This is a genomic window from Pseudomonas sp. RGM2987 (assembly GCF_022952855.1).
Taxonomy (GTDB): domain Bacteria; phylum Pseudomonadota; class Gammaproteobacteria; order Pseudomonadales; family Pseudomonadaceae; genus Aquipseudomonas.
The window spans coordinates 1-46,262 of sequence record NZ_JALJDX010000185.1 but is presented as its reverse complement, the minus strand read 5'-3'; the positions used below and the strand labels follow the sequence as shown (position 1 = coordinate 46,262).

Genomic DNA, 46,262 nt, shown 5'->3' with positions numbered 1-46,262 from the left:
GCTTTGGCTTGAAAGCCCGCTCCCACAGTAGATCGCAGGTGTATTCAGTCTGGTGGTCGGCACAAGAACCTGTGGGAGCGAGCCTGCTCGCGATGACGGCGGCACATCCAACATCATTGCGCCTGACAGGCCGCTATCGCGAGCAAGCCCGGCTCCCACAGGGTTTTGTGGCGGGGCCTGCTGCGATGATTAAAAAAGCCCGCAGTGTGAGCAGGCAAAGGTGTCGCAGGTTCGTCAGGCGGGTTAACGATCAGAGCGCTGCGGCAATCGCCGCGCCGACCTCCTGGGTCGAACCCTGGCCGCCCAGGTCAGGGGTGATCGGACCTTGGGCGATGACCTGCTCGATGGCCTGGAGAATCCCGTCATGGGCCGCCCGGTAGCGCTCGTCGCCGTTGCCGAGGAAATCGAGCATCAGCGCGCCGGACCAGATCATCGCGATCGGGTTGGCGATGTTCTTTCCATAAATATCCGGTGCCGAACCGTGCACAGGCTCGAACAGCGACGGAAAGCGCCGTTGTGGATCGAGGTTGGCCGACGGTGCGATGCCGATGGTGCCGGCGCAGGCCGGGCCGAGGTCGGAGAGGATGTCGCCGAACAGGTTCGAAGCCACCACCACATCGAAACGGTCCGGCTGCAACACGAAACGGGCGCAGAGGATATCGATGTGTTGCTTGTCCCATGTCACCTGCGGGTACTGCTCGGCCATCAACGCCGTGCGCTCGTCCCAGTACGGCATGCTGATGGAGATGCCGTTGGACTTGGTCGCTGCCGTCAGGCGCTTGCGCGGCCGGGTCTGGGCCAGGTCGAAGGCGAACTTGAGGATGCGGTCCACGCCACGCCGGGTGAACACCGACTCCTGGAGCACGAACTCGTGCTCGGTGCCTTCGAACATCTTGCCGCCGACGGATGAATATTCGCCCTCGGTGTTCTCGCGGATCACCACGAAGTCGATGTCCCCCGGCTCGCGTCCGGCCAGCGGGCACGGCACGCCGGGAAACAGCCGCACCGGGCGGATATTCACGTACTGGTCGAAGTCGCGACGGAATCTGAGCAGCGAGCCCCACAGGGAAATGTGGTCCGGCACCTTGTCCGGCCAGCCGACGGCGCCGAAGTAGATCGCGTCGAAATCCTTGAGTTGTTCGAACCAGTCGTCGGGCATCATCTGCCCGTGCTCCAGGTAGTAATCGCAGTGGGCCCAATCGAGCACTTCGATGCTCAGGTCCAGCTGCCATTTCTGTGCGGCCTGCTCCAATACCCGCAGCCCCTCTGGCAGGACTTCCTTGCCGATACCATCGCCGGCGATGGCGGCGATTCTGAATGGTTTGCTCATTGATCGTGGCTCCCTGGTGTCTGTTCAAACGATAGCCGCATCACAACCCGCCGATGTGGAAGGCTTTGACTTCGAGGTATTCATCCAGGCCGTACTTGCTGCCTTCGCGACCCAGGCCCGATTGCTTGATGCCACCGAACGGCGCGACTTCCATGGAAATGATCCCGGTATTGAGGCCGACCATGCCGAACTCCAGCGCCTCGCCGAAACGCCATGAACGGCGCAGGTCCTGGGTGAAGAAATACGCACCCAGGCCATACGGCGTGGCGTTCGCCAGGGCCAGCGCCTCTTCCTCGGTACTAAAACGCATCAACGGCGCAACGGGGCCGAAGGTTTCCTCATTCGCCAGCAACATCCCGGCATGGGCCTCGCCCAAGACCGTCGGCTCGACGAACTGACTGGCGCCATCCGGGACCCCGCCACAGAGCAGGCGTGCACCCTGGCTCAAGGCGTCATCGATATGCCGGGCGACCTTGCCGACGGCCGCCAGGTTGATCAGCGGGCCGATCGTCACGCCGGCCTCCAGGCCGTTGCCCACCTTGAGCTTGCCCACCTCTTGCACCAAGCGCTCGGCGAAGCGTTCGTAGATGCCATCCTGCACCAGGATGCGGTTGGCGCACACGCAGGTCTGGCCGGCGTTGCGAAACTTGCTCAGCATGATCCCGGTCACGGCCTGTTCCAGGTCGGCGTCGTCGAACACGATAAAGGGCGCATTGCCACCCAGTTCCAGGCTCAAGCACTTGATGTGTTCGGCGCTCTGGCGCATCAGCAGGCGGCCGACTGCGGTGGAGCCGGTGAAGGAAATCTTGCGCACCGTCGGGTTGCCGGTCAGTTCTTCGCCGATGCCGGCCGGCAGCCCGGTCACCACGTTGAACACCCCGGCCGGGATCCCGACCCGCTCGGCCAGCACCGCCAGGGCCAAGGCCGACAAGGGCGTCAGGTCCGACGGCTTGACGACGACAGGGCAACCCGCCGCCAGGGCCGGCGCGCATTTGCGGGTGATCATCGCATTGGGGAAATTCCACGGGGTGATCGCGGCACACACGCCCACCGGTTGCTTGAGCGTCAGCAGGCGACGGTCGCCGCTGGGGGTCGGAATGGTTTCGCCATACACCCGGCGCGCTTCCTCGGCAAACCATTTGGCGAAACCGGCGCCGTAGCGGATCTCGCCCTGGGCTTCGGCCAGCGGCTTGCCCTGCTCGCAGGTCATGATCAACGCCAGGTCGTCGAGGTTGTCCATCATGGCTTGATACCAACGCTCAAGCAGCGCCGCACGCTCCGCCGCCGGACGCGCCCGCCACGCCGGCCACACGCGCTCGGCGGCCTCGATGGCGCGGCGGGTTTCGACGCCCTGCATGGCCGGCACCCGGGCGAGCAACTCGCCGCTGGCCGGGTCGATGACGTCCAGGGTGGCGGCATCGTCCGCGCCGAGCCACTGCCCGTCGATATAAGCCAGATCTGCCAATAGGCTGGGGTCTTTCAAGCGATTCTTGAGCATGGTCGTGTCCTGTTCCGAGGGTGATTCCAGTCTAGGGAGATGCCACGGGGCAGGATGCTGAAAGCGCGGTTTGGGCAGTGTTGGATGCTGTAATTTATTCTGAAGCAGCAGGCTCTACCGAGGCATCAGCAACACCGCCAACCCCGTGTGGGAGCGAGCTTGCTCGCGATGCGGTGGGTCAGTCGGCGGCGATGTTGAATGTCAGATCGCAATCGCGAGCAAGCTCGCTCCCACAAGGGTTCTGAGTGGATAAAAATTTCGTGCACGTCACAGATCCCTTGTGGGAGCGGGCTTGCTCGCGAAGGCGGTGCATCAGTTGGCACATCGCTGGATGACACACCGTTTTCGCGAGCAAGCCCGCTCCCACAGGGAACTGGGTTGGCTTGGAAGTTGGTTATAGCTTCAACGACCCCAGCAATCCTTCGAGAAAGCGTTCGCCGGCGTCCATCTGGCTGACCTCGATAAACTCGTCGGGCTTGTGCGCCTGTTCGATGGAGCCCGGGCCGCAGACCACCACCGGTACATCCAGCCGCTGCTTGAACAAGCCACCTTCAGTGCCGAAGGAGACTTTGGCGGTACCGATATCCGGAGCGGCGAAGTTTTTCAAAAAGCGCACCGCTTCCACGCTCGGATGGGTGTCCAGGCCTGGATAGACATTCAAGGTCTGGATCTCGATATCGGCCACGCTGGAGAGCTTTTTCGCCTCGCGCACGATGGCTTCGGCACGCTCACGCAACTGTTCCAGGAACAGCTCCAGGTCATCGGCCGGCAGGTTGCGCACTTCGAAATCCAGGGTGCACAGGTTGGGCACGATGTTCAGCGCCTTGCCACCGGTAATCTGCCCGACATGCACGGTGCTGTAGGGCACATCGTAATCGGTATCCTGGGCGCCTTGCTCCTGCAACTGCTGCTGGCTCTGGCGCAACGCGGCGATGAAATCGCAGGCCACGTGGATCGCGTTGACCGAACGAGGCGCCAGCGACGAATGCGCCTCCAGGCCCCGGCAGTAAGTGCGATAGGAGCCCTTGCCCTTGTGCCCGAGCACGAACTGCATGTTGGTCGGCTCGCCGATCACGCACAGGAACGGCCGCACCGGCGCCAGGTGCAGCACGTCAAGCAGGCGACGCACCCCCACACAACCGATTTCCTCATCGTGGGAAAGCGCCAGTTGCAACGGCCGGTTCAACGCGTGGTCGGCGGCTTCGAGCATGGCGTCGACAGCCAGGGCGATGAAGCCTTTCATGTCGCAGCTGCCGCGCCCGTAGACCCGTCCGTCGCGCAGCGTCGCCTGGAACGCCGGGACCGTCCAGGCCTGCCCCGTCGCCGGCACCACGTCGGTGTGCCCGGAGAGCAAGACGCCGGGCAATTCCCGTGGCCCGGTGCTGGCAAACAGGTTGGCCTTCTTGCCGCTTTCATCCTTGACGATCAGCGACTCGATGCCCTTGCCCAGCAACAGCTCGCGCACGTACTCGATCAGGGCCAGGTTCGATTCTGAAGAGACCGTTTCGAACGCCAGCAGGCGTTCGAAAATGGCCAGTACCCGGGGTTTCATGAGGCCTTGCTCCGTTCAGCGGAAGGGGCGAACCGACTGACGGAAAACGGTTCGATCGAGGTGCTGGTGCTGCCGGTGCTGATCAGTTCGGCCATCACGTCACCGACCCCAGGGCCGAGCTGGAAACCATGGCCGCTGAAACCGAACGCGTAGTACAAGCCATCGACGTTGCCGCTGCGGCCCATGACCGGCAGCGAGTCCGACAGATAGCCTTCGATGCCGCTCCATACGCGAATGATGTTCAGATTGCCAATACCCGGCAGCAAGCGCCGCATCTGGTCCAGCTGATTGAGGGTACTGCGCGGCTCGACATAGGCCCGGCGGTTGAGCATGTCCGGTTTGCTGCGATAGCCGCCACCGATGATGATGTTGCCCCGAGGGATCTGACGGAAATAGATCACCTCTTCAGGGATTTTAGTGTAGACCCCGATCACCGTTGGCAAGGCGTAAGGCACCGGTTCGGTCACTGCCATCTGCGGGCCGTTGGTCTCCAGCGGCACCGGCTCACCGAACTGCGCCGAGAGTTTCTCGCCCCAGGCACCGGCGGTGATCAACAACTGGGCGGCGCTGAACTGGCGGCCATCGGTGGTGCTGATGCGGAATTCGCCAGCGACTTTCTGCACCTCGGCCACTTCAGTGCGTTCCTCGATGTGTGCACCCAAGCGGCGTGCTGCCCGGGCAAAGGCCGGGGCGGCGAGGCGCGGGTTGGCGTGACCGTCGTGGGGCGCATAAGAGCCGCCCTTCACCTCCTTGCCGAGGAACGGAAAACGCTCATGCAGCTCCTTGCCGCGATAAATCTGCAAATCCAGCTGCGCCGCCTCGGGTGCAGCCGCGTAGGCCTCAAGTTCAGGGATTTCATCTTCGCGATAGCACACGCGCATGTGCCCGCTGGCGATGAATTCCAGGTCGTCATCGATCAACTCCGGCAGACGCTTCCACAGCGCGAAGGAGCGGTTCGCCAGCGCCAGTTGCCCGAGGTAGCGTCCCTGGCGCCGCACGTTGCCGAAGTTCACGCCGCTGGCGTACTGACCGATCTGGTCGCGCTCCAGCAGGATCACCGACTGCCCGCGCTGGCGCAGGAAAAACGCGGTCGCCGAGCCCATCAGCCCACCGCCGACAATCACCACATCGGCTTTATCCGGGGTCATGACGACACCTCCTGGGTGAGCATCGAAAGCGGTTTCACCGGGGCTTGTCCACGCTGGCGTCCGACCTGCTGCACATCGACACCGGCCGCCGCGGCAATCACCTCGGCGCCGGCCTGGGAGCAATACCGGCCCTGGCAACGGCCCATGCCGACCCGGCTGAAAGCCTTGGCGCGGTTGACCTCGCAGGCGCCTTTCTCACTGACGGTGCGGCGCAACTCGCCCGCGCTGATCATCTCGCACCGGCAGACAATGGCTTCGTCCGGCAAGGCCTTGGCTTGCTCCGAAGGCCAGGGGAATGCCTGAGCCAGGCCGAGGCGAAACGCATCCATGACTTTCAGCGCCTGGCGATGCTCACCAAGCTGTGCGGCGTCCACCGACTGTTGCAGGTCGCTCAGCAGCGCCAGGGCGACCAGCCGCCCGGCGTGCTCGGCGGCATCGGCACCGCGGATCTTCGAACCGTCGCCGGCAGCATAGACACCACTGACCGAAGTCCGGCCCTCTTCGTCCGTGTCCAGCCACCATTGGCTGGAGGCCTCGTCAAAGCGCAGGCGACAGCCTGCAAGGTCAGCCAGTTGAGTTTCCGGCCGCAAGTGGTAACCCAGTGCCAGCGCGTCGCAGTCCACGGTCAGGGTCTCGCCGTTAGCGGTGCGCACCTGCACGCCACTGACGCCGCTAACCGCCTCGCCGAGTACCTTGAGGGGTGAAATTCCCAGGTGCACCGGGATCTTCGCCCGATACAGCTGCGCCAGCAGCTTCATGCCGGTGAACAGCAGTCCCGGGCGCGCCATGAGTTTGGGCAAGGCCTTGAGACGATTGCCCAGGGGCGAAGTGTCCAGCACGGCGGCGACCGTGGCCCCGGCTTTCACGTACTGATTGGCAACCAGGTACAGCAACGGCCCGCTACCCATGAACACCACGCGCCGGCCAATGGAAACCGCCTGGGCTTTCAAGGCGATCTGCGCCCCGCCGAGGCTGTAGGTGCCGCCCAGTTGCCAGCCTTCGACCGGCATCAACCGATCGGTGGCGCCGGTACAAAGGATCAGCGCGTCGTAATCCACCGTGGTGTGCCGGCCCTGGCTGACGCAGCACAGTTGGCCCGGTGTCAGGTTCCAGACCAGGGTGTCCGGCCGGTAGTCGACCTGTGGCCGCAGGTGGTCGAAGCTTTCGTGCAGGCTCTGGGCCTTGGCCGCTTCGGTGCCGTACAGCGTCGCGTAGCTGCGGGTGAATCCTTCGGGCTGGCGGCGATAGATCTGCCCGCCATCACGCCGGTTCTCGTCAATCAGGATCGGCTTGAAGCCCGCCGCGACCAGGGTCTCGGCGCAACGCACCCCGGCCGGCCCGGCGCCGACAATGACGATTCGCTGAGTGTTCAGCCGCGCAGTGGCCATATTGCCTCCGGTTGCTTGGTGATGATGTCCAGCCCTTCGCGCACCTCGTTGGAACAGGCACGCAGGCGCTCGCCGCCGCGGGTCCAGACCCAGCAATCCTGGCAGGCGCCCATCAGGCAGAAACCGGCGCGGCTGCCGGGGTCGAACTCCGACTGGCGCAACGCCGGCCCCTGGGTCAGCAGCGCCACCATCAGGGTGTCGCCCTGCAATGCTTCGACGGGCACGCCATCGACGGTCAACTTGACGACGGGCCGGCCCTGTTCGGCCAGCCTCACGAAACGGGCACTCATGCGTAGGCTCCCACGATCATGCTGTTTGAATCCTGCTGGCTCTTGAGCAACTCAGCGCTGTCGTGATGACAGAGCACTTCACTGCCGCCGTCGATGATCCGTCGTGGCGGCGTGCTGTGGTTGCACACCCCGTCGACCCGCACCGGGCAGCGGTCGAGGAACGTGCAAAGGTCCGCCGCAGCGGTCCTTGGGCCCAAGGCCGGCAGCGTGCCGCAGGTGGTGGCGCCACAACTTTCCAGCCAACCCTGGCGCATCTCCGGCACCGAGTGGATCAGCAGGTCGGTGTACGGATGGAACGGCGCCTGGGCGAAGGATTGCCGGGTGCCGGCCTGGACCTTGTGGCCGCTGTACATCACCACGATGTCATCGCACAGCGCGCGCACCGTGGAGATGTCGTGGCTGATGAACAGGTACGAAACCCCCAGTTGCTGGCGCAGGTCGCGTAGCAGTTCGAGGATCGCCGCGCCGACCACGGTGTCGAGCGCCGAGGTCACTTCATCGCACAAAATAAGGTCCGGCTTGGCGGCCAGGGCCCGGGCCAGGTTGACCCGCTGTTTTTGCCCGCCGGAGAGTTCGCTGGGGCGACGCTCGGCGATGTCCCGGGGCAGGCGCACCAGATCCAGCAATTCAGCGATACGCTCGCGCAGCGCGGTGCCCTTGAGGCCGAAATACATTTTCAACGGCCGGCTAAGGATGGTGCTGATGCTGTGCATCGGGTTGAGCGCGGTGTCGGCGTTCTGGAAGACCATCTGGATCCGCCGGAACTGCTCGTCGGTGCGCGCCGACAGGCTGCCGCCCAGGGGCTGGCCGTCAAACGTCAGCCCACCGAGGGCCGGAGTCAGGAGCCCCGCCACCACCCGGGCCAGGGTCGATTTGCCGGAACCAGACTCGCCGATCACCCCAATGGCCTGGCCCCTGCGCACGGTCAGGTCGATGTCTTCCAGCACCCGGATCGTCGGCATGCCGTGCTGGTTCTTGTTGCCGTAGCCGGCGGTCAAGCCCTTGATGGTCAACAGCGGTGTATCTTCAGCCACGCCGCAGGGCGGGCGAATGGTCGTGTCCGGTCGCGCTGCGGCCAACAAGCTGCGGGTGTACGCGTGGGCCGGGCCTTTGAGCAATGGGGCGGTGGCGCTGTGTTCGAAGATCTGCCCGCCATTGAGCACCACGATCTGGTCGGCCATTTGCGCTACTACGGCCAAGTCGTGGGACACGTAGACCGCCGTCGCGCCACGTTCGCGCACCACGCGCTTGAAAGCGCGCAGCACGTCGATCTGAGTGGTCACATCCAGGGCGGTGGTCGGCTCATCGAGCACCACCAGCAACGGGTCGCTGATCAGCGCCATGGCCGCCATCACCCGTTGCAATTGCCCGCCGGAGACTTGATGGGGATAGCGCCGGCCGATGCGCTCAGGGTTGGGCAAGGCCAGGTCACGGAACAGCTCCATGGCCTTGGCTTCAAGGGTGGCACGGCTGCCCAGGTCATGGATCAATGCGCCCTCCACCACCTGGTCGATCAGCCTTTTGGCCGGGTTGAAAGCAGCGGCGGCGCTTTGGGCGATGTACGACACCCGATTGCCGCGCAAGCCTTGCAGCTGGCTCTCGCTCAAGGCCAGCATGTCATGCTCACCGATCTGCACCACCCCGCCGGCCAGGCGACAACCGCGTCGGGCATAACCGAGCAGCGCCAGGGCGATGGTGGTCTTGCCGGATCCGGACTCGCCGATCAATGCCAGCACTTCACCCTTTTCCAGGGAGAAGCTCACGCCCTTGACGATGTCCACTTCGCCGCGCTCGCCGCAAGCGGTCACGCGCAAGTTCTCGACTCGGATCAATTCGCTCATATCAATGGCCTCCCGTGCGCCGGTTACGCCGCGATGACAGGCGGTCGATAAACAGATTGACGCCAATGGTCAGGGTGCCGATGGCCAAAGCCGGAAGCACGATGGCCGGCGCGCCCTGGGTCAGGCCACCGATGTTCTCACGCACCAGCGAACCCAGGTCGGCATCCGGTGGTTGCACTCCGAGGCCGAGGAAACTCATGCCGCTGAGCAAAAGCACGATGAAACCAAAGCGCAGGCCCAGGTCAGCCAGCACCGGGTTGAGCATGTTGGGCAGGATTTCCACACAAGCGATGTACAGCCGACGCTCGCCGCGGGTCCGCGCCACTTGCACGTACTCCAGGGCCTCGATGTTCACCGCCATGCTGCGGGCGATACGGAACGCGCCCGGCGTATAGCTCAGCACCGCCGTGCACACCAGCAAGGTTACCGATGAGCCAAATGCCGAGACCATGATCAGCGCCAGCATCTTGCTCGGGATCGAAATGAAGGCGTCCATCAGGCGGCTGATCAGCTCATCCAGCCACTTGGGCGACACCACCGACAGCAGCGCGCACGTGGTCCCAAGACCACTGGACAACACCGCCGCCACCAACGCCAGGCCCACCGTAAAGCGCGCGCCCACCAGGATGCGGCTGAGCATGTCGCGCCCCAGGTAATCGGTGCCCAGCGGGTAAGCGGCGCTGAGGCTGTCGAAGACATTGTCAGAGACCACTTCGCCCACCGGATGCGGTGCCAGCCAGGGACCGAAGATCGCCACCAGCAACCAGATTGCACACATCGCCGCGCCGATCAGTCCGAGCCAGGACGAGCCGTGAGGGTCTTTGCCCAACGCCAGCGCGACGGCCGCCGTCTGGGGTTTTCCAATGAGATTGTTCATTGATTTCTCAGCCTCGGATTGGAAAGGATCGCGCACAGGTCGGCAATCAGTACCAACGCCAGGTACGCCGTGCAAAACAGCATGGTGCAGGCCTGGACCAACGCCATGTCACGGTTGGTCACGGCATCGACCATCAGGCTGGCGATGCCGGGATAGTTGAAGATCGTCTCGACGATCACCACCCCGCCCAGCAGGTAGGACAGGCTCAAGGCAATCGCATTGGCGATTGGCCCGATGGCGTTGGGCAAGGCATGGCGCAAGACCACCCGCACCCGGCTCACGCCTTTGAGGCGAGCCATTTCCACATACGGGCTGTCGAGCTGATCGATCACCGCAGCCCGGGTCATGCGGGCCATTTGCGCGACGATCACACAGCACAGGGTCATCACCGGCAAGGCATAGGTGCGCATGAATTGCCACGGCGAGGTGATCTCGCTGGAATAGGACAGCGCGGACAGCCAGCCCAGGTTCACCGCGAATATCAGCACGGCCAGGGTGGCGACCAGGAATTCCGGCACGGCCACCATCATCAGGGTAAAGAAGCTCATGAAGCCGTCGAGACGACCACCCCGCCCCATGGCCGAACCGATGCCCAGGACCAGTGCCACGGGCACCGACACCAGCGCGGTGGCGGCTGCCAGCATCAGCGTATTGGGCACCCGGCCGGCCATCAGTTCGGTGACCGGCACGGCATTGGACACCGAGGTGCCCATGTCGCCGCTGAGCAGGCTCATCAACCAGTGCAGATACCGCAACACACCCGGCTGATCCAGGCCCATTTTCACCCGCAGGGCCGCGACCTGTTCCGGCGTGGCGAACTGTCCGAGGGACTGCTGTGCCGCGTCCCCCGGCAATACCGCCGTGATGGCGAACACCACCATCGATACAATCAACAGGGTCACCACGGCGGCGCCCAGGCGCCGGCCGATCAACCACAGTGTGTTGCTATTCATCTGCCCACCCTCCTGCGCTGCCTCGCCAGAACGAGAACCCGATGATCATCAGGCGTCCAGCCAGATTTGCTCGGCGAACATGTAACCCATGAAGCCACCCAGCGGGTTGGTGCCGTAGCCCTTCACGCGCTGGTCGACGCCATCGATGTTGCTGATGAACACCGGGATGCCAATGCCACTGTGGTCATGCACCAGGGTCTGCATGTCCGCATACATCTTGCCGCGCTTGGCCTCGTCGGTCTCGCCCCGGGCCTGGACCAGCAACTGGTCGAACTGTTCGTTTTTCCAGCCGGACTCGTTCCACGGCGCGGTGGACTGGAAGAACTGCGAGAACAGCATGTCGGCGTTGGGGCGCGGGTTGATGTTGCCGAAACTCAGCGGGTGCTTGGCCCAGTGATTGGACCAGTAGCCGTCGCTCGGCAGACGGTTGACGTTGAGCTTGAGCCCGGCTTCCTTGGCCGACTGTTGCAACAGCACCGCCACGTCCACCGAACCGGTGGCGGCCGGCGAGCACATGACCGGCATGCTGATACTTTCCATCCCGGCCTTCTTCAACAGGAAGCGCGCCTTCTCGGGATCGTAGGTGCGTTGCGGCAGCTCGGCGTTGTAGAAACGTGAGCCGGGGGCAATCGGGTGATCGTTGCCGACCCGGGCAAAGCCACGGAAGATCGCCGACTTGACCTGCTCGCGGTCGAGCAACAGCTTCATGGCCTCGGTGAATTCCGGGCTCTGGCCGGGCATCTGGTCCTGGCGGATGATCAGGTCGGTGTAGTTGCCCGATGGCGAGTCCACGACACGGTGTTTGGCGCTGTCCTTGATGCGCGTGGTCGAGCGCGGGTTGACCTCGTTGATGATCTGCACGTCGCCGGACAACAACGCATTGACCCGCGACGGCTCGTCGGCGATGCCAATAAACTCGATCTCGTCCAGGTACGGCAGGCCGGGCTTCCAATAGTTGGTATTGCGCGCACCGACAGAACGAACGCCGGGCTTGAATTCCTTGACCTTGAACGGGCCGGTACCGATGCCCTGGTTGAAGTCGCTGGTGCCCTCGGGAACGATCAACATGTGCGACACCGCGAGGATCGATGGCAGCTCGGCATTCGGCCCGCTCAGGCGGATCTGCACTTCGTGGATGCCGGTGGCCTTGACCTCGGCGAACTGCTCCGCCAGCGGCAGGACCTTGGAGCCGGTCAGCGGATCCTTGTGGCGCATCAGCGAGAACACCACGTCGGCGGCGGTCAGGCCCTTGCCGTTGTGGAAAGTCACCTCTTTGCGCAGGGTGATCACCCAGAGCGTGGCATCGGTGGTGTCGATGCGTTCGGCCAGTTCCAGTTGCGGCACCATGTGGCTGTCGAAGCGGGTCAGGCCGTTGTAGAACATGTAGTGACGCACGTAGTCGGTGGACGACGAGCCTTTGGCCGGATCCAGGGTGTCGGCGGTCGAGCTGGAAATACCGGCGACGCGGATCCTCCCGCCGGGCTTGCCTTTGCCGGCGCTCGCCTCGTCATCGGCCAGCAGCTTGCCGGCAGCGCCGAACAGACTGCCGGCGCCCGCTGCGGCCACCCCGGCCAAGCCGAGCATCTGCAATGCATGGCGGCGGGACATGCCGCGATTGAGCCCTTCGAAAACCCGCAGACTTTCTGTACCGGTGATCAACTGGTCTTTGATGCCGTTTTTAGTGTCACTCATGTCAGTTCTACCTTTCGGAAAATGATAGGGCTCGATTACGTGCGATCAACGCAACGTGTTGTAACGCCAAACAACGCCATGCAACTCAGTGCAGGTAGTCCTGCAAGCGGTAATACGCACCGACCAGGGGCAAGAACCACGGCTTGCCGAAATGTCCGGGGATCGCCGGCCAGTCGAGCTCGCGCCAGGGGTTGGCCTCGACTTTGCCAGCCATGACCTCGGCCATGACCTGGCCCATGTGCACCGACATCTGCACGCCATGGCCGCTGTAGCCCATGGAGTGGAAAACCCCGCCATGCTGGCCGGCCCGGGGCAGGCGATCGGAGGTCATGTCCACCAGACCTCCCCAGCAATAGTCGATCCGGGTGTTCGCCAACTGCGGGAACATCTGCACCATCGCCGCTTGCAGCACCTTGCCGCTCTTGGCGTCGGAAACGCTGTCGGACATGGCAAACCGCGCCCGTCCGCCAAACAGCAGGCGGTTGTCCGGGGTCAGGCGAAAGTAGTTACCGATCATCCGACTGGTGACATAGGAGCGGCGCGCCGGCAACAGGCTGTCGATTAGCGCGTCGGAGAGCACCTCGGTGGCGATCACGAAACTGCCCACCGGAACGATCCGCCGCCGATACCAGCCCAAGCCGCCTTGCTGGCTGGCGCCGGTGGCCAACAGAACCTGCGAGGCCTGCAACGAGCCCTTGCTGGTGTTGACCTGATAGCCGCCAGAGCGGGCCGTCCAGTCTTTCACCGTGACGCCCTGGAAGATCAACGCGCCGTGACGCGCAGCAGCCTCGGCCAGGCCGACACCGAAGCGCCCGACATGCATTTGCACGCCGTTGCGCTGCAGCAGGCCGCCGTGAAATTGCGCCGAATTGGCTTCCTCCCGGGTCTCCTGGACGGACAGCAACTCAACGTCGGCGTCGACTTCCTTGCGGATCAGTTCACAGGTGCGCGCCAAGCCTTCGTAGTGCATCGGTTTGGCGGCCAACTTGAGCTTGCCGTTGCGCGTCAGGTTGCAGGCAATCGCTTCCTGCTCCACCAGCGAAACGACGCTTTGTACGGCGCTTTCATAAGCCTGGTAATAGGCACGGGCCTTATCGGCACCGAGGCTGGCGGTGAGCGCGGTGTAATCCTGGGCAACGCCGGTGCTGCAATGTCCGCCGTTGCGCCCCGATGCCTCACCAATCACCCTGCCCGCTTCCAGTAACGCCACGCTGGCGCCCTTCAAGGCCAGGGCCCGCGCGGCCGCCAAACCGGTCAAGCCGCCGCCGACGATGGCGACATCGACCTGCCCGGGCAAGCCACCGAGCTGTGCACCCGTGAACGCCGGTGCGGTATCGAGCCAATAGGACTCATTGCCCATATCCAACCCCTTTCCCGTTCAAGAGCGCCTGGACTCAGAGCCCGACCAGCGCGGCCAGACCGCTGATGTCCGGGATCTGCTGGTAGCCGTACACCGCGTTGGCCGGTTGTTCATGACCACGGGCGACGAAGGCTTTGTTCTTGATCTTCATGTCGTGGGCAGACATCAGGTCGTAGCGGAAGCTGGACGACACGTGCAAGACGTCTTCCGGCCCGCAGCCGAGGTTGTCGAGCATGAACTCGAAGGCCGCCAGGCGCGGCTTGTAGGCCTGGGCCTGCTGGGCGGTGAAGACTTTATGGAAAGGCGCGCCGAGCTTCTCGACGTTGGACATGATCTGCTCGTCCATCGCGTTGGAAAAAATCACCAGGGGGATCTTGTCGGCGATTTTCGACAGGCCCGCCGGCACATCGGCGTGGGGGCCCCAGGTTGGAACGGCGTCGTAGAAAAGCTGGCCTTCGCCGCGGTATTCGACGTTCCAACGCTTGCAGACCCGCATCAGGGAGGTCTTGATGATTTCATCATACGGCCGCCAGTCGCCCATCACCTGATCCAGGCGATAAGCGGAGAAGTCCTTGACGAACTGGTCCATCTGCCCGGCGTCGACCCGGTCGGCGAACAGCTCGCGGGTCATGGTGCCCATCTGGAAATTGGTCAACGTGCCGTAGCAGTCGAAGGTGATGTACTTGGGTCGAAGAAAGCTCATGAGTGCGGTCCTGGATTGTTGTAGAAGGCATGACGAAGCAAACATTGACGCTGTTCGTGAAGCACCGGTGCAACGCTGCATCACGTTTTCATTACAACACCATGAGACCGTGGATAAATCGTTAAAAATACCGGCCGCTTGGTACAAACCACCGTTTTGCGGGGCCCGCTCAGCAGACTTTGCGGGATGCGCCAGGGCTGGGCGTTTCACCCGGTTTATGTGGCTTTACGGGCCGTTCTGGTGCGCAAATCAAGGCCCTGGAAGGCATTTGGCGGCAGAATCTGCGCCTTACGGAGGTGGGTCAGCTTGTAGAGATGTTGGATGTGCCAATGTCTTCGCGGGCTTGCTCGCGAAAGCGGTGGGTCAGCTTGTAGAGATGTTGAATGTGCCAATGTCTTCGCGGGCAAGCCCGCTCCCACAGGGTTATGGGTGTACACGGATTCGGCGTCCACGCAAATCCACTGTGGGAGCGGGCTTGCTCGCGAAAGCGGTGGGTCAGCTTGTAGAGATGTTGGATGTGCCGCCGTCTTCGCGGGCAAGCCCGCTCCCACAGGGTTATGGGTGTACACGGATTCGGCGTCCACGCAGGTCCACTGTGGGAGCGAGCTTGCTCGCGATGCGGTGGGTCAGCTTGTGGAGATGTCGGATGTGCCGACGTCTTCGCCAAGTCAGCCTGGCAGATACAGCAGATTTGTCCTGTGCCGGGCCCGAGAACGGCACATTCGGTCCGGCCCGCTTTGTTAATTTATCCAGCAGAAAACGGCATTGCGCGCTGCTGCATGCAACGCCTTGGAACGCTCTAGAGGAGCCTGCTGGATGACAAACCTTTCTTTGAACCACCACAGCGTCGACCCACAAATATCCGGGCAGCTTTATATCAATGGCCGATGGTCGCTGCCGGTAGACCCGGCGACGCTGCCGGTGGTCAACCCGGCGACCGAGGAAGTCATCGCTGAGGTCGCCCGAGGCTCCAGCGAGGATGTTGACCGCGCGGTGGCAGCCGCACGTGCAGCGTTTCCCGGTTGGTCCGCAACCCCGGTGGACTCCCGCGCGCTGATCCTCGGCAAGATTCATGAGTTGATCCTCGAACGCCAGGAAGCCCTGGCCCAGGCGCTATCGCTGGAAATGGGCGCAGCCATCAGTTTCGCCCGGGTCATGCAGGTGCCGCTGGCGGCCGAACACGTGCGGGTGGCGTGCGACCTGCTGTCCACCTACCGTTTCCGCCGGGTGGAGAACGGCACCGCTGTGGATCGCGAACCCATCGGCGTGTGCGGCCTGATCACGCCGTGGAACTGGCCGCTGTATCAGATCACCGCCAAGGTCGCCCCGGCGATTGCCGCTGGCTGCACGGTAGTGCTCAAACCCAGCGAACTGTCACCGCTGAGCGCCCTGCTGTTCGCCCAACTGGTGCATGACGCCGGCCTGCCGCCCGGGGTCTTCAACCTGGTGAACGGCAGCGGTGCCGAAGTCGGCGCGGCCATGGCTGCGCATCCCGACATCGACATGATTTCCATCACCGGCTCGAACCGCGCCGGTGCATTGGTGGCCCAGGCCGCCGCGCCGACGGTCAAACGCGTGACCCAGGAATTGGGCGGCAAGTCGCCTAACGTCCTGCTGCCGGACGCCGACTTCGCCAAGGCCGTGCCGCCCGGCGTGATGTCGGCGTTTCGTAATGTCGGCCAGTCATGCAGCGCGCCGACCCGGATGATCGTGCCGAGAAACCGACTGGCGGAAGTCGAGGCACTCGCCGCCGCTACTGCCAACGCCATCATCGTCGGTGACCCGTTGTTAGAGGGCACCGTGCTCGGCCCCATCGCCAACGAGGCTCAATTCCATCGTGTGCAAACCATGATCGAGGTCGGCCTGGACGAAGGTGCGAAACTGCTGTGTGGCGGACCTGGGCGAGTGCAAGGCTTCGAAAAAGGCTTCTACACCCGCCCGACGATTTTCTCCAATGTCGACAGCAGCATGCGCATCGCCCAGGAAGAAATCTTCGGTCCAGTGCTGTGCATCATCGCCTATGACACCGTGGACGAAGCCGTCGCCATCGCCAACGACACCGTTTATGGGCTGGGGGCGCACGTGCAATCCCAGGACCTTGAACTGGCCCGCAGCGTTGCGTCGCGAATCCGCTCCGGCCAGGTGTTGCTCAATTACCCGGCGTGGAATCCCATGGCACCGTTCGGCGGCTACAAGCGCTCAGGCAATGGCCGGGAGTATGGCGTGCATGGGTTCGAGGAATACCTGGAGATCAAGGCGATTGTCGGGTTCGGTTGACCGCCCTACTCCTCGAACCGCCCGCTGCCCTCACGGTCATGTGCGTAATGCCTGAGCGGGAACGGCGGCAGCCAGGACTCACGGCGCACGGTCCAGCTTTCATAAGTGGGCACCAGTTGATCGGGGGCATCGAGGATGCCCAGGTGGATCTCGATTTCATCGCTGCTACAGGCGAAAAGCGACGAGCCACAGCGAGGGCAGAAAAAACGCCCGGCATAGTCCCGGGTCTCACCCTCGATGGTTACCGCCTCCATCGGGAACACCGCCGCGGCGAAAAACAGCGCGCCGTGGTGCTTGCGACAGTCGAGGCAGTGACACAGGCCAACCCGGTAGGGGCGCCCTGAGGCCTGGATACGAACGTTACCGCACAGGCAACTGCCGGCGAATGGGTCCATGGTAGGTCTCCTCAACAATCACATGTTCGGATGCACCTTCGACTCCCCTGCCCGCGCTTGGTTTAATTCCTATGCCCCCACCATCGGCACCGCAATCAGCAATATCGCAGTCCCATGGGTCGCCGTCGACGCAACCACGCCATAGCGCATGCGAACGAGCCCGCACGCCACGCCCTCAACCAAGGTGAACAGCAAGATAGGCCAGCCGAGCTGGGTGACGCTCAGGGCGAGGAAGGCATGCAATGCCGAGAACGTCAGGGCGCTGAGCAACGCTGCTCGCAGCGCACTGGCGTGCTGCTCCAGATACCCTTGCAAGAAACCACGAACCAGCACCTCCTCCAGCGCGTTGGCCCCATAGGCGAGCATCGCCATGCCGGGCAACCAGGTCCAGTAGTCCGCAGTTGCCGCTGGATCAGCGCCTTGGGAAAGGCGCAGTGGGAAACCGATCAAACATCCGACGACTATGCCCACGACCGGGCCGGCCAGCCGGTTACCCTTGAATAGAACAACCAACCGCCACAAATCCGGCAACCCGCGAGGGATCAGCGCGACCAGCATCAGCGACGAACCGCCCAACATGGCCAGCACGAACGGGTTGGCGAGAAATCCGATCTGCAAATTGCCATTGAGCCGCCACATTTGCAGCGGGGTCATGACGTCACGCATCAGCACGAATGCCAACACCAGAATCAGGATACGCAGTCCTGTCTGGCTCCTGGGCGTCAGACCAAACCACAAGCCAAAGAGTACGAGGCCCGGTGCCAGGTAAATGGCGTATTCCAACAGCACAGCGATCCCTTCTGCGATCATTCGACACTTCCCTTGATAGTGACAGGCGCCTGCTGCGCCATCAGCTCGACAATCCAGTCGATGAACACCCGCAGCTTGGCACTGATATGCCGGTTCGGCGGGTAAGCAATGTACAGCGGCATCGGGTCGAGTCGCCAGTCTTGGAACAACGGCAGCAGTTCGCCCTGCGCTTCGTGGCGCCTGGACATGTAGGTGGGCAGCCACAGCACGCCCAGCCCCGCCAGACCGGCGGCAAGATAAGCGTTGCCATCGTCGACCGCCAGGGCGTAGCGGCCTTTGATGTGCAGGTGCTCGTGGTGATTGTGCATGGCGTACGGCACCGGTTTGCCGGTGCGCGCCCATAGGAAGCCGACGATGCGATGGGCCGAATCTTCCAGCTCCAACGGATGCGCCGGGATGCCCATGCGCGCCAGGTAGCTCGGTGCGGCGTAGACGCCCAAGGCAAGGTCGCCGATGCGTCGGGCGATCAGCGACTGGTCCGTCAGCTCGCCGCCGCGCACAACACAATCGACGTTTTCATCGATGATGTCGACGATGCGATCACTCACCCCCAGGTCGATCTGAATGTCCGGGTAGCGCTCGTAGAACGCAGGCAAGGCCGGTACCAGGATCATCGCGGCCAGCGGGCTCGGCACGTCCACTCGCAACCGGCCCCTGGGCAATGCTTGGGCGCCGGAGAGGCTGGTCTCGGCATCGTCCATGTCGGCCAGCAAGCGGATCACTCGCTCATAGAAGGCCGCGCCGTCGGCGGTGACGTTGACTTTACGCGTGGTGCGGTTGAGCAGCTTGACCCGAAGCCGTGCCTCCAGCTGCTGCACCAGTTGGGTGATGGTGGTCTTGCTCATGTGCAGCGTTTCGGCAGCCTTGGTGAAGCTGCCCGCCTCCACCACCCGCACGAATGCCTGCATCGCGTCGAAACGGTCCATTTTTGCCCCGGTCACAGCGTCGATTGTTTGGGTTTTACAAACAGTGATCGCCAAGGTTGCTCGTTTATCGTCCCGGCACAAGACCCTAAAGTGACTTTCATCGTTGATTCGGGCCCCAACAGGCCCTTGATGGAGGTGGTTATGGCACAGCGTGACGTAGTTTTCCCGGCCGGGCGCCAAGCGCTTTATGAGCGCAACCGGTATTCACCGGCGATCCGTTCCAATGGCTTTCTGTTTGTCTCGGGACAAGTGGGCAGCACCGAAGATGGCTCGCCGGAGGCGGACCTGGAAGAGCAGACCCGGCGGGCGTTCAATAATCTCAAGGCGATCCTCGCGGCCGCTGATTGCACGTTTGACCATGTGGTGGACGTCACCGTCTTCATGGTCGATCCGCAAGCGAAGTTCGAGACGATCTGGAAGGTCGTGCCTGAGTTCTGGGGCAATGCACCGCATCCGACGCTGACGGCGGTGGGGGTGACGTGGCTCTATGGGTTTGATTTCGAGATCAAGGTGATTGCCAGGTTGCCGGAGTGATGGGCTGAGTTGGGGGACGGCGGTGGCTGTACTGGCGGCATCGTCGGATCGCCGCCCGGAGCAAGCTCGCCCCCACAGGGATCCGGGTCGGACTTGAGTTCCAGATCAGCACAAACTCCCACAGGACTCTGTGGGTGGGCTTGGATTTTCAGGGCAGCGCAAACTCCCACAGGGCAATGGCGTGGATCAGATCCCGCCCAGCGCCAGGTCCATCGCAAAGTAGGTGAAGATCAGGTCGGCGCCTGCCCGCTTGATCGCACCGAGGCTCTCGCGTACCACGCGGGCTTCGTCGATGGCCCCGGCCTGGGCGGCGAACTTGATCATCGCGTACTCGCCGCTGACCTGGTAGGCCGACAGCGGCAGGTTCGAGGCCTGGCGGATGTCGCGGATGATATCCAGGTAGGCACCGGCCGGCTTGACCATCAGTGCATCGGCGCCCTCCTGTTCGTCGAGCAACGATTCGCGCAAGGCTTCGCGGCGGTTCATCGGGTTCATCTGGTAGCTCTTGCGATCGCCCTTCAGGGCACTGCCACCGGCCTCGCGGAACGGTCCGTAGAGTGCCGAGGCGAACTTGGTCGAGTACGCCATGATGGCCGTCTGGCTGAAGCCGGCTTCATCCAGGGCTTGGCGAATCGCCTGGACCTGGCCATCCATGGCCGCCGACGGGGCAATCACATCGGCCCCGGCACGGGCTGCCGCGACCGCTTGCTTGCTGAGGTTGACCAGGGTCCGGTCGTTGTCCACTTCGTGCCCATGGAGCACGCCGCAGTGACCGTGATCGGTGTACTCACAAAAGCAGGTGTCGGACATCACGATCATCTCCGGCACCGCGTCCTTGCAGATCGCGGCCATGCGCGCCACCAGGCCGCGCTCGTTCCAGGTATCGCTGCCGTCGCTGTCCAGGTGATGGGACACGCCAAACGTCATCACTGACTTGATGCCGGCACGGGCATAGCGTTCGATCTCGCTGGCCAGCCTAGCCTCAGGGATACGCACCACGCCGGGCATGCTCTTGATCGGCACGAAATCGTCGATTTCTTCCTCGACGAAAATCGGCAGCACCAGGTCGTTCAGGCTGAACTCGGTTTCCTGGAACAGGCTGCGCAAGCTTGCATTGCGACGCAGACGGCGTGGGCGTGCTTCGGGGAACTGGCTGGACATGGGACTCCTGAGCAAGAAGGCGCTGGATCGAAGGAGACAAAGCTTATGCCCTGGTCGCCCAAGGCACAAACGCAGGCTGGTAAGTAGAGTGTTACCTGCCCGGCAATAATCCCTTCACAGCGTCAGCGAGCCATTGATGCAGGTCACCACCGCGGCCACATAGGTCGAAGGCGGAGCAGCGGCGGCGCCAGGAATGCCAGGCCAGGCTCGCTACGGCAAACCAGGCCGACGCCGCATTCCTGCACGATCCATGTTCACTCACTCCGGAATCTTCAACCCGCGCGCCACGGCCGGCCGCGCCAGGAAGCGCTCCAGCACCCGCGTCACGTTGGGGAAGTTCTGGATGCCCACCAGATCGCCCGCTTCATAAAAGCCGATCAGGTTGCGCACCCAGGGAAAAGTGGCGATGTCGGCGATGGTGTAGCGCTCGCCCATGATCCAGTCCCGTCCTTGCAAGCGACCGTCGAGCACCTTGAGCAGGCGCTTGCTTTCCTCGACGTACCGGTCACGGGGCCGCTTGTCCTCGTAATCCTTGCCGGCGAATTTGTTGAAGAATCCCAACTGCCCGAACATCGGGCCGATCCCGCCCATCTGGAACATCAGCCACTGGATCGTCTCATAGCGCGCCGCCGATTCCTGGGCCAGCAACTGACCGCTCTTGTCCGCCAGGTAAATCAGGATCGCCCCCGACTCGAACAACGCCAACGGCTGGTCGCCCGGCCCATAGGGGTCGAGAATCGCCGGGATCTTGTTGTTGGGATTCAGGGACAGGAACTCGGAGGAAAGCTGATCGTTGCTGCCGAAGTCGACTTTGTGCGGCTCGTACGGCAGACCGATCTCTTCCAGCATGATCGAGACTTTCACGCCGTTGGGGGTCGGCAGGGAGTACAGCTGAATCCACTCAGGGTATTGGGCGGGCCATTTCTGGGTGATGGGGAATGGGGTCAAGTCAGCCATGATCGTGAACGCCTTAGAGAGATAGGCGACCGAGGATAATCTAAATCATCGGTCTCATGGATCGATGGATTCATCCCGCTGTTCTTAATTTCGCAACATCCTGTCGCTAAAGTTCCCCTTACTTCGGGAAGGAGCCCGTCGCAGGATCGAACCAAAGGGCCTCGACGGACTCTGAGCAATGCCCCGAGGAATCGAAGCGGCGTATCGACAGGGAAAACACCCGAGGCCACGAGCTTCGCGGTGCCAGGGTTTGTCAGCCTGATTCGAAAGAGCCGAAGAACTTATTCGATGATCAATCCACTGAATTTTGCCAAGCGTTTCAAACACCGTTCCTGGCTGGTGCTGCCCACCTTGCTGGTGGTCGGTGGCCTGGTGCTGGTGCTGGAATCCGGTGTCAGCCGCGCCCAGCCGGCCGACGGCGTGCAGACCCTGGTGTTCCTGCGCCACGCCGAGAAACCCGCCGGCGGCCTGGGCCAGCTCAACTGCCAGGGGCTCAACCGCGCCATCGACCTGGCGACTCTGCTGCCGGAAAAATTCGGTAAGGCCGACTATGTGTTCGCGGCCAACCCTACCCGCAATGTCGAAGAGGGCGAGCTGGACAACTCCTACAGTTACATCCGCCCACTGATGACCATCAGTCCCAGCGCCATCAAGCTCGGGCTGCCGGTGAATATCAACTACTCGGCCAACGACACCAGCGACCTGGCTGAGGAATTGCTGCACGACAAGTACCACAACTCCACCATCTATACCGCCTGGTCCCATGGCTACCTGCCGGAGCTGATCAATACGGTTGCCGGCGAGGCCGTGGGCAAGAAACAGACGATTACCGATGACTGGGCCTCGGGCGACTACGATTCGCTGTACGTACTGACCCTGACCTGGCACAACGGCAAGGCCAGCCTGAGCAGCCAAAGCTACAAGCAGGGCCTGGACAACGGCAAGGACACCTGTCCGACCTGATCTGTCGGCACTTCCCACAGGCAGGGCGGATCGCGCTTTGGCCGTGCTGGGTTATGATGCGGGCACTTGTCCAACTGCCTGGAACTTCTCCATGTCCGTATCCTCTGCGGCTCCCCACCGGGGCTGGTCGTTCTGGTGGAAACCCGCCCTGTTCCTGCTGGTCGCCTGCGTCGGCCTGTACTACGTCAAATGGTCGCCCTACTACCTCAAGGCGTTTGTCGCTGCCGACAACCACAGCATTGGCAATTCGATCCTCAACGACGCCCAGACGGCGCCACTGACCGCTGCACTGGCCTACGCCAGGGTGTACTTCCTGGCGATCTGGAAGGCCGCGGTGCTGGCGGTGATCCTCGGCTCGCTGCTGCAAGTGCTGATTCCCCGCGACTGGTTGCTGCGCCTGTTCGGCCGGGCCGGTTTTGCCTCGACCCTGCGCGGCGGGCTGTTCGCCCTGCCGGGCATGATGTGTTCATGTTGCGCCGCGCCGGTGGCGGCCGGCATGCGCCGGCAGAACGTGTCGGTGGGCGCGGCGCTGGCCTTCTGGATCGGCAATCCGGTGCTCAACCCCGCCACTCTGGTGTTCATGGGTTTCGTACTGGGTTGGGGCTTCACCGCCCTGCGGCTGGTGGCGGGTATCGTGCTGGTGTTCGGCGTGTCGATGGTGGCCCAGCGCATCGCACGGCCCGATGCCCTGCCCGAGGCGGCGGTTGAAGCGGTGGCCGAGGCCAGCACGGCGGATGAGCAACCGTTCCTGGCCCGCTGGGGCCGGACCCTCTGGCAGCTGTTCTGGAGCACCATCCCGGTCTACGTGCTGGCCGTGCTGGTGCTGGGCGCGGCGCGGGTCTGGCTGTTCCCTCACGTCGACGGCGCCATGGCCGACAGCCTGCTGTGGCTGGTGCCTTTGGCGGTCGTCGGCACACTGTTCGTGATTCCCACTGCCGCAGAAATCCCTATTGTGCAGACCATGATGACCCTGGGCATGGGCACCGGCCCGGCCGTGGCGCTGTTGATGACCCTGCCGAGCGTCAGCCTGCCCTCGCTGCTGATGCTGCGCCGGGACTTTGATGCGCGGGTGTTGGTGACTGTGGCCGTGCTGACCATGGTGGTGGGGATTGTGTTCGGGTTGGTTGGGGCGGTGGTGCTTTAGCAGATGCCGGATCGCCACAGATCCTGTGGGAGCGGGCTTGCTCGCGAAGGCGTCGGCACATTCAAAAGGGATGCAAGCTGACACACCGCTTTCGTCGGATCGCCGCCCGGAGCAAGCCTGCTCCCACAGGGGTTGTGGTGGGCGGCATTATTGGGGTTGACCCGCCTTCACCGCCCGCTCCCGCAAATACGCCAACACCGCCGCCTGCTCTCCCGAGAACTCGATCCGCAAGCCCTTTTTCTCCCGCTGATAGGCATACATCGGGTCGTAGTATTCACGCAGCAGGCTCTCGATCCAGACGCGATGCAAGTCCACGGCGCCACTGCGGGCCTGCTCGGCCAGGGCGGCTTCCAGGATCTCCATCAAGCGTCGATGGCGGTCCCCGCCCAAGCGTTTGTGGATGTTGTCCAGGCTCGCCAGCAACCGCTCGGAAAACAGTGAGAAACCTTCGTCGCCATGCACGGCGACGAACTCGGCACACAGGTCGATCACGTAGTCGCGCAGAATCCGTTCGACCCGTCGCTCAAGGCTGTCTTCCAGCCAGACCATCGGCACCTGCTGCATGCGCTGGTACAGCGGCAGCGGCAAGGCGCAACTGCCGATCATGCGACTCTCATCTTCGAGCACGAATTGCCCGATACCGGCAGCGCGCTTTTTCAGCACATCCACCGCCAGCCGGTTCTCGAAGTCGATATTGCAAGGTTGGCCCGTGGCGCGCCGGCCGAAGCTGGAGCCACGATGATTGGCATGGCGTTCCAGATCCAGGCTGTTATTCAACTGCGTCAGCACATCTGTCTTGCCGGTGCCGGTCATGCCGCCCAGCAGCACCAGGTCACACTGCGCGGCAGCCTGCTCGAGGGTGCCGAGCAGGAATGTGCGCATGGCCTTGTAGCCACCGCCGATCCTGGGATAGTCGATACCCGCCTCAGCCTTGAGCCACTGCTGGACGATCTGCGAACGCAAGCCACCGCGAAAGCAATACAACGCGCCATCAGGATGGGTCCGGGCGAATTCGGCCCAGGCCTCGATGCGTTGCGCCTTGGTCGCGCCCGACACCAATTGATGCCCCAGAACAATGGCCGCTTGCTGGCCCTGCTGTTTGTAGCAAGTGCCGACGCGTTGCCGTTCGATGTCGGTCATCAGCGGCAGATTGACCACGCCAGGGAAGGCGCCTTTGAGGAATTCGACCGGCGCGCGGGTGTCCATCATCGGTCGATCGTTGAGGAAGATATCGCGGTAATCGGTGACGTCATTGGGCATCATGACACCTCGACCGCGTGGCTCTGTCGCTCGACCAGTTCGCCAATCGGCTCCAGCGCCAGGCCCAGCTCAGCGGCGACTGCCAGGAACTCTGCTTCGCCATCGGCCGTGACGGCGATCAACAGGCCGCCGCTGGTCTGCGGGTCGCACAGCACTCGCTTGTGCAGCTCCTGGATCCTTCCGACCTTGCTGGCGTAGCTGTCGTAGTTGCGCAGCGTACCGCCCGGCATGCAGCCCAGGTCCAGGTAATATTCGACACCTGGCAAGCGTGGCACCGCGTCGTAGCGGATGCGCGCCGTCACCGGCTGCCATCGGCCATTTCCACAAGGTGCCCGAGCAGGCCAAAGCCGGTGACATCGGTCATCGCGGTCACGCCTGCAAGCTTGCCGAAGCGGCTGCCCGGCTTGTTGAGCGTGCACATCCAGTCCCGGGCCAGGCCGACATCAGAGGCGCGCAGCTTGCCTTTCTTTTCCGCCGTGGTCAGGACGCCGATCCCCAGGGGCTTGGTCAGGTACAAGCGACAACCCACGGTCGCCGTGTCGTTGCGTTTCATATGGCGTTTTTGCACCAGGCCGGTGACGGCCAGGCCGAACATCGGTTCAGGGGCGTCAATCGAATGCCCACCGGCCAGGGGAATCCCGGCCTCGTCACACACCGAGCGACCGCCGCGAATCACCTCGCGGGCAATTTCGGGCGCCAGGACGTTGACCGGCCAGCCGAGAATCGCAATGGCCATCAGCGGATCGCCGCCCATGGCGTAGATATCGCTGATGGCGTTGGTGGCGGAGATGCGTCCGAAATCGAACGGATCATCGACAATCGGCATGAAGAAATCGGTGGTCGAAACGACGCCGCGCTCCTCGTCGATGGCGTACACCGCGGCATCGTCCCGGGAGGCATTGCCCACCCACAGTCTCGGGTCAAGGTTCTGCGCACCGCTGCCGGCCAGGATCACTTCCAGCACCTGGGGCGAGATCTTGCAGCCGCAGCCGGCACCGTGGCTGTACTGGGTCAGGCGAATCGGCTCGCTCATGGGCATACCTCTCGTAAGTGGAGGTGATCGAGTCTACCAGCTACGCCGCCGGCTCAGTGCCGCAGGGCGATGGGTGCTCCTTGATCATTCGATGGAATTTTCCTTCCCCTGCGCAATCACTTGAACATCCCCGAGCGCAGCCATCCAGGAGACCGCCGATGCCCTTCGCCCCTGCCGCCGACAGCACTCACCTTGACTACGGTCTCGACACGCTGTTTGGTCGCGAAACTAAAAGTGTCGATTGCCAGTTCGATGTCAAACGCCTCGATGACGGTGAACCGCCATGGTTCGCGCTGCACGTTCGACCACCGCTGCCGGACGACCTGGAGAAAGCCCAGATCGTGGTCTTCAGTGCCGAGGGTCGGCGCATCAGTGGGATTGTCCGGCGCACCGAGCGCCTGGCCGACGACAGCCTGCAACTGGACGTCGAACCCGACTGAGGCCTCAGGCCTGTCGCGTACTGCTGCGGTACATGAAGACCAGCGCCAGCGCGAGACAGGCCATCGCCAGCACGCGGCTGCGGGACAATTCAATCGCCGGATTGCCCAGCCAGCCGAAGTTATCGATCAGCATGCCCATGGCCAACTGCCCGACGATCACCGCCACGGTCGCCACGGCGGTGCCCACCTTCGGTACCGCCCCCACCATCACGATCATGTACACCACGCCGAACAGCGCCCCGCTGAGCTGCCATTTCGGTACGTCCAGCAGGCTGACTGCGTGAGCCGGTTCGAAGAACACGATCAGTAGGCCTGTGACCACCGTACCTACCGTAAACGTAAGAAGGCTGCTGCGCAGCACCCCGACCGTCTGACCGAGGCGACCGTTGATGGCCGCTTGCACACTCAACACCGCGCCAGCGGCGACTACCACCAGCAATAAAAGAAACACACTCATGATCAACCTCGGGCAATCAGGACAAGGGCCACGACAATCAGCGCCAACGCCAGCCAGCGTTCGCCGTTGACCCGCTTGCGGGTCGCGCCGAACCAGCCGAAATGATCGATCAGCACGCTTTTGCCGACCTGCCCGGACAGAATCGCGATCATGGTCATGGCAATGCCGATGTGGGGCGTGGCGAGGGTCAGCACTACTACGTAGATCGGTCCCAGGAAACCGCCGATCAGTTGCCAGCGCGGCAGTTCATTCAACGCCGGCCCCTGCTGGCGACCCGCGAGCAGCAACAGCAGGAACAGAATCGCCGAGCCGACGCCGAAGATACTCAGTGTTGCCCACAAATGACCGACCTGGCCCCCGAGCGGCCCGAGCAGGCCAGCTTCTACCGATAAGCCCATACCGGCCAGGATCACCAAGGGCAGCAACAGCCAGCGCAAGGCCGGTCGAGGCCTGGAGGCCGCCGTTATCGGCGCGGCCTCGTTGAGTGAAGACGCCTGCATATTCAAAACCTCTTTGAGTCAAGGATGGCGGGCATTATCGGCTGGCGTCCCTGTGCGATAAATGGGAGCATCCCGACAACACTTTTGCGTATTGCGCACAGGACAAGCCCCAATGCATGGCCTCAATGAGCTGGGTTTCAAGGCGCTCCGGCTGTTTGTCGCGGTGCTCGATCACGGCAGTTTTTCCGAGGTAGCCCGGCGCGAGGGCCTGGCCCCGTCCTCGATCTCCCGGCAGATCCAGCTGATGGAGCAGGCCCTGAACCAGCAGTTGCTCTATCGCCACACCCGTGCCGTTTCCCCCACCGAAGCCGGGCGCCTGCTGGGGCATCACGCACGCCTGCTGCTGGTGCAACTGGAGGAAGCCGAACAGGCCTTGCAGGAGCAGCACAGCGAGCCGTCCGGCCTGGTGCGGATCAACGCACCGGTGGTGTTCGGCCAACGTCACCTGACGCCGTGGCTGGGGCCGTTGTGCAAGCGCTACCCCAGGTTGCAACTGGACATCCAGCAGACCGACAGTTACGTCGACCCGCTGCAGGAAGGCGCCGACCTGCTGTTTCGCATCGGCCCGCTGCACGACTCCGGCATGCAGGCACGAATTGTCGCGCCGCACCGCTTCCAGATCGCCGCCAGCCCCGGATACCTGGCCCGCCACGGCGCGCCGCTCAAGCCGCAGGACCTGGCGAATCATCAGTGCCTGGCCTACAAAGGGGTGAGCGGCCAGCAGCGCTGGTTCTTCCGCCGCCCCGGCCAGGCCTGGACGCCCTACAGCGTCAGGGGCCCGATCACCGGCAACCACGCCGACACCCTGACCCAGGCCGCCGAACAGGGCCTGGGCCTGGTGATGTTCCCGTCGTGGCTGATCGGCGAGGCCGTGCGCAAGGGCACGTTGGTGCCGGTGCTGCGCGAATACGAAGCCTCCAACAGCCTTGAGCCGCAACAGATCGCGATACTTTGGCCGGGCAGCCGACGACTGTCGGTAAAGGTCCGTACAGTGATTGATTTCTTCCTGGAATGTTTTGGTGAAGGGCCTTACTGGGACCGTTGAGGATGTCGCCATCGCCAGCGCTGGAGTCAGGTGCGCTGCCCATGGGATGATCGCCGCCCGAGCGCGACCTTCCGGAGAGTTTCCATGTCATTGCTGAGTAAACACACCGCCGCCCTGCTGCTGGCGGCCATCGCCGGCCTGGCCGTAGTCCCCGCCCAGGCGGCCCCGGCCAAACCTTCCAGCGAAGCGCCGGCGCAGAAGGTTTCGATGCTGGCCGGCAAGTTCACCTTCAACTTGCCCAAGGGTTTCACGGCGACGCCTTTGCCCGCCGGGGAAGCCACCCAGGGCACCGCCGGTGCTACCGGTACGATGTACAGCAATGCCACCAGCCGGACGGTGGTGATCACGGCTGAGAACATCATCATCGGCGGGACCAGCGTGAAGGATGACGACAGCGCCTTCCTCGACACCACCATGGCCGACTTCGCCGCCCAGCGAATCAAGGCCCTGCCGGACGCCAAGATCCTCAGCGAAAAAAGCCTGACCCAGAAAGGCTCCGGCCTGGGCCTGCGCCAGCTCGACACCAGCGCAACCCAAGGCGGCGGACCGACCCTGGACACCACCTTGCTCGGCGCCTCCGGCACGCGCATGGCGGTGGTGCAGATCATCTCCCGCGCCAGCGACAAGGCCGGCCATGAAGCGCTGGTGAAACGGATCGCCAGTGGGCAGTGAGGGCTGACGCGGTGCGCCTGAGGCTGTGGGAGCGGGCTTGCTCGCGAAAGCGATGGCACATTCAGTATTGATGCAAGCTGACACGCCGCATTCGCGAGCAAGCCCGCTCCCACAGGGATTTTGTGCTGGCCGAAAAATCAAAGCCAACCACCGATCCATTTGTGAGAGCGAGCTTGCTCCGGACGGCGATCCGACGATGGCGTCGGCACGCCCAGCCCGGTCCGCTAGGGATTGAGCCGCTCCAACCACGCCCGCAGGTCCTGCACTTCCTGTGCACTGATGTTATGACCAAGGCCCAGGTAGGCGTGGAATTCCGGTTCCAGCGCCAGGGTCTTCAGGAAGGAATCGGCCTCGGTGCCGTCGCGATAGGGAATGATCGGGTCCACCGTGCCATGGCCGATGAACACCGCCAGTGTCCGTCGCGACTCGTCGGGGGTCAGTTCGGATCGCAGCACTGAGAGCACTCGCCCGCCCATCGCCGCAATACCGCCCACCGCCTCGGGGTGTCGCAGTGCCACTTCGTAGCTCATCATCGCGCCCTGGCTGAAGCCCACCAGGTACACCTTGCCCGGGTCGATCGAGTATTTGGCCCGGGCTTTCTCGATGAATTCCCGCAGCAGCTGGCCGCTGGCTTTCAGGTCGGCGCCATTGCCGTCGTAGGCGCCCTCGCCCTCCTTGGCAAACCACTGGTAATGCCCCGGCTCCATGGTCTTCGGCGCGCGGACCGAGAGATAGTTGTAATCCCGGGGCAATTCGTCCTTGAGGGTGAACAGGTCCTGCTCGTTGCTGCCAGAACCGTGCAGGAAGATCACCAGCGGCCGGCCTTTGGCCTGTTCATCGACCTGGGCCAGGTAGCTGAGCGGCAGGTCGGTGTGCAATGCGGGTTGGGCCTGCAACCCGGACGAGACCAGCAGCAGGAACAGGGCGAGCGCTCTAAACATCAATCTTTCTCCATCGTTCGATAGCCACGCGGCAACCCGAGGTAGACAGCACTTATCAGTCGTTGCTCAATTTCCCGCTGCGAATCGGTTCGCGCCCGGCGACTTTCGCCTGCCAGATGCCCGGCTCGGTATAGCGCCCGCGATCCACTGCGAACAGCACGCCGCTGGTGCCGGCTCGCACCGTGGTGACCCGGTCGCTCAGCGGATCGACCACCTCGAACAACGGCTCGCCCCGCTCGACCCATTCCCCGACTTCGCGCAGGAAACTCACCACGCCATGGTGCGGCGCGAACAGGTACTCAGTGCCCTCGAACGGCAAGCCTTCGCAGCACTCGCCGGGCGCGGCCGCCCAGTCGCCCGCGATGAACCCCTGTTCGGCGAGAAACCCCAGAATCGCCTCACAGTTGGCCTGGGCCTGCTCCACCCGGGTGTCGCCCATGCTGCCCAGCTCCAGCGTGGTGGCCAGGTTGGCCAGTGGGATCGCCGCTTCGGGAAAAGCCTTCGCCAGGCGCAACCAGGGCGTGGAGCAAGACTCATCGAACGAACTGCCGCCGGAATCCTCGCACAACAACGCCACCCCGGCCTTCAACCGCGCAGCCAAAGTGCGCCACTGCGGCCAGTGCTGCGGCAAGGCGTACAAGTGAATCGACGCCTCGAAATCGCAATGCAGGTCGAGGGTGATATCGGCGTCGCAAGCGTGACGCAGCAACAGCCGATGCAGCGCTTCGAGTTGCGACGGTGGTGTCGGCAGATCGTCGAGGACCTGCGCCATGGTCTGACGGATCAGGGTGATATTGGCCGCCGGGTCGTCACCCAGGCGATCACCGATGCGTTGCGCCACCGGCGCGCTGAGCTCGACGAAGGCACGGTTGAAATTCTTGCCGCTGCCCAGCTCGAAACGTCCCATGTGGGCGGCTTGCAGATGCTGGTCCAGACCGATGGGGTTAGCCACCGGCACCAGTTCGATCACACCCTTGAGCAGGCCCTGGGCCTCAAGCTCGTTGAGCCGCCGCTTGAGCTCCCAGGCGGTGCGCATGCCCGGCAATTCATCGGCGTGCAGGCTGGCCTGGATGTAGGCCTTGCGCGGGCCATGGCCGTAACGAAACACACTGAGCCGGCGCTCGGTGCCCAGATGACTCCATGGCAAGGTATGGTCGATGCGTTGCATGAAATCTCCAAATGACGAAGAGGAAAAACCGTTGGCGCAGGGTAAAACAATCGCCCAAGAAAAAGGTGGCCGACCGGGTCAACGGCGGGCCACCTCGGTTTTTAGCGATTAATGCCCATAAACGTCGAAGGCGAAGTACTTGTCCTGGACCTTCTTGTACTCGCCGTTGGCACGGATCTCGGTGATGGCCGCGCTGAATTGATCGGCCAGCGCCTTGTCACCCTTGCGCACCGCAATGCCGGCGCCGCCACCGAAGTATTTAGCGTCTTCATAGGTCGGGCCGACGAACGCGAAACCTTTGCCGGCGTCGGTCTTCAGGAAGCCCTCGTCGAGATTGACCGAGTCGGCCAGCATCGCGTCGAGGCGACCGGCAACCATGTCCAGGTTGGCTTCCTGCTGGGAGCTGTAGCGCACCAGATTGATGCCGGCCGGAACCAGCACCTCAGTGGCGAAACGGTCGTGGGTGCTGGCGCGCAGCACACCGACTTTCTTGCCCTTGAGCTCGGTCAGCGGATCCTTGACGTCGGTGCCTTCCTTCATCACGAAACGCGCCGGGGTGTGGTAGTACTTGATGGTGAAATCGACGTTTTTCTTGCGGTCGTCGGTGATGGTCATGGACGACAGGATCGCGTCGATTTTCTTCACCTTCAGCGCCGGGATCAGGCCGTCGAACTCCTGCTCGACCCAGGTGCACTTGACCTTCATCTGCGCACAGAGCGCGTCGCCGATATCGACGTCAAAGCCGGTGAGCTTGCCGTCGGGGGTTTTCATCGAGAAAGGTGGATACCCAGCCTCGATCCCGAGGCGGATCGGCTTGGCTTCTTGCGCCACGACCGACAGGGATAATACGGACAGTGCCAGGGCACCGAATATTGCTAGCTTCTTCATGTTTGCTCCTGAGTGCGCAGGTTTCCTATTGATGTTTGTGGGCAGATTCGTAGGCAGCGTTCGGTCAGCGAACACCGAAGTGGCCGGGAGTCTAGAGGGGCACTCAGGAGGGGGATTGCGTTTATGCGACAAATAGTTATAAAAACATCAAGTCTTCCCACGATCGCGGGTGTTTAAGAAAGACCTGTCACAAGTGATTCCCGTGGCGAGGGAGCTTGCTCCCGCTGGACCGGGCTGGCGCTCCAGCGCGAAGCGGTCCCTTGAAATTCTCGGGTAAGGCCAGGGGCTGCTGCGCAGCCCAGCGGGAGCAAGCTCCCTCGCCACAGGTTAAGCGACTGGCTTCAGCACTCGCAGCCGATGGCCTGGTCCGTCACCCGCTCCACCGAGCCGGTCAGGCGAAAGCCTTCGTCGAGCCAACCCATCACGCCGCCAATCATTTCCTTGACCGGATACCCCAACGTGGCCAGACGCACCGCTGCCTTGTTCGCGCCGTTGCAGTGGGGCCCTGCGCAATAAACCACGAACAGCGTGCCTTGCGAATAGGCAGCCAGCGCTTGCGCCGTGAGCGTGCGGGTCGGCAGGTTGATCGCCCCGGGAACATGCCCGCGTTCGTAGGCCAGTGGGCCACGTACATCCACCAGCACAAAATCGACCTGGTCGGCCTGTTGGCTGGCGTGAACGTCGGAACAATCGGTTTCAAACGTCAGACGTGCACTGAAATGCTGTAGGGCGATATCGGAGGGGGCAGCAGGCACTTCGCGAACCAGGCTGGTCATCGTGGGTACTCCAGGTAGATGAGGGCGTGAAGAGACTTTATCCGCCTGCTGCATACCGCTACAGTGGCGCACAAGACACTCTGTGGGAATTTTCCGCCAAATGCAGCCTACACCCGGTCTGGTCGCGATCCTTGCCTACGACGGTCTGTGCACCTTTGAATTCGGCGTTGCCGTCGAGATCTTCGGCCTGGAGCGGCCCGAGTTCGATTTCCCCTGGTACGAGCACCGGATCGTCGCGGTCGATGACGGTCCGATGCGCGCCATGGGGGGCTTCCGGGTATTGGCAGACGGCGGCATGGAACTGCTCGACAGCGCCCGGACCATCGTCGTGCCAGGCTGGCGCAGCCGCAGCGAGCCTCCATCCGAAGCCTTGCTCGCGGCACTGCGCCGGGCCCATGCCCGAGGCGCACGACTGCTGTCGATCTGTTCCGGAGCGTTCGTGCTGGCCGCCGCCGGGCTGCTGGATGGACTGGGCGCCACCACTCACTGGCGCTACACCGACGAATTGGCTGAAAGCTTTCCCAATGTGCGGGTCGACCCCGACGTGTTGTACGTCGATTCGGGACAGGTCATCACCTCAGCCGGCAGCGCCGCCGGCATCGATGCCTGCCTGCACCTGGTGGCCCGGGACTATGGCGTCCAGGTCGCCAACACCGTGGCGCGTCGGTTGGTGATGTCACCGCAGCGCACGGGCGGCCAGGCACAGTTCATTCCCTCACCGGTCAGCCGCACGCCACGCAGCGATCTGTCGAGCGTGATGCAATGGGCCCGCGAGCGCTTGCACCAACCCCTCGGCGTGCGCGAACTGGCCAGCCAGGCGGCCATGAGCGAACGGACCTTCCTGCGGCACTTCACCCAGGCCTGCGGCCAGTCGCCCAAGGCCTGGCTGCAACATGAACGCCTGGCCCGAGCCCGGGAGTTGCTGGAAAGCACTGAAAGCAACACCGAGAACATCGCGCAGTTGTGCGGCTACCGCTCGGTGGAAAGCTTTCGCGTAGCGTTTCGCAGCGTGGTGGGGTTGGCGCCGTCGGTGTATCGGGAGCGGTTTGGGCGGGGGTGAAAAAATGAAACACTCAAGCATGCGCACCGTGTGGCGAGGGAGCTTGCTCCCGCTCGGCTGCGAAGCAGGCGCGAGAATTTCCAGCATCAGACTAAGAGGCATAGGGGCTCTGGACATTGGGGTTGCTACGCAACCCAGCGGGAGCAAGCTCCCTCGCCACAGCAAGCTCCCTCGCCACAGGTAGAGTCGCCTGGGCTATCGAGGCTTGCGCAGCAGATAACTGTCCATGATCCAGCCATGGGTCTGGCGCGCGGCCGTGCGGGTGCGCTCGATGTCATCGGCCACGTCCCCCAGCCGGCCGGCGATGAGGATTTCCTCGGCCATCCCCACGTAGGCGCCCCAATAAACCTGCGTACCCGCATCGCTCACCTGGCGATAGGCATCTTCGCCGTCGAGCATCACCGCCACACTGGACGCATCGCCTACCTGCCCCGCCGCCAGCCGGCGTCCGGTGGTGATGTGCACAGAACCGCCAATGTCGTTCAACGGCACCTTGTGTCGAGCCGCAAGGGCCTGGAGGCTGGTGATGCCGGGAATGACCTCGAATTCAAAGGCGCAGCGACCGGCGTCAAGGATGGCCTGCAAGATACGCACGGTGCTGTCATACAACGCTGGGTCGCCCCACACCAGGAAACCGCCGCACTGGCTGTCCGAGAGTTGTTCGTCGATCAAGCGTTCGAACGTCGCCTGCTTCGCGCGGTTCAGGTCTTCGACGCTGGCCGTGTAGTCCGTGTCGTCGCGTTGGCGCTCGGGGCTGTCGGCTTCGACGAAACGGTAGGTGCGACCGACGATATGGCGACGACAGATTTCCCGCCGCAGGTCCAACAGGGTGTGCTTGGCGGGCCCCTTGTCCATGAGGAAGAACACATCCACCCGGTTCAGGGCCTTCACCGCCTGGATCGTCAGGTGGTCCGGATCGCCAGCGCCGATGCCGATGACTGACAATTTCTTCATGACGACTCCTGGATGCGCAAGCGCCATACGCCGTTGAAACGCAATTCGACGGCGGACAACGGCTCTATGTCGATACGGTTGAAGCTTGCAGCCGGGCAACCCAAGGCAGTCACCAGCGCCGCGCGGATCACAAAGGGGTGCGTGACGGCCAGCACGTGCCCCGGCCGGTCTTGCAGGCTTGCCATCCATTCATCGACACGCTGGCATAAGCGCGCAATGGACTCTCCGCCATGGGGAGCCGCCTGCGGATCGTCGAGCCAGGTTTGCACGGCCTGCGGCTCGGTCTTGAGCAAATCATCGACACAGGAACCACGCCAACGGCCGAAATCGCAATCGGCCAGGGCCGGGGTCACCTGGGGCTCGGCGCCGAACCACTCGGCGCTCTGGCGCGCGCGCAGCTCCGGGCCGCACAGCCATTGCCCGACGCCTCGGCACCTATGGTCGCTGTCCGCTCGCTTGGCCAGCCAGTCGGCATCCAACGGTTCGTCCAGGCCGAAACGTGCCTGTTTCTGGGCGACGGTACGGGCATGGCAGATCAGGGTCAGGCGAGTGGCTTGCACAAGGGACTCTCTAGCGAAGGGAAACAGGGCACGTTGCCGTTTTTAGTTGTACAGCACCTTATACGAAATCAAATAACCGAGACAAAAAGGCGCTATTTCTTACACAGATATGAGCGCTGACTGACATACCCGGTCGATTCGACCAAGGCCAAGTCCTACAAGGGTTTCGCACCATCTTCGAACATCGTAAACGGAAGGTAAAAACCGCTGGACATGTAGCATCAGCTACATAAATACTGTTTTCAGGAGTTATGTAAGAAATCCAACACCCATCCAGGCAAGGAGCACGGATGCCGCCCCTCAGAGACCTGATTACCGATCCCGGCATCGACTTGACGCCGTCGGAACGCAAGGTCGTTCGCGCCCTGCTCGATCACTATCCCCGCAACGGCCTGGGTCCGATGTCACGGCTGGCGGATCATGCCGGCGTCAGCGACCCGACCATCGTGCGGCTGGTGAAAAAACTCGGCTTTGGCGGCTATGCCGAGTTCCAGGACGCGTTGCTCAGCGACATGGATCATCGCCTGCGCTCGCCCCGCACCCTGTTGCGACCACGGGCCAGATCGCAGCAAGGCGATACCTGGAACCAATACCTGGCGACCAGTCAACGCAATCTGCTCGACACCCAGGCCCTGACACAACCCGAGGATGTGCGGATCCTGGTGCAGTGGCTGCTCGATGCACGGCATCAAGTGCATTGCTTTGGTGGGCGTTTCAGCAGCTTTCTCGCCCACTATCTGCTAAACCATCTGCGCCTGCTGCGCGCCGGTTGTTTTGCCTTGCAAGACAACGCCCAGTTGCCCGACCGGCTGTTCGACGTGCAACGCCAGGACGTGGTGCTGATCTTCGATTATCGGCGTTATCAGGCCCAGGCCCTGCGCGTCGCCAACGCAGCCAAAGAGCGCCATGCGCGGGTCGTGCTGTTCAGTGACGTCTACGCCTCGCCCCTGCGGGAGCTGGCCGACCTGATCATCAGCGCGCCGGTGGAATCGGCCTCGGCCTTCGACAGCCTGGTTCCGGCCCTGGCCCAGGTCGAGGCGCTGATCGCCTGCCTGACCCTGCAGTGCCCTGACCTGGCTGAACGCCTGGAAGGGATCGACACCTTGCGCACGGCATTCAACACGCACCTGCTGGAGGAAAAATAAGGATGTTCTCGCTCCCCCACCACTCGCCCCGGGACCTGCCGTTCCCCCGCGACCACACGGCATTGCTGCTGGTGGGCATGCAACGCGCCTGGCTGGACCCACGGATGGATGTGGCTGAAATACCCGACCAATTGGATGAAGCACAACGCCACGCCCGTGGCATTATCGTCCTTCCGACGACCCTGGCCCAGGCACTGGATTGCCTGCGCAACAGCGGCGCGCTGCGCGAAACCCTGCCCGCCCCGCTACTCGATACCTATTTCGCCTTGAAGGCCCAGGAGCCGGCCTGGACCCAGGCGCTGCCACCTGCCGAGCGTTGTGAGCACTATGCGCGAATCTATTGAAAGTGCCGAAGCGGGCCTCTACGCCGGCCCGGCCTACCGGTTGCTCCGGGAAGACTCCGAATACCCGGTGCTATTGGTGTGCGAGCATGCCAGCCGATTCATTCCCCCGGCGCTGAACGACCTGGGCCTGGACGAGACCGCGTCCCGGGAACACATCGCCTGGGACATTGGCGCCCTGGTCCTGGCCGAACGCCTGTCCGAGACCTTGGGTGCGACCTTGCTCTCGGCCAATTATTCACGGCTGTTGATCGACCTCAACCGCCCGCTGCACGTGCCCGACAGCATTCCACCCCAGAGCGAGATCTACCAGATTCCCGGTAACCAGTCCCTGAACGCGGCCACCCGTGAATATCGCCAACAGTGCCTGTTCCACCCCTTCCATGATCGACTGCGCGCGCTGATCGATGCCCGCCTGGCCGATAACCGCCCGGTGCGGGTGGTGGGCATCCACAGTTTCACCCCGGTGTTCTACGGCCAACCGCGGGCGCTGGAAGCCGGGGTGCTGTTCGGCGAGGCCCGGGGCTATGCCCAGCGCATCGTCGACGGGCTGGCACGGCATTCGCTACGGGTGGCGGGCAACCAGCCCTACAAGATCAACCCGTTGAGCGACATGACGGTTCCAGTGCACGGCGATGGACGCGGCCTGGACTCGGTACTGATCGAAGTGCGCAACGACCTGCTGCGCACCCCCGAGGCGGTACGAACCTGGAGCGCCTATCTGGCGCCGCTGTTGTAGCAACGTAGCGGCACGTTTGCGGCGACCAGCAAAGCAACCTCACAGCTGAAAAGGAAAACGGCTCATGAGTATCGAGGCATTTGGCTACAAGCAGGAATTGATTGCCGCTGGCCTGGTCTATCTGTGCGCGCTCGACAGATGCGGCAGCCGCAGCACCCTGCCCGACCCGGCGGGCCAATAAATGTCTGGACGGCCGAAGGCGTTGGCCGCTCATGATTCAAACGCGTGGACATCGACAGTGATCGTCAAGCCTGGTGCGGCGCATCGGGCTCCCTGGAACAGGAGTGCAATCCATGCTGGCTTTACGTCCAGTTCAGTTAACCGACCTGCCGCAATTGCAGCAGTTGGCCCGTGACAGTCTGGTGGGCGTGACATCGCTGCCGGACGACACCGGGCGCCTGCGGGAAAAAATCCTCGACTCGTGCGCTTCATTCGAAGCCGATGTCCAGGAAGCCGGCGGCGAGAACTATTTTTTCGTGTTGCAGGACCTGGTCTCCGCGCGCCTGGTCGGCTGCTCGGAAATTCTCTCCAGCACCGGTTGCAACGAACCGTTCTACAGCCTGCGCCATCGGCCGTTTTCCAGCGAGTCGCGGGAGCTGAACATTCAGCACGGCGTGCCGGCACTGTCACTGTGCCAGGACCTCAGTGGCCAGACGCTGCTGCGCGGTTTTCATATCGACGCCCAGCGGGTGCGCACGCCGGATTCGGAGCTGCTGTCCCGGGCCCGGCTGATGTTTATCGCCGCCCACCCCCGGCGCTTTGCCGAATCGGTCATCACCGAAATCGTCGGCTACAGCACCGAGGACGGCCAGTCGCCGTTCTGGGATGCCATCGGCCAGCATTTCTTCGACCTGCCTTACGTCGAGGCCGAACGGCTGTGCGGCTTGCAGAGCCGGACCTTCCTCGCCGAGCTGATGCCGCAATACCCGATCTACGTGCCCATGCTGCCGCCAGCGGCCCAGGCCTGCATCGGTCGGGTGCACCCCGACGGCCAGGAAGCTTTCGACATCCTTGAACGTGAGGGCTTTGAAACCAACAGCTACGTCGACCTGTTCGACGGCGGCCCAACGCTGCACGCCCGTACCGGAAACATCCGCTCCATCAGTCAAAGTCGCCTCGCCATCGCCCGGCGAAGCGAGCAGATTGATGCTCGGGGCCGTTATCTGGTGAGCAACGATGGCCTTGAAAACTACCGGGCCATCGTGGCCGAGCTGGACGTCAACGCCGACGGCCCCGTGGCCTTGTCGCCCGACATGCTGGCAGCCCTGGGGGTGACCGACGGCGAGCGGATACGGGTGATTGCCTTATGACCCCGACTCGATCTCCTGGCATACAGCGGCGCGTCACCGCACACGATCAAGGAACCGCATCATGATTGTCCGCCCGGTCGTCATCACCGACCTCCCCGCGCTGTTGGAACTGGCCCGTTGCGCGGGTCCGGGGTTCACCAGCCTGCCGGCCAACGAAGAACGCCTGGCCCACCGTATTCGCTGGGCCCAGCGCACCTTTGCCGGGCAGGTCGAACGGGCCGACGCCGATTACCTGTTCGTGCTCGAGGACGATGATCGGCAGGTGGTGGGCATCAGCGCCCTGACCGGCGCGATAGGCCTGCGCGAAGCCTGGTACAACTATCGGGTCGGGGTAACCGTCAGCTCGGCACCGCAACTGGGCATCCAACGGCAGATGCCGACGCTGTTTCTCAACAACGAGATGACCGGGCAATCGGAGATCTGCTCGCTGTTCCTGCATCCCGAGCAGCGTCATGGCCATAACGGACGCCTGCTGTCCCTGGCCCGCCTGCTGTTCGTGGCCGAGTTTCCGCAGATGTTCGGTGAAAAACTGATCGCCGAACTGCGCGGCCATGCGGATGAGCAAGGCTGTTCGCCGTTCTGGGACAGCCTGGGCCGGCATTTCTTCAAGAAAGACTTCAGCTACGCCGATCAATTGTCCGGCATGGGCAACAAATCCTTCATTGCCGAACTGATGCCGCGCCAGCCGCTGTATACCTGCCTGCTGACGGAACAGGCCCAGGCGGTCATCGGCAAGGCCCACCCGAACAGCGAGCCGGCCATGAAGATCCTGACCGCCGAGGGCTTCAGCCATAAAGGCTACATCGACATTTTTGATGCAGGCCCAGTGATCGAGGCACAGGTTCCGAACATCCGCACCGTACGCGACAGCCAATCGCTGACCCTGGGCATTGGCACGCCGGACGCACAGGCACCGGTCTGGCTGATCCATAACCGGCGGCTGGAAAGCTGCCGGGTCACCAGCGCCAGAGCGCATCAGCATGGCCATAGCCTGCTGGTCGACCGACTTACGGCAAAGCGTCTGCAAGTGCAACCCGGCGATACAGTGCGGGCCGTGCCATTAGCCAAACCTGCGAAACGGGCGGTGGCGGCATAACCCTGGTGGCTCCTCTGCAATACTTCCCGACAATTCGTTAATTGCCATCAAGGAGTTGAAAAAACCATACTTTTGAACATCGCCCTACTGCAATGATTCTGTTCATGATTAAAACGCTGATCTCCAGAAATATACCGCCTCAACATATCGCTGAAACAATAAAGACATTAGACATGGCGGCGCAAATCAGCCAATTGTTTGTCGACTTGAAGCGTCAACCCAGATTCGCCATGGCTCGCTCCCGGCGTGCGGCCATCATGAACATGACCAATCCAGGCACGGGAACCATTACATTGCATTGCACCAGCATCGGCAATATCAGCATCAAGGCGCCAGCACTCAGTGGCAGTTCCTCGCAGCTGTATTCGGTGCCCGGGCAGAGTGTCTTGTTTGCCATTGATCAACCATTCGAAGTCCAGCTGTACGCCGTCGGCCCGAATCAGCTGGAGAAAACCGACATTTGCTCCATCGATCAGAACAATCCCCTGGTGATTGATGGCTCTCGAACATTGTTCGATTACTGTCAGTCTGACGCCGGATTGATAGGCAGGATTAACCTGCCCGATAGAATGACCGACATCGGCGTGTTTGATCGGGTTTCATTGCGCAAAGTAGCCTGGTTGCCCCACGACGACGGCGCCGCGCGGCATCTGGTGAGCCTCCAATTGCTCGAAGCGGTCCAGGACCCCGAACGCGCCAGGGTCGCCGGGGAATTGATCTATCACTATCACCCTGCGGTCGCTTGGAAAGCCTTCCAGGTGCTCTATCTAGCTTATCCGCAAATGGCGGTGAGCTACGTTGCGCTGTTGAAGAAACACCGCAACGCACGTCTCGATAGCCTGCTCCAGCCATTCGAGCAAGCAGAATGAGGCTGGAAGTATTTGTCGAACGCTTGAAAAGTTACGACTTGCAACGTGATAAGAGTGAGATCACCGGAGCGTTGCAAGCGTTAGCCACCAACCGTTGCCTATTAAGTACCCACTTGTACGCCACGATTCAAAGAGATGGCTTTGATACACGCAACAGCCTTTATAACGCCTATGGCTTTATCCTTCATGGCGATGAAGACTTCACCCTGCGCCTAAACTTCTGGTCGCCGGTAGACACTCAAGATGAGAGTGAAACTTTTATCTACAACCTGAACCACAGTCATGACTTTGAAATTTACTCAGTGGGTTATAGCGGCGACGGTTACACCACGGTTATTCGCGAAATACTGGATGACTTGCCACTGCAAAAAGGTAGGAGGCCTCGACTGGGAAAACCGCGGACACTGAAACTTGCGCCAGGAAAAGTGCTGTATATGCCAGCACTGCGGGAAATCCACAGACAAATAGCCCCAACCTCGATGTCCGCTTCACTGAGCCTGCTTATCCATCCGGCGTATCTGGACAGGGTCGATGACGCCTGGTGCTTCGATAAAGATTACATACCCATTCACCCCGGGGTAGCGGCGCAAGAGACCGCCCTGTTTAACGATACGTTGTCATTGCTGAAATCCGGCCACTTGTTGTCCGGTAACTTTAAGGAAGGAGTAAACCATGCTTGACCTGATGAAAGACTGGGATGAAACGCCTTTATTGCGGGCCAGCTCCCATGTGATAGACACCGCAACACACTTGGAGAACGAAACCCACTGCACGATCCCGGGGTTCCCGACTCGCTTCAACGTGGGAAACATCCACGAGATCAAGAAAATCTGGAGCTTACCGAGCCCAAACTGACCCGTTTTTGAACGACGGGCGCTGTGCCAGGCTGCAGCCCTCCGGGCCGTGGCCTTTTTAACGATGCGCCGGAGGCATAGCCCATGCGCATTCGTCATCATCTTTTTGCTTGCCACGTGATAGCCTTTGGCTCTTTCGGCGTTGACACTTTTGCTCAAGCCGTTCCATTCCAATGGTGGAACTCACATGTCCAGGCTTTCCCATCAAGATTTGCGCCGCAACTTTCGTCAACTGCTGGCTTCCAAGACCTGCTATCACACCGCTTCGGTGTTTGACCCGATGTCGGCGCGCATCGCCGCCGACCTGGGTTTTGAAGTGGGGATCCTGGGCGGCTCGGTCGCGTCGCTGCAAGTGTTGGGCGCGCCGGACTTTGCCCTGATCACCCTCAGCGAGTTCACCGAACAAGCCACCCGTATTGGCCGCGTGGCCCAACTGCCGGTGATCGCCGACGCCGACCACGGCTACGGCAACGCCCTGAACGTGATGCGTACCATCATCGAGCTGGAGCGCGCCGGCGTCGCCGCGCTGACCATCGAAGATACCCTGTTGCCAGCCCAGTTTGGCCGCAAGTCCACGGACCTGATCGGGGTGGCCGAAGGCGTTGGCAAGATTCGCGCGGCACTGGAAGCGCGGGTCGATCCGGAAATGGCGATCATCGCCCGCACCAATGCCGGGATTTTGCCGGTCCAGGAAATCATCAGTCGAACCCAGCAGTATGAACGGGCCGGGGCTGACGGGATTTGCATGGTCGGCGTGCAAGACTTCGAACACCTGGAGAAAATCAGCGAAAACCTGAGTGTGCCGCTGATGCTCGTCACCTATGGCAACCCGCTGCTGCGCGACGACAAACGCCTGGCTGAACTGGGCGTGCGGATAACCATCGACGGCCATGGCGCCTACTTCGCCGCGATCAAGGCCACCTACGACAGCCTGCGCGAACAGCGGCAGATCTTCACCCAGGCCTCGGACCTCAGCGCCACCGAACTGACCCACACCTACACCCAGCCCGAGGAATACATCCGCTGGGCCGAGCAATACATGAGCGTCAAGGAGTGAGCTAGCGCAGGATCCGAAGACGCCATCGCGAGCAGGCTCGCTCCCACAGGGGACCATGGCGGCTACTAAGATTGATGACCGCCGTTATTCCCTTGTGGGAGCGGGCTTGCTCGCGAAAGCGCTGGGTCAGCTAGTATCTAGCTTGAATGTGCCGACGCCTTCGCGGGCAAGCCCGCTCCCACAGGGGTTCTACGGCGGAACCAAGAGGGATGACCGCCGCTATATCCTTGTGGGAGCGAGCCTGCTCGCGATGGCATTACCAGAGTGAAATGAGTTCTCAGCGCCCGCTACGCAGCATTTCCTTGGGCACGTATTTGCCGATCTCGAACTTGCCGATGGCGGCGCGGTGGACTTCGTCCGGGCCGTCGGCCAGGCGCAGGGTGCGTTGCATGGCGTACATGTAGGCCAGCGGGAAATCGTTGGAAACCCCGGCCCCACCATGAATCTGAATCGCCCGGTCGATGACCTTCAGGGCCACGTTTGGCGCGACGACCTTGATCTGAGCGATTTCGCTCTTGGCCACTTTATTGCCGACGGTGTCCATCATGTACGCTGCTTTCAAGGTGAGCAGGCGCGCCATGTCGATTTCCATCCGCGAGTCGGCGATCTTGTCGACATTCCCGCCCAGACGCGCCAACGGCTTGCCAAAAGCCGTGCGATTGACGGCACGCTTGCACATCAATTCCAGCGCCCGCTCGGCCATGCCGATGGAACGCATGCAGTGGTGAATCCGCCCTGGGCCAAGGCGCCCCTGGGCAATTTCAAAGCCACGTCCTTCACCCAACAGCACGTTCTCGTACGGCACCCGCACGTTGTCGAACAACACTTCGGCATGACCATGGGGCGCGTCGTCGTAACCGAACACCGGCAGCGGTCGTACGATTTTTACCCCTGGGGTGTCCACCGGCACCAGAATCATCGAGTGCTGGGCATGGCGCGGTCCATCGGGATTGCTCAGCCCCATGAAGATCAGGATCTTGCAGCGCGGGTCGCAGGCGCCTGAAGTCCACCATTTCTTGCCGTTGATCACCCACTGGTCGCCATCACGTTCAGCACGGGCGGCCATATTGGTGGCGTCTGAAGAGGCAACGTCCGGCTCGGTCATGGCGAATGCCGAACGGATCTCGCCACGCAACAGCGGTTCGAGCCAGCGTTGCTTCTGCTCTTCGTTGGCATAGCGCACCAGCACTTCCATGTTGCCGGTGTCCGGCGCCGAGCAGTTGAACGGCTCCGGCCCCAGCAAGGAGCGACCCATGATTTCCGCCAATGGCGCATATTCCAGGTTGGTCAGGCCGGCGCCCAGCTCGGACTCGGGCAGAAACAGATTCCACAGGCCTTCAGCCCTGGCCTTGGCCTTGAGCTCTTCCATGATGGCCGTGGGCTGCCAACGGTCGCCTTCGGCCACTTGCCGCTCGAACACCGCTTCGGCCGGGTAAACGTAGGCATCCATGAACGCCGTGACACGTTCACGCAGCTCCTGAACCTTTGGGGAATAGGCGAAATCCATGGGCAGCACCTTCTGGGCAGAGGTTGTTTTAGGTCATGAAATCGATCCTAGTTCAGCTACGAAAATTTACCTAACCTATTCTCGGCGTGTATTAACATTCATCACCGATATATGTTTCACTGATTCCCATCGCCACCCGGCCCCTCACAACAAGCAAGAATAAGAGTGCAGCGCCATGAATCTGAGCAAGGTCGATCTCAACCTGTTTATCGTCTTCGATGCGATCTACACCGAAGCTAACCTGACCCGCGCCGGGCAGATCGTCGGCATCACTCAGCCGGCGGTGTCCAACGCCCTGGCGCGTTTGCGCGAGACCTTCAACGACCCGCTGTTCGTGCGCACCGCCCAGGGCATGGTGCCGACACCCATGGCTCAGAACATCATTGGCCCGGTGCGCAACGCCTTGTCGCTGCTGCGGGTGTCGGTGCAGGAAAGCCGGATTTTCAACCCATTGCAGGCGGTCAAGACTTACCGCATCAGCATGACCGACCTCACCGAAGGCGTGATCCTGCCGCCGCTGTTCCAGCGCCTGCGTCGCCTGGCGCCGACCGTGGCCATCGAGAGCTTCCTGTCCAAGCGCCGGGAAACCACCAAGGAGCTGGCGGCCGGCCGTCTCGACTTCGCCGTGGATGCGCCGCTCAACACCGACCCACAGGTGCGCCACGTCAAGCTGATGGAAGACCGTTATGTGTGCGCCATGCGCAAGGGCCACCCGTTGGCGGGCAAGGAGAAGATCGGCCTCGATGACTACCTGGCCCAGACCCATGTGCATATTTCCAGCCGCCGCAATGGGCTGGGCTACGTCGACCTGGCCTTGGGCAAGATGGGCATCCAGCGCAAGATCGCCTTGCGCTCGCAACATTACCTGATGGCCTCCCAGGTGTTGCAGCAGACCGACATGGTCATGACCGTCCCGGAGCGCTTCGCACGTCGCCACGACCTGCACGCCTTCCAGTTGCCAGTCAACGATGTGCCGCCGGTAGAGACCCATCTCTACTGGCATGAAAGTACCGACCAGGACCCGGCCAACCGCTGGATGCGCGAGCAGATGATCGAGCTGTGCCAGCAGGTGACGGCACATGAGAGGAAGCTGGAGAAGGTAGTGTAGGATTCTGGTCCGCGTCATCGTTCTTCGCGAGCAAGCCCGCTCCCACAAGTTCTGCGCCAGCCCCAAATGTCGCAGCACCATCAGCTCAGTGTGGGAGCGGGCTTGCTCGCGAAGAGGTCGGCGCAGACTACGCTCCCGTGTCTGCTTGACGCGAACGTCAACCTGCCTTTAGCTTAGCGCCAGCCCTTTTCGTTTCGAGCGCTTCCATGAGCAGCCAGACCTACAGCATCTCCGATCTCGCCCGCGAGCTGGACATCACCACCCGGGCCATCCGTTTCTATGAGGAACAAGGCCTGTTGAGCCCGGAGCGCCGGGGCCAGGAACGCATCTACTCGCCCCGGGACAAAGTCAGCCTGAAGCTGATCCTGCGGGGCAAGCGCATCGGTTTTTCCCTGGCCGAGTGCCGCGAGCTGATCGAACTCTATGACCCCACCAGCGGCAATCAGAAACAGCTGCACAGCATGCTGGCGAAAATTGCCGAACGCCGGGAACAACTCGAACAGCAACTGCTGGATATCGAACAGATGAAGCTGGAACTCGACACCGCTGAAGAACGCTGCATCCAGGCGCTGGAGCAGACGATCAACGGTGAGAAAACAGTTCAATAACGACGCGGATCCAGTGTGGGAGCGGGCTTGCTCGCGAAAGCGGTGTGTCAGTCGGCGGATGAGTCGATATAAGTC

General features: G+C 62.5%; 46 protein-coding genes and 1 pseudogene. 19 read left to right on the top strand and 28 right to left on the bottom strand.

Annotated elements, in window-relative coordinates:
• Window positions 1-250: 250 nt before the first annotated feature.
• The 12 genes from RGM2987_RS12015 to RGM2987_RS11960 form a co-directional block, all read right to left on the bottom strand.
• Window positions 251-1,330, bottom strand: coding sequence for a tartrate dehydrogenase (locus RGM2987_RS12015; protein WP_245141204.1), 1,080 nt, complete (start codon window positions 1,328-1,330; stop codon window positions 251-253).
• 40 nt (window positions 1,331-1,370) lie between these two features.
• Window positions 1,371-2,828 carry an NAD-dependent succinate-semialdehyde dehydrogenase gene (locus RGM2987_RS12010; protein ID WP_245141202.1) on the bottom strand — a complete coding sequence of 486 codons (1,458 nt, stop codon included), beginning with the start codon at window positions 2,826-2,828 and terminating at the stop codon, window positions 1,371-1,373.
• 394 nt (window positions 2,829-3,222) lie between these two features.
• Entirely contained in the window at window positions 3,223-4,380 is a 1,158-nt protein-coding gene (gene argE / locus RGM2987_RS12005; RefSeq protein ID WP_245141200.1) for an acetylornithine deacetylase, read from the bottom strand.
• Complete coding sequence (locus tag RGM2987_RS12000) at window positions 4,377-5,528, bottom strand: FAD-binding oxidoreductase (protein ID WP_245141197.1); 1,152 nt, start codon at window positions 5,526-5,528, stop codon at window positions 4,377-4,379. Before RGM2987_RS12000 ends, argE begins: the two co-directional genes overlap by 4 nt.
• Window positions 5,525-6,916: an FAD-dependent oxidoreductase gene (locus RGM2987_RS11995; protein ID WP_245141194.1), complete on the bottom strand. Its 1,392-nt coding sequence runs from the start codon at window positions 6,914-6,916 to the stop codon at window positions 5,525-5,527. Before RGM2987_RS11995 ends, RGM2987_RS12000 begins: the two co-directional genes overlap by 4 nt.
• On the bottom strand, window positions 6,898-7,206 hold the full coding sequence (locus tag RGM2987_RS11990; RefSeq protein WP_245141192.1) for a (2Fe-2S)-binding protein: 309 nt from the start codon (window positions 7,204-7,206) through the stop codon (window positions 6,898-6,900). The genes RGM2987_RS11995 and RGM2987_RS11990 overlap by 19 nt, the downstream gene beginning before the upstream one ends.
• Window positions 7,203-9,047: an ABC transporter ATP-binding protein gene (locus tag RGM2987_RS11985; RefSeq protein WP_245141189.1), complete on the bottom strand. Its 1,845-nt coding sequence runs from the start codon at window positions 9,045-9,047 to the stop codon at window positions 7,203-7,205. Before RGM2987_RS11985 ends, RGM2987_RS11990 begins: the two co-directional genes overlap by 4 nt.
• A 1-nt stretch (window position 9,048) precedes the next feature.
• Entirely contained in the window at window positions 9,049-9,924 is an 876-nt protein-coding gene (locus RGM2987_RS11980) for an ABC transporter permease (protein WP_245141186.1), read from the bottom strand.
• Window positions 9,921-10,877 (bottom strand): ABC transporter permease, encoded by a 957-nt coding sequence (locus RGM2987_RS11975; RefSeq protein WP_245141184.1) that lies wholly within the window; start codon window positions 10,875-10,877, stop codon window positions 9,921-9,923. Before RGM2987_RS11975 ends, RGM2987_RS11980 begins: the two co-directional genes overlap by 4 nt.
• A gap of 48 nt (window positions 10,878-10,925) precedes the next feature.
• Entirely contained in the window at window positions 10,926-12,569 is a 1,644-nt protein-coding gene (locus RGM2987_RS11970) for an ABC transporter substrate-binding protein (RefSeq protein WP_245141182.1), read from the bottom strand.
• 85 nt (window positions 12,570-12,654) lie between these two features.
• Window positions 12,655-13,929, bottom strand: coding sequence for an FAD-binding oxidoreductase (locus RGM2987_RS11965; RefSeq protein WP_245141179.1), 1,275 nt, complete (start codon window positions 13,927-13,929; stop codon window positions 12,655-12,657).
• A 34-nt stretch (window positions 13,930-13,963) separates the two neighbouring features.
• A complete protein-coding gene (locus RGM2987_RS11960) occupies window positions 13,964-14,632 on the bottom strand; it encodes a haloacid dehalogenase type II (protein WP_245141175.1) in 669 nt (222 codons plus the stop codon).
• Window positions 14,633-15,448: 816 nt separating this feature from the next.
• Here RGM2987_RS11960 and RGM2987_RS11955 point away from each other — a divergent pair.
• Window positions 15,449-16,909 carry an aldehyde dehydrogenase family protein gene (locus RGM2987_RS11955; RefSeq protein ID WP_245141173.1) on the top strand — a complete coding sequence of 487 codons (1,461 nt, stop codon included), beginning with the start codon at window positions 15,449-15,451 and terminating at the stop codon, window positions 16,907-16,909.
• A 5-nt stretch (window positions 16,910-16,914) separates the two neighbouring features.
• Here the strand turns inward: RGM2987_RS11955 and RGM2987_RS11950 are convergent, their stop codons facing one another.
• From RGM2987_RS11950 to RGM2987_RS11940, 3 genes are all read right to left on the bottom strand, one after another.
• On the bottom strand, window positions 16,915-17,304 hold the full coding sequence (locus RGM2987_RS11950) for a GFA family protein (RefSeq protein ID WP_245141166.1): 390 nt from the start codon (window positions 17,302-17,304) through the stop codon (window positions 16,915-16,917).
• 69 nt (window positions 17,305-17,373) lie between these two features.
• On the bottom strand, window positions 17,374-18,114 hold the full coding sequence (locus RGM2987_RS11945; RefSeq protein ID WP_245141162.1) for a CPBP family glutamic-type intramembrane protease: 741 nt from the start codon (window positions 18,112-18,114) through the stop codon (window positions 17,374-17,376).
• Window positions 18,111-19,040, bottom strand: coding sequence for a LysR family transcriptional regulator (locus RGM2987_RS11940; protein WP_245141159.1), 930 nt, complete (start codon window positions 19,038-19,040; stop codon window positions 18,111-18,113). Before RGM2987_RS11940 ends, RGM2987_RS11945 begins: the two co-directional genes overlap by 4 nt.
• 141 nt (window positions 19,041-19,181) lie before the next feature.
• Between RGM2987_RS11940 and RGM2987_RS11935 the strand changes: the two genes are divergently transcribed.
• Window positions 19,182-19,574: a RidA family protein gene (locus RGM2987_RS11935; RefSeq protein ID WP_245141157.1), complete on the top strand. Its 393-nt coding sequence runs from the start codon at window positions 19,182-19,184 to the stop codon at window positions 19,572-19,574.
• Window positions 19,575-19,760: 186 nt separating this feature from the next.
• On the opposite strand, the gene hemB is transcribed toward RGM2987_RS11935, so the two are convergent.
• Window positions 19,761-20,735: a porphobilinogen synthase gene (gene hemB / locus RGM2987_RS11930; RefSeq protein WP_245141155.1), complete on the bottom strand. Its 975-nt coding sequence runs from the start codon at window positions 20,733-20,735 to the stop codon at window positions 19,761-19,763.
• A gap of 258 nt (window positions 20,736-20,993) precedes the next feature.
• Window positions 20,994-21,692 (bottom strand): glutathione binding-like protein, encoded by a 699-nt coding sequence (locus RGM2987_RS11925; RefSeq protein WP_245141153.1) that lies wholly within the window; start codon window positions 21,690-21,692, stop codon window positions 20,994-20,996.
• Window positions 21,693-21,980: 288 nt separating this feature from the next.
• Between RGM2987_RS11925 and RGM2987_RS11920 the strand changes: the two genes are divergently transcribed.
• Window positions 21,981-22,655, top strand: coding sequence for a histidine phosphatase family protein (locus RGM2987_RS11920; RefSeq protein ID WP_245141151.1), 675 nt, complete (start codon window positions 21,981-21,983; stop codon window positions 22,653-22,655).
• A gap of 91 nt (window positions 22,656-22,746) precedes the next feature.
• On the top strand, window positions 22,747-23,799 hold the full coding sequence (locus tag RGM2987_RS11915; protein ID WP_245141149.1) for a permease: 1,053 nt from the start codon (window positions 22,747-22,749) through the stop codon (window positions 23,797-23,799).
• A gap of 147 nt (window positions 23,800-23,946) precedes the next feature.
• On the opposite strand, the gene mnmH is transcribed toward RGM2987_RS11915, so the two are convergent.
• Both mnmH and selD read right to left on the bottom strand, forming a co-directional pair.
• Window positions 23,947-25,059 carry a tRNA 2-selenouridine(34) synthase MnmH gene (gene mnmH / locus RGM2987_RS11910; protein WP_245141206.1) on the bottom strand — a complete coding sequence of 371 codons (1,113 nt, stop codon included), beginning with the start codon at window positions 25,057-25,059 and terminating at the stop codon, window positions 23,947-23,949.
• Window positions 25,059-26,092, bottom strand: a pseudogene (gene selD, locus RGM2987_RS11905) (selenide, water dikinase SelD). The gene mnmH and the pseudogene selD overlap by 1 nt, the downstream one beginning before the upstream one ends.
• Before the next feature lie 158 nt (window positions 26,093-26,250).
• Between selD and RGM2987_RS11900 the strand changes: the two are divergent.
• Window positions 26,251-26,532, top strand: a complete 282-nt coding sequence (locus tag RGM2987_RS11900) for a hypothetical protein (RefSeq protein WP_245141147.1) — start codon at window positions 26,251-26,253, stop codon at window positions 26,530-26,532.
• Window positions 26,533-26,536: 4 nt separating this feature from the next.
• Here the strand turns inward: RGM2987_RS11900 and RGM2987_RS11895 are convergent, their stop codons facing one another.
• Window positions 26,537-26,989, bottom strand: coding sequence for a DMT family transporter (locus tag RGM2987_RS11895; RefSeq protein ID WP_245141144.1), 453 nt, complete (start codon window positions 26,987-26,989; stop codon window positions 26,537-26,539).
• Window positions 26,990-26,991: 2 nt separating this feature from the next.
• Window positions 26,992-27,489 carry a DMT family transporter gene (locus tag RGM2987_RS11890; RefSeq protein WP_245141142.1) on the bottom strand — a complete coding sequence of 166 codons (498 nt, stop codon included), beginning with the start codon at window positions 27,487-27,489 and terminating at the stop codon, window positions 26,992-26,994.
• 112 nt (window positions 27,490-27,601) lie between these two features.
• Between RGM2987_RS11890 and RGM2987_RS11885 the strand changes: the two genes are divergently transcribed.
• Complete coding sequence (locus RGM2987_RS11885) at window positions 27,602-28,534, top strand: LysR family transcriptional regulator (protein WP_245141140.1); 933 nt, start codon at window positions 27,602-27,604, stop codon at window positions 28,532-28,534.
• An 84-nt stretch (window positions 28,535-28,618) separates the two neighbouring features.
• Window positions 28,619-29,206 carry a hypothetical protein gene (locus tag RGM2987_RS11880; protein ID WP_245141138.1) on the top strand — a complete coding sequence of 196 codons (588 nt, stop codon included), beginning with the start codon at window positions 28,619-28,621 and terminating at the stop codon, window positions 29,204-29,206.
• A 224-nt stretch (window positions 29,207-29,430) separates the two neighbouring features.
• Here RGM2987_RS11880 and RGM2987_RS11875 read toward each other — a convergent pair whose 3' ends face one another.
• The 4 genes from RGM2987_RS11875 to RGM2987_RS11860 form a co-directional block, all read right to left on the bottom strand.
• Entirely contained in the window at window positions 29,431-30,147 is a 717-nt protein-coding gene (locus RGM2987_RS11875; RefSeq protein WP_245141136.1) for an alpha/beta fold hydrolase, read from the bottom strand.
• A gap of 55 nt (window positions 30,148-30,202) precedes the next feature.
• Complete coding sequence (locus tag RGM2987_RS11870) at window positions 30,203-31,315, bottom strand: succinylglutamate desuccinylase/aspartoacylase family protein (RefSeq protein ID WP_245141133.1); 1,113 nt, start codon at window positions 31,313-31,315, stop codon at window positions 30,203-30,205.
• A gap of 108 nt (window positions 31,316-31,423) precedes the next feature.
• On the bottom strand, window positions 31,424-32,203 hold the full coding sequence (locus tag RGM2987_RS11865) for an ABC transporter substrate-binding protein (RefSeq protein ID WP_245141130.1): 780 nt from the start codon (window positions 32,201-32,203) through the stop codon (window positions 31,424-31,426).
• A 341-nt stretch (window positions 32,204-32,544) separates the two neighbouring features.
• Complete coding sequence (locus RGM2987_RS11860; RefSeq protein WP_245141128.1) at window positions 32,545-32,979, bottom strand: rhodanese-like domain-containing protein; 435 nt, start codon at window positions 32,977-32,979, stop codon at window positions 32,545-32,547.
• 100 nt (window positions 32,980-33,079) lie between these two features.
• Here RGM2987_RS11860 and ftrA point away from each other — a divergent pair, with 100 nt between their 5' ends.
• Window positions 33,080-34,039: a transcriptional regulator FtrA gene (gene ftrA, locus RGM2987_RS11855; protein WP_245141126.1), complete on the top strand. Its 960-nt coding sequence runs from the start codon at window positions 33,080-33,082 to the stop codon at window positions 34,037-34,039.
• 195 nt (window positions 34,040-34,234) lie between these two features.
• Here ftrA and cobF read toward each other — a convergent pair whose 3' ends face one another.
• Window positions 34,235-34,993, bottom strand: a complete 759-nt coding sequence (gene cobF / locus RGM2987_RS11850; protein ID WP_245141124.1) for a precorrin-6A synthase (deacetylating) — start codon at window positions 34,991-34,993, stop codon at window positions 34,235-34,237.
• Complete coding sequence (locus RGM2987_RS11845; protein ID WP_245141122.1) at window positions 34,990-35,553, bottom strand: histidine phosphatase family protein; 564 nt, start codon at window positions 35,551-35,553, stop codon at window positions 34,990-34,992. Before RGM2987_RS11845 ends, cobF begins: the two co-directional genes overlap by 4 nt.
• Before the next feature lie 290 nt (window positions 35,554-35,843).
• On the opposite strand from RGM2987_RS11845, the gene RGM2987_RS11840 reads away from it, so the two are divergent.
• The 9 genes from RGM2987_RS11840 (at window position 35,844) to RGM2987_RS11800 (ending at window position 42,964) form a co-directional block, all read left to right on the top strand.
• A complete protein-coding gene (locus RGM2987_RS11840) occupies window positions 35,844-36,698 on the top strand; it encodes a MurR/RpiR family transcriptional regulator (protein WP_245141119.1) in 855 nt (284 codons plus the stop codon).
• Between the two features lie 2 nt (window positions 36,699-36,700).
• Window positions 36,701-37,042 (top strand): hypothetical protein, encoded by a 342-nt coding sequence (locus RGM2987_RS11835; protein ID WP_280639904.1) that lies wholly within the window; start codon window positions 36,701-36,703, stop codon window positions 37,040-37,042.
• The gene (locus RGM2987_RS11830; RefSeq protein WP_245141117.1) at window positions 37,026-37,778 is read left to right on the top strand and encodes an N-formylglutamate amidohydrolase; all 753 of its coding nucleotides are present in this window, start codon (window positions 37,026-37,028) and stop codon (window positions 37,776-37,778) included. Before RGM2987_RS11835 ends, RGM2987_RS11830 begins: the two co-directional genes overlap by 17 nt.
• Window positions 37,779-38,071: 293 nt before the next feature.
• Window positions 38,072-39,088 carry an arginine N-succinyltransferase gene (locus RGM2987_RS11825; RefSeq protein ID WP_245141115.1) on the top strand — a complete coding sequence of 339 codons (1,017 nt, stop codon included), beginning with the start codon at window positions 38,072-38,074 and terminating at the stop codon, window positions 39,086-39,088.
• A gap of 61 nt (window positions 39,089-39,149) precedes the next feature.
• The gene (astA, locus tag RGM2987_RS11820; RefSeq protein WP_245141113.1) at window positions 39,150-40,184 is read left to right on the top strand and encodes an arginine N-succinyltransferase; all 1,035 of its coding nucleotides are present in this window, start codon (window positions 39,150-39,152) and stop codon (window positions 40,182-40,184) included.
• A 104-nt stretch (window positions 40,185-40,288) separates the two neighbouring features.
• Window positions 40,289-41,053: a hypothetical protein gene (locus tag RGM2987_RS11815; protein WP_245141111.1), complete on the top strand. Its 765-nt coding sequence runs from the start codon at window positions 40,289-40,291 to the stop codon at window positions 41,051-41,053.
• Window positions 41,050-41,733 carry a transposase gene (locus RGM2987_RS11810; protein ID WP_245141109.1) on the top strand — a complete coding sequence of 228 codons (684 nt, stop codon included), beginning with the start codon at window positions 41,050-41,052 and terminating at the stop codon, window positions 41,731-41,733. The genes RGM2987_RS11815 and RGM2987_RS11810 overlap by 4 nt, the downstream gene beginning before the upstream one ends.
• The gene (locus RGM2987_RS11805; RefSeq protein WP_245141107.1) at window positions 41,726-41,908 is read left to right on the top strand and encodes a hypothetical protein; all 183 of its coding nucleotides are present in this window, start codon (window positions 41,726-41,728) and stop codon (window positions 41,906-41,908) included. The genes RGM2987_RS11810 and RGM2987_RS11805 overlap by 8 nt, the downstream gene beginning before the upstream one ends.
• 186 nt (window positions 41,909-42,094) lie before the next feature.
• Window positions 42,095-42,964 carry an oxaloacetate decarboxylase gene (locus RGM2987_RS11800; RefSeq protein ID WP_245141105.1) on the top strand — a complete coding sequence of 290 codons (870 nt, stop codon included), beginning with the start codon at window positions 42,095-42,097 and terminating at the stop codon, window positions 42,962-42,964.
• Window positions 42,965-43,241: 277 nt separating this feature from the next.
• Here the strand turns inward: RGM2987_RS11800 and RGM2987_RS11795 are convergent, their stop codons facing one another.
• Window positions 43,242-44,471 carry an acyl-CoA dehydrogenase gene (locus tag RGM2987_RS11795; RefSeq protein ID WP_245141103.1) on the bottom strand — a complete coding sequence of 410 codons (1,230 nt, stop codon included), beginning with the start codon at window positions 44,469-44,471 and terminating at the stop codon, window positions 43,242-43,244.
• A gap of 175 nt (window positions 44,472-44,646) precedes the next feature.
• Between RGM2987_RS11795 and RGM2987_RS11790 the strand changes: the two genes are divergently transcribed.
• Together RGM2987_RS11790 and RGM2987_RS11785 are read left to right on the top strand one after the other, a co-directional pair.
• Window positions 44,647-45,579: a LysR family transcriptional regulator gene (locus tag RGM2987_RS11790; protein ID WP_245141101.1), complete on the top strand. Its 933-nt coding sequence runs from the start codon at window positions 44,647-44,649 to the stop codon at window positions 45,577-45,579.
• Window positions 45,580-45,785: 206 nt separating this feature from the next.
• The gene (locus tag RGM2987_RS11785; RefSeq protein ID WP_245141097.1) at window positions 45,786-46,187 is read left to right on the top strand and encodes a MerR family DNA-binding transcriptional regulator; all 402 of its coding nucleotides are present in this window, start codon (window positions 45,786-45,788) and stop codon (window positions 46,185-46,187) included.
• The last annotated feature ends 75 nt before the right edge of the window (window positions 46,188-46,262 follow it).

Coding starts and splice junctions, on each gene's coding strand:
- RGM2987_RS12015 (WP_245141204.1), bottom strand. CDS start 1,330: ATGAGCAAACCATTCAGAATCGCCGCCATCGCCGGCGATGGTATCGGC.
- RGM2987_RS11825 (WP_245141115.1), top strand. CDS start 38,072: ATGCTGGCTTTACGTCCAGTTCAGTTAACCGACCTGCCGCAATTGCAG.
- RGM2987_RS11865 (WP_245141130.1), bottom strand. CDS start 32,203: ATGAAGAAGCTAGCAATATTCGGTGCCCTGGCACTGTCCGTATTATCC.
- RGM2987_RS11885 (WP_245141140.1), top strand. CDS start 27,602: ATGCATGGCCTCAATGAGCTGGGTTTCAAGGCGCTCCGGCTGTTTGTC.
- RGM2987_RS11835 (WP_280639904.1), top strand. CDS start 36,701: ATGTTCTCGCTCCCCCACCACTCGCCCCGGGACCTGCCGTTCCCCCGC.
- hemB (WP_245141155.1), bottom strand. CDS start 20,735: ATGTCCAGCCAGTTCCCCGAAGCACGCCCACGCCGTCTGCGTCGCAAT.
- RGM2987_RS11790 (WP_245141101.1), top strand. CDS start 44,647: ATGAATCTGAGCAAGGTCGATCTCAACCTGTTTATCGTCTTCGATGCG.
- RGM2987_RS11980 (WP_245141186.1), bottom strand. CDS start 9,924: ATGAACAATCTCATTGGAAAACCCCAGACGGCGGCCGTCGCGCTGGCG.
- argE (WP_245141200.1), bottom strand. CDS start 4,380: ATGAAACCCCGGGTACTGGCCATTTTCGAACGCCTGCTGGCGTTCGAA.
- RGM2987_RS11950 (WP_245141166.1), bottom strand. CDS start 17,304: ATGGACCCATTCGCCGGCAGTTGCCTGTGCGGTAACGTTCGTATCCAG.
- RGM2987_RS11955 (WP_245141173.1), top strand. CDS start 15,449: ATGACAAACCTTTCTTTGAACCACCACAGCGTCGACCCACAAATATCC.
- RGM2987_RS11940 (WP_245141159.1), bottom strand. CDS start 19,040: ATGGACCGTTTCGACGCGATGCAGGCATTCGTGCGGGTGGTGGAGGCG.
- RGM2987_RS12010 (WP_245141202.1), bottom strand. CDS start 2,828: ATGCTCAAGAATCGCTTGAAAGACCCCAGCCTATTGGCAGATCTGGCT.
- RGM2987_RS11890 (WP_245141142.1), bottom strand. CDS start 27,489: ATGCAGGCGTCTTCACTCAACGAGGCCGCGCCGATAACGGCGGCCTCC.
- RGM2987_RS11800 (WP_245141105.1), top strand. CDS start 42,095: ATGTCCAGGCTTTCCCATCAAGATTTGCGCCGCAACTTTCGTCAACTG.
- mnmH (WP_245141206.1), bottom strand. CDS start 25,059: ATGCCCAATGACGTCACCGATTACCGCGATATCTTCCTCAACGATCGA.
- RGM2987_RS11925 (WP_245141153.1), bottom strand. CDS start 21,692: ATGGCTGACTTGACCCCATTCCCCATCACCCAGAAATGGCCCGCCCAA.
- RGM2987_RS12000 (WP_245141197.1), bottom strand. CDS start 5,528: ATGACCCCGGATAAAGCCGATGTGGTGATTGTCGGCGGTGGGCTGATG.
- RGM2987_RS11860 (WP_245141128.1), bottom strand. CDS start 32,979: ATGACCAGCCTGGTTCGCGAAGTGCCTGCTGCCCCCTCCGATATCGCC.
- RGM2987_RS11995 (WP_245141194.1), bottom strand. CDS start 6,916: ATGGCCACTGCGCGGCTGAACACTCAGCGAATCGTCATTGTCGGCGCC.
- ftrA (WP_245141126.1), top strand. CDS start 33,080: ATGCAGCCTACACCCGGTCTGGTCGCGATCCTTGCCTACGACGGTCTG.
- RGM2987_RS11870 (WP_245141133.1), bottom strand. CDS start 31,315: ATGCAACGCATCGACCATACCTTGCCATGGAGTCATCTGGGCACCGAG.
- RGM2987_RS11785 (WP_245141097.1), top strand. CDS start 45,786: ATGAGCAGCCAGACCTACAGCATCTCCGATCTCGCCCGCGAGCTGGAC.
- RGM2987_RS11895 (WP_245141144.1), bottom strand. CDS start 26,989: ATGAGTGTGTTTCTTTTATTGCTGGTGGTAGTCGCCGCTGGCGCGGTG.
- RGM2987_RS11985 (WP_245141189.1), bottom strand. CDS start 9,047: ATGAGCGAATTGATCCGAGTCGAGAACTTGCGCGTGACCGCTTGCGGC.
- RGM2987_RS11875 (WP_245141136.1), bottom strand. CDS start 30,147: ATGTTTAGAGCGCTCGCCCTGTTCCTGCTGCTGGTCTCGTCCGGGTTG.
- RGM2987_RS11935 (WP_245141157.1), top strand. CDS start 19,182: ATGGCACAGCGTGACGTAGTTTTCCCGGCCGGGCGCCAAGCGCTTTAT.
- RGM2987_RS11830 (WP_245141117.1), top strand. CDS start 37,026: ATGCGCGAATCTATTGAAAGTGCCGAAGCGGGCCTCTACGCCGGCCCG.
- RGM2987_RS11900 (WP_245141147.1), top strand. CDS start 26,251: ATGCCCTTCGCCCCTGCCGCCGACAGCACTCACCTTGACTACGGTCTC.
- RGM2987_RS11965 (WP_245141179.1), bottom strand. CDS start 13,929: ATGGGCAATGAGTCCTATTGGCTCGATACCGCACCGGCGTTCACGGGT.
- RGM2987_RS11915 (WP_245141149.1), top strand. CDS start 22,747: ATGTCCGTATCCTCTGCGGCTCCCCACCGGGGCTGGTCGTTCTGGTGG.
- RGM2987_RS11880 (WP_245141138.1), top strand. CDS start 28,619: ATGTCATTGCTGAGTAAACACACCGCCGCCCTGCTGCTGGCGGCCATC.
- RGM2987_RS11945 (WP_245141162.1), bottom strand. CDS start 18,114: ATGATCGCAGAAGGGATCGCTGTGCTGTTGGAATACGCCATTTACCTG.
- RGM2987_RS11810 (WP_245141109.1), top strand. CDS start 41,050: ATGAGGCTGGAAGTATTTGTCGAACGCTTGAAAAGTTACGACTTGCAA.
- RGM2987_RS11840 (WP_245141119.1), top strand. CDS start 35,844: ATGCCGCCCCTCAGAGACCTGATTACCGATCCCGGCATCGACTTGACG.
- RGM2987_RS11805 (WP_245141107.1), top strand. CDS start 41,726: ATGCTTGACCTGATGAAAGACTGGGATGAAACGCCTTTATTGCGGGCC.
- RGM2987_RS11975 (WP_245141184.1), bottom strand. CDS start 10,877: ATGAATAGCAACACACTGTGGTTGATCGGCCGGCGCCTGGGCGCCGCC.
- RGM2987_RS11795 (WP_245141103.1), bottom strand. CDS start 44,471: ATGGATTTCGCCTATTCCCCAAAGGTTCAGGAGCTGCGTGAACGTGTC.
- astA (WP_245141113.1), top strand. CDS start 39,150: ATGATTGTCCGCCCGGTCGTCATCACCGACCTCCCCGCGCTGTTGGAA.
- RGM2987_RS11970 (WP_245141182.1), bottom strand. CDS start 12,569: ATGAGTGACACTAAAAACGGCATCAAAGACCAGTTGATCACCGGTACA.
- RGM2987_RS11990 (WP_245141192.1), bottom strand. CDS start 7,206: ATGAGTGCCCGTTTCGTGAGGCTGGCCGAACAGGGCCGGCCCGTCGTC.
- RGM2987_RS11815 (WP_245141111.1), top strand. CDS start 40,289: ATGATTAAAACGCTGATCTCCAGAAATATACCGCCTCAACATATCGCT.
- RGM2987_RS11920 (WP_245141151.1), top strand. CDS start 21,981: ATGATCAATCCACTGAATTTTGCCAAGCGTTTCAAACACCGTTCCTGG.
- cobF (WP_245141124.1), bottom strand. CDS start 34,993: ATGAAGAAATTGTCAGTCATCGGCATCGGCGCTGGCGATCCGGACCAC.
- RGM2987_RS11960 (WP_245141175.1), bottom strand. CDS start 14,632: ATGAGCTTTCTTCGACCCAAGTACATCACCTTCGACTGCTACGGCACG.